Origin of the sequence: Halolamina rubra, assembly GCF_000739555.1 — an archaeon.
GTDB classification, from domain to species: Archaea; Halobacteriota; Halobacteria; order Halobacteriales; family Haloferacaceae; genus Halolamina; species Halolamina rubra.
The window spans coordinates 1-53,382 of sequence record NZ_BBJN01000024.1 but is presented as its reverse complement, the minus strand read 5'-3'; the positions used below and the strand labels follow the sequence as shown (position 1 = coordinate 53,382).

48 protein-coding genes and 3 pseudogenes are annotated in these 53,382 nt (G+C 63.9%); 29 read left to right on the top strand and 22 right to left on the bottom strand.

Annotated features, from left to right (window positions below; all coding sequences use genetic code 11):
• The 3 genes and pseudogenes from ACP95_RS07225 to ACP95_RS07215 form a co-directional block, all read left to right on the top strand.
• A pseudogene (locus tag ACP95_RS07225) lies at positions 1–387 on the top strand (FAD-dependent oxidoreductase); the annotation flags it as partial.
• A 28-nt stretch (positions 388–415) separates the two neighbouring features.
• Positions 416–1,528: a nucleotidyltransferase domain-containing protein gene (locus ACP95_RS15695; protein WP_154018488.1), complete on the top strand. Its 1,113-nt coding sequence runs from the start codon at positions 416–418 to the stop codon at positions 1,526–1,528.
• An 89-nt stretch (positions 1,529–1,617) separates the two neighbouring features.
• Positions 1,618–2,022, top strand: a complete 405-nt coding sequence (locus ACP95_RS07215; protein WP_049980555.1) for a hypothetical protein — start codon at positions 1,618–1,620, stop codon at positions 2,020–2,022.
• Here the strand turns inward: ACP95_RS07215 and ACP95_RS07210 are convergent.
• From ACP95_RS07210 to ACP95_RS07180, 7 genes and pseudogenes are all read right to left on the bottom strand, one after another.
• Positions 2,010–2,429, bottom strand: coding sequence for a hypothetical protein (locus tag ACP95_RS07210; protein WP_049980554.1), 420 nt, complete (start codon positions 2,427–2,429; stop codon positions 2,010–2,012). The genes ACP95_RS07215 and ACP95_RS07210 overlap by 13 nt on opposite strands.
• Positions 2,430–2,499: 70 nt before the next feature.
• Positions 2,500–2,937 carry a hypothetical protein gene (locus ACP95_RS07205; protein ID WP_154018487.1) on the bottom strand — a complete coding sequence of 146 codons (438 nt, stop codon included), beginning with the start codon at positions 2,935–2,937 and terminating at the stop codon, positions 2,500–2,502.
• Positions 2,934–4,205 carry a hypothetical protein gene (locus tag ACP95_RS07200; protein WP_049980552.1) on the bottom strand — a complete coding sequence of 424 codons (1,272 nt, stop codon included), beginning with the start codon at positions 4,203–4,205 and terminating at the stop codon, positions 2,934–2,936. Before ACP95_RS07200 ends, ACP95_RS07205 begins: the two co-directional genes overlap by 4 nt.
• A 636-nt stretch (positions 4,206–4,841) precedes the next feature.
• Positions 4,842–6,248, bottom strand: a complete 1,407-nt coding sequence (locus ACP95_RS07195) for a PAS domain-containing sensor histidine kinase (RefSeq protein ID WP_049980551.1) — start codon at positions 6,246–6,248, stop codon at positions 4,842–4,844.
• Positions 6,249–6,401: 153 nt separating this feature from the next.
• Entirely contained in the window at positions 6,402–7,883 is a 1,482-nt protein-coding gene (locus ACP95_RS07190; protein ID WP_049980550.1) for a sensor histidine kinase, read from the bottom strand.
• 409 nt (positions 7,884–8,292) lie between these two features.
• Positions 8,293–8,727 carry a PIN domain-containing protein gene (locus ACP95_RS07185; protein ID WP_049980549.1) on the bottom strand — a complete coding sequence of 145 codons (435 nt, stop codon included), beginning with the start codon at positions 8,725–8,727 and terminating at the stop codon, positions 8,293–8,295.
• 66 nt (positions 8,728–8,793) lie between these two features.
• A pseudogene (locus ACP95_RS07180) lies at positions 8,794–9,033 on the bottom strand (AbrB/MazE/SpoVT family DNA-binding domain-containing protein); the annotation flags it as partial.
• A gap of 332 nt (positions 9,034–9,365) precedes the next feature.
• On the opposite strand from ACP95_RS07180, the gene ACP95_RS07175 reads away from it, so the two are divergent.
• Together ACP95_RS07175 and ACP95_RS07170 are read left to right on the top strand one after the other, a co-directional pair.
• Positions 9,366–10,865 carry a glycosyltransferase gene (locus ACP95_RS07175; protein WP_082224612.1) on the top strand — a complete coding sequence of 500 codons (1,500 nt, stop codon included), beginning with the start codon at positions 9,366–9,368 and terminating at the stop codon, positions 10,863–10,865.
• Positions 10,866–11,301: 436 nt separating this feature from the next.
• Positions 11,302–11,667 (top strand): rhodanese-like domain-containing protein, encoded by a 366-nt coding sequence (locus ACP95_RS07170; protein WP_049980547.1) that lies wholly within the window; start codon positions 11,302–11,304, stop codon positions 11,665–11,667.
• A gap of 279 nt (positions 11,668–11,946) precedes the next feature.
• Here ACP95_RS07170 and ACP95_RS07165 read toward each other — a convergent pair whose 3' ends face one another.
• The gene (locus ACP95_RS07165; RefSeq protein WP_049980546.1) at positions 11,947–12,243 is read right to left on the bottom strand and encodes a hypothetical protein; all 297 of its coding nucleotides are present in this window, start codon (positions 12,241–12,243) and stop codon (positions 11,947–11,949) included.
• A 123-nt stretch (positions 12,244–12,366) separates the two neighbouring features.
• On the opposite strand from ACP95_RS07165, the gene ACP95_RS07160 reads away from it, so the two are divergent.
• A complete protein-coding gene (locus ACP95_RS07160) occupies positions 12,367–13,140 on the top strand; it encodes an SDR family oxidoreductase (protein ID WP_049980545.1) in 774 nt (257 codons plus the stop codon).
• Positions 13,141–13,414: 274 nt separating this feature from the next.
• Positions 13,415–13,801, top strand: a complete 387-nt coding sequence (locus tag ACP95_RS07155) for a hypothetical protein (RefSeq protein WP_154018486.1) — start codon at positions 13,415–13,417, stop codon at positions 13,799–13,801.
• A 111-nt stretch (positions 13,802–13,912) separates the two neighbouring features.
• Here the strand turns inward: ACP95_RS07155 and ACP95_RS07150 are convergent, their stop codons facing one another.
• The 3 genes from ACP95_RS07150 to ACP95_RS07140 form a co-directional block, all read right to left on the bottom strand.
• Positions 13,913–14,632 carry a helix-turn-helix domain-containing protein gene (locus tag ACP95_RS07150; RefSeq protein WP_049980543.1) on the bottom strand — a complete coding sequence of 240 codons (720 nt, stop codon included), beginning with the start codon at positions 14,630–14,632 and terminating at the stop codon, positions 13,913–13,915.
• A 157-nt stretch (positions 14,633–14,789) separates the two neighbouring features.
• Positions 14,790–15,146, bottom strand: a complete 357-nt coding sequence (locus ACP95_RS07145; RefSeq protein WP_049980542.1) for an ArsR/SmtB family transcription factor — start codon at positions 15,144–15,146, stop codon at positions 14,790–14,792.
• Positions 15,147–15,479: 333 nt separating this feature from the next.
• Entirely contained in the window at positions 15,480–16,655 is a 1,176-nt protein-coding gene (locus ACP95_RS07140) for an MBL fold metallo-hydrolase (protein ID WP_049980541.1), read from the bottom strand.
• Positions 16,656–16,875: 220 nt separating this feature from the next.
• Between ACP95_RS07140 and ACP95_RS07135 the strand changes: the two genes are divergently transcribed.
• The 7 genes from ACP95_RS07135 (at position 16,876) to cydB (ending at position 23,354) form a co-directional block, all read left to right on the top strand.
• Positions 16,876–17,964, top strand: coding sequence for a rhodanese-like domain-containing protein (locus ACP95_RS07135; protein WP_049980540.1), 1,089 nt, complete (start codon positions 16,876–16,878; stop codon positions 17,962–17,964).
• Positions 17,965–18,080: 116 nt separating this feature from the next.
• The gene (locus ACP95_RS07130) at positions 18,081–19,256 is read left to right on the top strand and encodes an NAD(P)/FAD-dependent oxidoreductase (RefSeq protein WP_154018485.1); all 1,176 of its coding nucleotides are present in this window, start codon (positions 18,081–18,083) and stop codon (positions 19,254–19,256) included.
• A 2-nt stretch (positions 19,257–19,258) separates the two neighbouring features.
• Complete coding sequence (locus ACP95_RS07125; RefSeq protein ID WP_049980539.1) at positions 19,259–20,092, top strand: DUF1641 domain-containing protein; 834 nt, start codon at positions 19,259–19,261, stop codon at positions 20,090–20,092.
• 124 nt (positions 20,093–20,216) lie between these two features.
• Positions 20,217–20,660 carry a redoxin domain-containing protein gene (locus tag ACP95_RS16080; protein WP_202593794.1) on the top strand — a complete coding sequence of 148 codons (444 nt, stop codon included), beginning with the start codon at positions 20,217–20,219 and terminating at the stop codon, positions 20,658–20,660.
• A complete protein-coding gene (locus ACP95_RS16075) occupies positions 20,654–20,905 on the top strand; it encodes a hypothetical protein (RefSeq protein ID WP_202593793.1) in 252 nt (83 codons plus the stop codon). Before ACP95_RS16080 ends, ACP95_RS16075 begins: the two co-directional genes overlap by 7 nt.
• Positions 20,906–20,959: 54 nt before the next feature.
• Positions 20,960–22,357 carry a cytochrome ubiquinol oxidase subunit I gene (locus ACP95_RS07115; RefSeq protein WP_049980538.1) on the top strand — a complete coding sequence of 466 codons (1,398 nt, stop codon included), beginning with the start codon at positions 20,960–20,962 and terminating at the stop codon, positions 22,355–22,357.
• A complete protein-coding gene (gene cydB / locus ACP95_RS07110; RefSeq protein ID WP_049980537.1) occupies positions 22,350–23,354 on the top strand; it encodes a cytochrome d ubiquinol oxidase subunit II in 1,005 nt (334 codons plus the stop codon). Before ACP95_RS07115 ends, cydB begins: the two co-directional genes overlap by 8 nt.
• A gap of 92 nt (positions 23,355–23,446) precedes the next feature.
• Here the strand turns inward: cydB and ACP95_RS07105 are convergent, their stop codons facing one another.
• Both ACP95_RS07105 and ACP95_RS07100 read right to left on the bottom strand, forming a co-directional pair.
• On the bottom strand, positions 23,447–23,647 hold the full coding sequence (locus ACP95_RS07105; protein WP_049980536.1) for a hypothetical protein: 201 nt from the start codon (positions 23,645–23,647) through the stop codon (positions 23,447–23,449).
• The gene (locus ACP95_RS07100) at positions 23,644–23,844 is read right to left on the bottom strand and encodes a hypothetical protein (protein WP_049980535.1); all 201 of its coding nucleotides are present in this window, start codon (positions 23,842–23,844) and stop codon (positions 23,644–23,646) included. Before ACP95_RS07100 ends, ACP95_RS07105 begins: the two co-directional genes overlap by 4 nt.
• A 242-nt stretch (positions 23,845–24,086) precedes the next feature.
• On the opposite strand from ACP95_RS07100, the pseudogene ACP95_RS07095 reads away from it, so the two are divergent.
• From ACP95_RS07095 to mobA, 4 genes and pseudogenes are all read left to right on the top strand, one after another.
• Positions 24,087–25,771: pseudogene (locus ACP95_RS07095) on the top strand (formate--tetrahydrofolate ligase).
• A gap of 245 nt (positions 25,772–26,016) precedes the next feature.
• Positions 26,017–26,751 carry an MBL fold metallo-hydrolase gene (locus tag ACP95_RS07090; RefSeq protein ID WP_049980534.1) on the top strand — a complete coding sequence of 245 codons (735 nt, stop codon included), beginning with the start codon at positions 26,017–26,019 and terminating at the stop codon, positions 26,749–26,751.
• 543 nt (positions 26,752–27,294) lie between these two features.
• Complete coding sequence (locus ACP95_RS07085; RefSeq protein ID WP_237560417.1) at positions 27,295–27,801, top strand: molybdopterin-dependent oxidoreductase; 507 nt, start codon at positions 27,295–27,297, stop codon at positions 27,799–27,801.
• Positions 27,798–28,448 (top strand): molybdenum cofactor guanylyltransferase, encoded by a 651-nt coding sequence (mobA, locus tag ACP95_RS07080; protein ID WP_049980533.1) that lies wholly within the window; start codon positions 27,798–27,800, stop codon positions 28,446–28,448. Before ACP95_RS07085 ends, mobA begins: the two co-directional genes overlap by 4 nt.
• 69 nt (positions 28,449–28,517) lie before the next feature.
• Here mobA and ACP95_RS07075 read toward each other — a convergent pair whose 3' ends face one another.
• Positions 28,518–30,023 (bottom strand): bacterio-opsin activator domain-containing protein, encoded by a 1,506-nt coding sequence (locus tag ACP95_RS07075; RefSeq protein WP_394324970.1) that lies wholly within the window; start codon positions 30,021–30,023, stop codon positions 28,518–28,520.
• Complete coding sequence (locus ACP95_RS16320) at positions 29,945–30,355, bottom strand: hypothetical protein (RefSeq protein WP_237560416.1); 411 nt, start codon at positions 30,353–30,355, stop codon at positions 29,945–29,947. The genes ACP95_RS07075 and ACP95_RS16320 overlap by 79 nt, the downstream gene beginning before the upstream one ends.
• Positions 30,356–30,694: 339 nt before the next feature.
• Here ACP95_RS16320 and ACP95_RS07070 point away from each other — a divergent pair, with 339 nt between their 5' ends.
• The 8 genes from ACP95_RS07070 (at position 30,695) to ACP95_RS07035 (ending at position 42,161) form a co-directional block, all read left to right on the top strand.
• Positions 30,695–31,726, top strand: coding sequence for a 4Fe-4S dicluster domain-containing protein (locus tag ACP95_RS07070; RefSeq protein WP_049980532.1), 1,032 nt, complete (start codon positions 30,695–30,697; stop codon positions 31,724–31,726).
• Positions 31,727–31,730: 4 nt separating this feature from the next.
• Positions 31,731–33,002, top strand: a complete 1,272-nt coding sequence (gene nrfD / locus ACP95_RS07065; protein ID WP_049980531.1) for an NrfD/PsrC family molybdoenzyme membrane anchor subunit — start codon at positions 31,731–31,733, stop codon at positions 33,000–33,002.
• Positions 32,999–36,256: a molybdopterin-dependent oxidoreductase gene (locus tag ACP95_RS07060; RefSeq protein ID WP_049980530.1), complete on the top strand. Its 3,258-nt coding sequence runs from the start codon at positions 32,999–33,001 to the stop codon at positions 36,254–36,256. The genes nrfD and ACP95_RS07060 overlap by 4 nt, the downstream gene beginning before the upstream one ends.
• A gap of 5 nt (positions 36,257–36,261) precedes the next feature.
• Entirely contained in the window at positions 36,262–36,990 is a 729-nt protein-coding gene (locus ACP95_RS07055) for a TorD/DmsD family molecular chaperone (RefSeq protein ID WP_237560415.1), read from the top strand.
• Complete coding sequence (locus ACP95_RS07050) at positions 36,987–38,066, top strand: Mrp/NBP35 family ATP-binding protein (protein WP_049980529.1); 1,080 nt, start codon at positions 36,987–36,989, stop codon at positions 38,064–38,066. The genes ACP95_RS07055 and ACP95_RS07050 overlap by 4 nt, the downstream gene beginning before the upstream one ends.
• Before the next feature lie 468 nt (positions 38,067–38,534).
• Positions 38,535–40,091 (top strand): succinic semialdehyde dehydrogenase, encoded by a 1,557-nt coding sequence (locus tag ACP95_RS07045; protein WP_049980528.1) that lies wholly within the window; start codon positions 38,535–38,537, stop codon positions 40,089–40,091.
• The gene (locus ACP95_RS07040) at positions 40,088–41,164 is read left to right on the top strand and encodes an SDR family oxidoreductase (RefSeq protein WP_082224610.1); all 1,077 of its coding nucleotides are present in this window, start codon (positions 40,088–40,090) and stop codon (positions 41,162–41,164) included. The genes ACP95_RS07045 and ACP95_RS07040 overlap by 4 nt, the downstream gene beginning before the upstream one ends.
• Positions 41,165–41,363: 199 nt before the next feature.
• Complete coding sequence (locus tag ACP95_RS07035; RefSeq protein ID WP_154018484.1) at positions 41,364–42,161, top strand: PHP domain-containing protein; 798 nt, start codon at positions 41,364–41,366, stop codon at positions 42,159–42,161.
• 11 nt (positions 42,162–42,172) lie between these two features.
• Here the strand turns inward: ACP95_RS07035 and ACP95_RS07030 are convergent, their stop codons facing one another.
• The 3 genes from ACP95_RS07030 to ACP95_RS07020 are packed head-to-tail and all read right to left on the bottom strand — an operon-like array spanning position 42,173 to position 44,952.
• Positions 42,173–42,985 (bottom strand): SDR family NAD(P)-dependent oxidoreductase, encoded by an 813-nt coding sequence (locus ACP95_RS07030; protein ID WP_049980526.1) that lies wholly within the window; start codon positions 42,983–42,985, stop codon positions 42,173–42,175.
• 54 nt (positions 42,986–43,039) lie between these two features.
• On the bottom strand, positions 43,040–43,693 hold the full coding sequence (locus ACP95_RS07025; RefSeq protein WP_161782064.1) for an HAD family hydrolase: 654 nt from the start codon (positions 43,691–43,693) through the stop codon (positions 43,040–43,042).
• 26 nt (positions 43,694–43,719) lie between these two features.
• On the bottom strand, positions 43,720–44,952 hold the full coding sequence (locus ACP95_RS07020) for an anhydro-N-acetylmuramic acid kinase (RefSeq protein ID WP_049980524.1): 1,233 nt from the start codon (positions 44,950–44,952) through the stop codon (positions 43,720–43,722).
• On the opposite strand from ACP95_RS07020, the gene nagZ reads away from it, so the two are divergent.
• Positions 44,909–46,594, top strand: coding sequence for a beta-N-acetylhexosaminidase (gene nagZ, locus ACP95_RS07015; protein ID WP_237560414.1), 1,686 nt, complete (start codon positions 44,909–44,911; stop codon positions 46,592–46,594). The two genes, ACP95_RS07020 and nagZ, sit on opposite strands and share 44 nt — an antisense overlap.
• A 2-nt stretch (positions 46,595–46,596) precedes the next feature.
• Here nagZ and ACP95_RS07010 read toward each other — a convergent pair whose 3' ends face one another.
• The gene (locus ACP95_RS07010; RefSeq protein WP_049980522.1) at positions 46,597–47,763 is read right to left on the bottom strand and encodes an exo-beta-N-acetylmuramidase NamZ family protein; all 1,167 of its coding nucleotides are present in this window, start codon (positions 47,761–47,763) and stop codon (positions 46,597–46,599) included.
• Positions 47,764–47,815: 52 nt separating this feature from the next.
• Positions 47,816–48,964: a hypothetical protein gene (locus tag ACP95_RS07005; protein ID WP_049980521.1), complete on the bottom strand. Its 1,149-nt coding sequence runs from the start codon at positions 48,962–48,964 to the stop codon at positions 47,816–47,818.
• Positions 48,965–49,062: 98 nt separating this feature from the next.
• Between ACP95_RS07005 and ACP95_RS07000 the strand changes: the two genes are divergently transcribed.
• A complete protein-coding gene (locus ACP95_RS07000) occupies positions 49,063–50,178 on the top strand; it encodes a mandelate racemase/muconate lactonizing enzyme family protein (RefSeq protein WP_202593792.1) in 1,116 nt (371 codons plus the stop codon).
• Positions 50,179–50,206: 28 nt separating this feature from the next.
• Here the strand turns inward: ACP95_RS07000 and ACP95_RS06995 are convergent, their stop codons facing one another.
• Positions 50,207–51,271, bottom strand: a complete 1,065-nt coding sequence (locus ACP95_RS06995; protein ID WP_161782063.1) for a serine hydrolase domain-containing protein — start codon at positions 51,269–51,271, stop codon at positions 50,207–50,209.
• A gap of 63 nt (positions 51,272–51,334) precedes the next feature.
• Positions 51,335–52,132 (bottom strand): creatininase family protein, encoded by a 798-nt coding sequence (locus tag ACP95_RS06990; protein ID WP_049980519.1) that lies wholly within the window; start codon positions 52,130–52,132, stop codon positions 51,335–51,337.
• Between the two features lie 142 nt (positions 52,133–52,274).
• On the opposite strand from ACP95_RS06990, the gene ACP95_RS06985 reads away from it, so the two are divergent.
• Positions 52,275–53,282 carry a C40 family peptidase gene (locus ACP95_RS06985; protein WP_049980518.1) on the top strand — a complete coding sequence of 336 codons (1,008 nt, stop codon included), beginning with the start codon at positions 52,275–52,277 and terminating at the stop codon, positions 53,280–53,282.
• The last annotated feature ends 100 nt before the right edge of the window (positions 53,283–53,382 follow it).

Here is a 53,382-nt window from a genome sequence, read left to right as displayed (position 1 = left end):
GGGGAGATCGCCGGCACGGCCGCGGTGAAAGCGTTCGACCTCGAAGTCGCACGTACCGGGCTGGTCGACGAGGAGGCGGCCCGCGAAGCCGGCTTCGACCCCGTCTCGGTGACGATCACGGCGCCCTCGCGCGCCCACTACTACCCCGGCGGCTCCGAAATCGAGATCACGATACTGGGCGACCACGAGAGCGGCCGCGTCCTCGGCGCGAGCATGGTCGGTCGCGAGGGTGTCGCCAAGCGTATCGACACCGTCGCCGCGGCGCTGCACACCGGGATGACGGCCCAGCAGCTCTCCTACCTCGATCTGGCGTACGCGCCACCGTTCAGTCCGGTGTGGGACCCGGTGCTCACCGCCGCGAAGGTCCTGGACGGAAAGCTCGCGTAAGCGTCGCGTCCTCAGTTTTCGAACACCGGTGGCTGAAGTCGGCCGTATCGGGACCGTCCTCTGGCGTCTCGACTACGACATCGACGCCAAGCCACCCGCATCGAGCGCCGGTGGAGCATTTTCCGCGAGGAACTGGAGCACCGTCCCACTGGCGACCTGGCTGCAACTCGACGCCGACGCCCGTGCGGCCGAACTCTCGACCTCCGAGCAGATCGCCCTCGTGTTGCACGATCACTGGGACGAGATTCCGTGTACGATCGGCGGCGGGTCGAACTACGCCGGGACACATAACGAGCAGCGCGTCGGCGTCGATACGAAGACGGAAGCCAACGCGAAGCACAACCCCTCGCGGCTCAAGCACCGGAACCCTCGTGAACAGCTATGTCGGCCCCGTGGAACTGGCGTAACGTTTTACCACTGTTGGACACTATTAGTGTCCATGGACACCGAGGGTGAACGTGCTGTAGAGTTGCATATCCCCTATCCGTTCGGGGAGGAGCAGGTGTTCCGGTATGCGGCGATGGAGGATATCCTCGAACTCCTGACCCGGAATCCGTTCCGTGAGTTCACCGTGCGCCAACTTCGGGAGATCACAGACAACGGATCGAAGACGACGACACGGGCAGTCGACCTCCTACAGCAGTTGGAACTCATCAGCGTCGACGAGGGCGGCCGCAGTCGGAGCGTACGGCTACACCGCGACCACGTGACGATCCCGGATGAACCGCTGTTCGCAATCCCGCAGGACGAGTTCCGCGAACCAATCCGAGAGTTCACCAACCGAGCTCGCACAGAAGTCCCGTCGTTTTCGGCACTGGCAGTGTTCGGGAGTGTCGCCCGCGGCGAGGCCGACCGACAGTCCGACATCGATATCTGGATACTGATCGACGACGAGGAGAATCTCTTGGCGGCACGGCGCACGGCGGCCGAGCTCACGGTGGACCTCGGTGAGAAACAGTTCGGCGATACTGGGAGCCGATACGCGTTCGAGGTGTTGGTGGAGTCAGTCACATCAGCACTCGATCACGCGAGGGCTGACGACCGGATCGTCGACGTGCTAGCCGAGGGGATCGTGATCGAGGATTCAGATGCCTTAGAGCAGGTGAAGGACGTCGTTCTGAGCGATGTCGACGCCACGTAGGGATTGACGATGAGTAGTGAAGACCCGTGCAGCGACGAGTTGCGTGGTGTCGTTGAAGCATTCAACCGGCGTGGAACAGTCGAGCTGGGGTGGATGTCGATGGCGAGGCGCTCCTGCAACTGCGGAAGGCGTGTCGTATCTTAGACGGCATTCGGTCGTTGCCGGAGATCGGTCGATACCACACATTAGTGGTCGAAGGATCATTTGCGGCGCTCGAGCGGACGGTGCAGTTCTACGTGGTCGACCGGGGACTGGCAGAGTCGAACGATATGCAATCCCACGAGGATGCCTTCGAGTACGCTGCTCGAGCGGGCGTCTTTTCACAGCCGACGAAAGACGAACCCGTCGAATTGTGGCAGAATCACCGTAATGGGACGTACTATCAACAGGATCGAGCGACCGCTGAACAGGCGGCGGCGATACTGGAGTATGCCGAGTGTATGCACGACCACGTGCCGAGACTCGCCGGACGAGCGCACGACTACATCTGCTGACGGCGGGGGCCAGCTTGATCGACGTTCACAAGCGAGTCACCCTGATCGTCGTGCAGCGACAGTGAAGCACAGTAGAGGGCCAGCTCTCGGCTACCCCGCCGGGACTCACGGTGCGATCGAACTCGAGGCGGATCGACGTCGGAGCGACGAGCGTCGACGACGACTTGGCACCGTCGACGAGGATCGAGTTCCCACTCGTCGACAGCCCCCTCACCCCGGAACTGCCAGCCGAAGTCAGGCAGCGACTCCTTGGAGCCGGTCACCGTGTTGTCGGTGACTGTCTCCCCATCGACATCCTCGTAGCCCATGACGTGGCCGCGAGAGTCGAGCGGATTGAGGCGCGACAGCTGGTTGTTCGCGACGGTTACGTCGGGGTCGGCCCTTACCAACACCCCGAGGTCACCCACTCTCTGCCACCTGGTTATCCCGGATCCCTACAACAAACTACCCCGGCAGGTCATCAACGCTGTAGCCCTGTCACTCCCCTCTGGTCATCAGGAAGAGCCCGGCAAGTACCAGTGGGATGCCGATCACCAGCTCCATAGTAGAAAGGTCGGATGAGAGATCCGAAAGAACGGCGGAAGCGCGATCAACCGCTTGCCCTGCGTCGACACCGAGAATCCGAACCGATCTCTCCCCATCGCCCGTACTTCCCGCCGGTGTCGCCTCGGGCGTCGGCGTCGACTCTAGTTCGATAGTCCGCGTCGAAATCGTATAGCTACCGCTCGGATCCGTCACCAACAGCGAAACCTCGATCACCCTGGCTACAACTGGCGCTTCAAGCATCCCGGTTGTAACGGTCAATTCATCAGCTGAATCCGCCGGTGCAAGCACGGTTCCCCCGTCGGGACCATACGGCTGGAAGCGAACATCAACACGGCCATCGTTGTTCCCGTCGGAAACGACGGACTTCACAGTCGTCCCATCAGCGTCGATCGCCAACGTCGCGGACTCGGTGCCTGCGGGTCTTCAGACGGGATGTCGATGCCGAACTCAAACGTCTCACGCGAGTCGCCACTGGTGTTGGTCGTCCCATTGGCGAATGTTGGGGTCGGGCCGAACGCACTGGCGTTTGGCTGGGGTGGGTTCTGCGATGTCAGCACGTACGGATCGAGCCACGAACCGGTCCCCTCACCCCCGAGGTCGACCACGATTCCGCGAAACTCTGTGTAGTTGAGCGCCCTGTATCCGCCTTCCTCATTCACCCGCCGCATCAGATCGTGAATCGTCGCGTCGCCGTCTGTCGCTGCTCGAAGTTTCGCGTCCAAGGCGAACAGCAACCGACTGCCTTTCTGGTAGTCGGTCTTGGAGTCCCAGGTGCTCGGTTCGGCGAGGACGCTATCGTTGTGATGATCCCCTCGAGGCCATTTGGTCTCTGGGTCAGTTCGCTCGAGCAGTTTTGCGGGCTTAAGCCTGAGCTCGCCGTCGACGACGTAGAAATCCGAGCCGTAGTACGTTGCACTGGCTTCGGTAAACCACCCCATCTTCCGATCATAGTACGCAACTTCATCGAGGTGTGCCTGCTCGTGGATGTAGATCTCGAGGTCAGACCCCGCAAAAACCCGGGCAGTCGTAGAGCCTGCGCCGCCAGCTGCGATTTGGCCCTCCTGGACGAATACGTAGGTATCTCGGTGGGGATCCCCCTGGATAGTTCGCTCGGTTGCAACAAGGGCTGTCACCGCGTCTTCAGGTGACACAGCCATATCGACGCCGTCGGGGACGAATAGCGTAATCTCCTGCCCATAGCTCGTCTCGGTGTAAGTCGTATATGACCCGAGAACCACAGTTCCGGCCACGTACCTGCCCTCTCCCGTCACCTCGACGGTCGTATCCAAGTCGAAGTTGACGGGTTCCTTATAAACCATGTCAACGTGGCCCTCCTCTGGGGGGTCACCCCGTTCGATTTGTCCTCCCACGAATGGGGTCCGAACGCGTCGTAAGCCGGCGTTCGAATCGTTGGGAAGCGTATATTCGAGGGTAAGCGAAGGGCTCGCAGTCTTGCCATCCCACGTCAGCTGTTGGCCCTCGGAGAACCCGGTCGTCGCAGTGATCGAATACCCATCGTCCTGAGAGGTACTGAGAATCTCGAACCGAGTGGTGTCGTTCGGTAGGTCGAACGTATACCTAAACTGGACTTTGTCGGTTCCATCGAGACGTTCGACCTCGAGTGTGGTTGGAACCACTCGGGGATTGGCAGCGGAAGCAGATACCCGTGTAGATCGTTGCTCGATCGAGCCTTCGTTATTAGCACCCAAGCCAGTTGGATCGTTCAAACTCGGCGCATCGCTAGACGTTGAGGTGGTTGCTCCAGCTGTACCAGCAACGACAGGGGGTAGCGTCATCGTCGCGATGAGGAGACAGACTCCGATGATGACGAGAGTGGATCGGTGACGCCGACTCATGGGGATCGGCAGTCAATCGTGGAGTGACCCTTGATCGGAATGTGCTCATCGGTGCTCTCTGAGTCCCAGACCACATGCCAGATGAAGGTGCGCGATTCACCGGAGGTACGATATGACTCGTGGCTGAAGATATCTGTAAGCATCAGAATGAGGAGAATCGAAGTTCGATGTTGTCGGTCAAGTTAAACCACCGTTGGGAACGGCTCTGAGGCACTCGATCATAAATTGTTGGGTCTATATCATACCAAAGCTGTGTTGGCAAGTTATCGGTCTCCCTACCCACTCAGATCGGGAAGGATTATGACGCAATCCTCCATCGAAGGAGGGGTTCTCTACCGTTACGTCGGAGAGCAAACGGTCGATTTACTATAGGCATCAATCGCTCCCAGATCTAGAACAAGATTAGGCCCGCCGACACTACCGATCCTCCCAGTCGTCGACCGCCGTGGGGAGTTCGATGACGATCTCGTTCCCGTTCGTACTCCCTTCTCGTATGGTGAAGGTCCCACGTGAGTACGTAACGGCGAGGTTCGCCGCCCACAGCCCGAGTCCCGACGGATGCGACGTCGAATCGAGGCTTGCAGGGTCCTCGATAAACGCGTATTCGGCCTGGGCAATTGGTGGCCCGCTATCGCGCAGGATCACCTCGATCGGTGCCGAGTCCGCCTCGACGACCACGTGGACTTCGGGGGTCGCTGAATTGTTGTGCTTGACTGCGTTCCAGACGAGTTCGCGCAGCGATTGCTCAATGTATGACGAGGCGAACACCGGTGCAGTATCGGGACTGGTCAGCCGAAACTCAGCCTGGGGGTAGTCGTCTCGGAACTCCCCCAAGAGGTCACGTAGAACAGCGACGATGTCGATTTGCTCTCTGCCGCTCTCGACGAGTACCTGCGAGACGATTTCCTGGTGCCGGTCGAACAAGGACAACAGCTTCTCTGCAGATCTGTGGATTGCCGAGAGGTGTTGTGACTCGGTTTCATCGTCTTCGGTGGCCAGCAAATCGGCATTGCCACGGATTACGTTCAACTGATTTCGAAGGTGGTGTTGGAGAAGGTGATCGACGGCCTTGAGGTGTTGTTCTCGTGACCGCTGTTGAGTGATATCCCGCCCAATTCCAACGACCCCGACGACCGATTCGCCCATCGTCAGGCGCTTTTTGCGGAACTCGTAGGGGATGTGCTCCCCCGACTTCGTTTCGACGACAGCCTCGAGCGTGTCGTTCCCGTTAACGAACGCCCGTGAAATCGAGTCAGAGACATTGCTCGCGTCACTCTCGACAAAGAAATCCTCGACATTCTTTGTCAGAACCTCTTCCTCGGAGAACCCAGTGACATCCAGTAACGCGTTGTTCCACCGCTCGAGATGCCCACCGGAATCGATCACGTAAAACACGTCATCGATCGTGTCGAGCGCTTTTTCGACAAACTCTCGCTCCTCTCGGAGTTCGTTCTCGACTCGATCGAGACGCGTGACATCGATAACGACAGCCTGGCCGATGTCTTCGCCCTTGTACTTCCCCGGCGCCGTTGCAACTCTGATCGTTCGTTCTTCTCCCGAATCAGTACAGAGTTGCATTCGGGTTGGGCCGGTGGATTCTTTCTCGGTTACCACTTCCGCCAGTTCAGATTCCGCGGTAAATCGATCCTCTGGCTGAATGAACTCGAAGATAGAGCGGCCGATCAAGTCCTCACGGGAGTCGAGACAGAGGAGGTCCAGCACGGCATCGTTCCCCCAGACGATCTCGCCCGACGCGTCGAAGAGATTGATGGGAGCGGGCGACGTTTGAATCAACTCTTGATACCGTCGCTCGCTCTCATCCATGAGTTAAACGAGTATTGTCACGGGTTGCATATATACGGTTACCCTATAGTTTTGGTCTACTGTGGGGCCGTTGATTAGACACAAACCACGGTGAAACAGGCGGTATGTGGGGTTGCAGTACTTAGCGAAAGTGGCGAATGTTCCTTCCTCTCGTCAATTCACGGCCTCGACGTTGGTAAACTCGAACCGTGCCCCACCTCCATCGGCGTCCACGACTCGAACGTCCCACTCGTGTGCGTCGGAAATTTCGGCGACGATATTCAGCCCGAACCCGGTTCCGACCTCGGTTGTCGAGTACCCAGGTTCAAACACGTCTTCACGCTCAGTCTCGGGGATTCCCGGCCCATCGTCGGCGACGTAGAACCCGTCTTCCAGATCGCCGATCGTCACGGTGACACTGCTCTCACTGTGTTCGACGGCGTTTCGCATCAAGTTCTCCAACAACTGCTTCAACCGATTTGGGTCGGCCCGAACCGTTCGGTCGATTTCCACGACGAGCTCGCCATCCTCTGTGTCGACGTTCTTCCAACAGCCTCTCGCGATCCGTGCGAGGTCAACAGACTCGAGCGTATCGATCGATTTTCCTTCACGAGCTAACGTCAACATATCTTCGACCAACGACAGACTTCGGTCGACCGCCCTGCCAGCCGCCGCCAGGTGTTCACTATCTGTCTCTTCTCGGGCGAGTTCAATTCGCCCCTGGGCTACGTTCAGCGGGTTCCGAAGGTCGTGTGAGGCGACTTCGGCGAACTTCTCCAGCTGTTCAGTTTGTCGTTCCAGCTGTGTTTCCCGTGACAGCCGCTCGATCGCGTTTTCAGTGTGGGTGATCAACAGCTCAGCTAACTGTCGATCTGACTCGTCGAACGCACCGGTGACTCCGGAAACGGCCTGAAAGTTCCCGTAGTCCCCGATCGGGACACTAAGCAGGGATCCGTACGGCCCTTGGGGCTTGGCATCGGGATGACCTTCGAGATCGTTTATTACGAACGTCTGCCCCGTTCGGTAGGTCTTCCCGCCGATCCCCTCGTCGACAGGCATCTCGATAACCCCTTCAGGTGTGATCCCGGACGAGGTTGCGACTGGGTGGAGTACCCTGTCGTCCTCGATACTGATGATGCTCAAGTCGAATTCGAGGATCTCCTCGCTCGCTTTGATCGTCCGTCGATACACTTCATCGACCGAGTCGACCGTCGTGAGTTCGTCCACAAATTCGTGGAGAGCAGTGAGTTGGTGCTCGTACGCTTTCCGGCTGGAGATGTCCCTGCCGATTCCGGCAATACCGATCACTCTCCCGTTCTCGTCAGTTATTCGGGCGCCGGTGAACTCGTATGGGATCCGTTCCCCATCAGCAGTGAGTAGGTCCGACTCGACGACTTCCTTACCGGTCCGCATCGCCTCATCCATCGCTTTGCGAGCGCGATCGTCGTCGGGCAGAAAATCGACAGCATTCATCCCGTCGAGATCGTCCGCGGAATACCCCGTGACCTCGAGTAATCGGTCGTTCCAGTGGCGGAGTTCACCGTCCGGTCCGAGAACGTAGAAGACGTCGTCCAGCACATCGAGGGCGTCCTCGAGGAACGCCTGTTCCTCGTATAGCGCTCGAGTTCCCTCGGTAGGGTTGTCAGCATCTGTCACACGTATCCACTATATATCACTTATTCTATGGATATTTAATATCGTCGGTGAAAACGTCAGGCCTCGATGGCCTCCGTCGCATCGTCACATGGAACTCGTGGAGGCCACCGTCAAAAGAACACGATAGTAGATCGGCTGTACTTTCTGGCGCGACTCACCACACCGAGCGCGTTCTCTCTACCCGATTCGGAGTGGCCGGTAACTGCCACAGCGGAACAGCTGTGGCCTCTCAGAATACCTACAGTCAGAGCCACCGTAGACACCACCGTTTCCGCTGTTCGGGCGGCTGTAGGTGTGTCAAGTGTAAACGGTTACTCGCATCCGTCCGCATCAGTACGCTTCCTCGTACCAAGATTCGTGCCCCTCCGGCTTCTAATCCTTCTCGGCGGGTCAAGCTCTGTTGAGAACCTCACTCCGGTTCGTACGGGTCCGTCGCCGTATCGAGCCGATATACGTCCTCGATCGCGTCGAAGTCGTCGTCAAACGCGTACAGATACCCTAGGCCCTCCCGCTGCATGTAGGCGACGAGACAGGCGTCGACAAAGGAGAGCGACGGATGCTGCCTGAACAGCGCCTTTCCGGTGACCATCGCATCCGACCGGAGGGAGTCGATGTGGAACCGAGCATTCTCCTCGATCCTGTCGAGGAGATCGACGGCTGCATCGTGACCTGCATGCGTCGTCAGCCCGTTCAGCGTCTCCGCAAGCACGTAATCCAACACGACGGCCTCCGGAAGCGACCCGTCGTCGACGCCCCGCAGAATCGGCATCGCGTCCGAGTGAGCGCTATCACGCTGATACGCCGCTGCGAACAGCACACTCGTGTCGAGAAGCGCTCGGGGCATCTACTCGGCGTCGACGTCACCAGAACGCTCCGCGTTCTGGTTGGCAGACGAGAGCCGTCGGCTCTCGTCGACGCCCCAGTCGTCGTGATCCGTCGTTACGTCGGTCTCTTCGTCTCCACCATAGCCGTCGAACTCCGCGAACGTCCCAGTCTCCTGTTGGACGACCTCGACCCGGACTGTCCCGTTCTCCAGGTGCCACCGTAAGTGATCGCCGTCGTCGATATCGAGTTCGCGCCGTATCTGCGCCGGGATGTTCGCCTGATTGCCCGATACCTTGCTTTCGGCGTCGATACGCTTACTGCTCATACCCGAACCTGGGGCTCCCGCCTCAAAAGTCTAGTGTGCCAGCACACTATCCAAAAGAGATCTCCTCCCCCATCGATGGGCGCACCGCCAACGGTCAACTTACCCTGAAATCTGGAACGGTGGCGCTGAATGGCGGTGGACGTTCTGTTTAAATCACATTAGCCATTTACGACTATGGTAAATTAGCCGGTAAGTGAAATTACTTCCACACTATACTATTGTGTGTTTTCTCCGAATATGTGAGATCCGATATGTTAAACTCCCATAATGTTAAGTAAGCGGTTGATATTAGCATAGATTGTCATATCACCTCAGTCACGGAATGCAAACTGATGCAGGACTTTGATACTACACTGACGCTCAGAGAACTGCTGCTCACAGTCGCAATACTTTCTGGGACTGTTTTTGCACTAGTGTATCTCCTGCCGATGATTATCGTAATGCTTGGGATAGCCATTGTATCCCTCGCTACTGGGATCTACACTTTCGCGTTTCTAATAACGAGATATCGTGAATACATTCCGGCGTGGCTGCAGCGTACCCCCATCTGGTTGATGCTACTCGTTCCAATTGGAGTCGCACTGCTCATTATTCAACACTACAATATCGTCTTCACACTCGCCAACGCTATCATTTTCGGGTCTCTCATGCTCCTAATTTGTGTCTACTGGATGGTGATCCCCACGGCACTATTTCAGGACCTCAAACGAAGAAGTGAGGATGTCACGGTTAGCGAATGGCCATCGGTCACCGTTTTGATCCCGGCGTATAACGAGGCCGGCTACATTGGCCCCTGTATCGATTCGGTACTCGCTTCTGATTATCCCGATGGGAAACTACAGGTTGTCGCCATTGATGATGGGAGTTCTGATGACACATTTATTGAAGCCATGGAACGCGCCGGCGAACAGGTGACCGTTCTGCAAAAATCGAACGGTGGAAAGCATTCTGCCTTGAACTACGGGTTGCGCCATACCGATAGTGCCCTTGTTATGGGAATCGATGGGGACTCGTTAGTTGCACCGAACGCAGTCAAAAAACTAATCGAAACGTACGAATCCAGACCAGACGCCTGTGCAGTTGCTGGCAACATCAGGGTTCAAAATAGGGAACACGTCGTCACGCGGATTCAAGCGTTGGAGTACATCGTGTCGATCAATATGTTTCGTCGAGCATTGGACAATGTCGGGCTCGTGAAGGTGGTGCCTGGCTGCCTCGGGTTGTTTGAGCGGCCGATGATCGAAAAAATGGGCGGGTTTTCCGGAGACACGGTGACCGAGGACTTCGATATGACGATGGAACTGCTCAAAAGCGGTCGCGGAGTCCACTACAGTAGCGAGGCCGTCTCATATACTGAAGCACCATCCACGTGGCGTGATTTATACAACCAACGGCTCCGGTGGTTCCGTGGGACCATTCAGACGCTCTCTAAACATCGAGAGATCTTCTTAGATACCCGATATGATCTGCTACATCGGATCCTCGTTCCGTACCTCCTCATCTCGGCGGTGGGTGTTCCAGTGCTCAGCCTCGCCGTCCTAAGCAGTATCATTTGGGCGGCACTCTTTGGGTCTATAATCACACTCCTAGGTGTGTTCGTACTGTTCACGCTCTTAGAAATGCTGTTTGCGATGCTTGCAGTGATTCTGGAGGCCGACGCGACTCGGGAGGACTTCTTCCTGTTGAGGTACGCCCCGCTCACGGTCCTCGGATACAAACAATTCAACGACGCGGTTATGCTGAAAAGTGTCGCCGATGTGTTCTTGAACTCAGACTTTAGCTGGACTCACGTTCGTCGCGCCCGTCATGAAAATGAGGATCGTGCCGACTGATCAGATAATTAATACGCTTGTCATATAGATTTGGCTCTGTTCGGCCCCTTATCGACCAGACCCTCGTCAGGATGGAGTCTCCGATTTGTGGCGTTCCCCTCTTGGCAGTTGTTCAGTGATCTATTCAGGCGGGAATAACCGAATCCACACGGTGAATCCGCCTGAAACCGTCACCCTGTCCTCTGCTAACTCGCTGTGGTCGTGGCGGCCCGGTGGTCCGGTGAATGGAGACAGCCCCAAGCGAGGCTTCGCCGTCGACTGGGGCGCACGTCAGTAACGCCCTCCTCGGCCTCCTTCGGCAGGCAGACCAACGGGACGTTGTCGAGTGCCAGACCGATAGCCACGCCGGTGAGTCAAGGAACCGACACTCCGCTCAGTCGGGACTTAATCCAGCAGTGTCGGCACGCTTTACCGACGCCATCCACAAGCCGAAGTGATGAGCAAAATCCGTCCGGACGACCTGGACACCCGGCCCGAGGGCGAGCAGCCATTCGTCCTCGATATTCGCCCCCGCGAAGAGTACCGGGCCCAGCACATCGACGGAAGTCACAACCTTCCGGTGTACGACGACCTGCGCTCCGGCGACGAGGACGCGCTCCGACAGCGTCTCGACGAGGTGCCAGGCGATCGGGAGATCGTGACCGTCTGCAAGATGGGCGTCGTCGCGAAACGGGCGACCAGCGTTCTCGTCGACGAGGGGTACGAGGCGACCACCCTCGCCGGTGGCATGAGCGGCTGGCGGGGCTACCAGCGTGGGACGCTGGGGTACAAGGTTCGATCGCTGCTCTGGCGACTGTTTTGAACCGCCTCCGCGGGTTCACCCGCTAGGACTCTCACTCGTGCAGGAATCGGCGTCTCGCAGTTCGTCCAGTCCCGTGCCGCGAACGTGGCGTCGACGACGGTCGCTATCGAGGGGCTCGGTCCCCTGCCCGTCGAGACACGCATCTCCAACCGGAAACGAGTGCGGCAAGTGAGCCCCGAAATCGACGGGGTGGGTCCGATCGACGACGTGACGAGCAGTGTATCGGGATACGGGGTGATTGTCGCCCAAAGAACGTCTGCTACAGCTCGAGGACGGCGGTTACTCACCGCGGAGCCGGTCCGCGACCCGTGCAGCGGCTGCGACGTGTTCGTTTGCCGTTGAGTCGCCGGTGTCATCGACTTCGTCGAGGAGCGCTGCGATCTGGGTAGCACGCTTGCGAACGAGCTCCGGATCGTTCGGAGCCTCGAGGAGGTCAGCTGCGACCGCTTCAGCTTCACCGATCCAACGATTCGCGGCACGTTCGATGGGCAACTCCGCCGTCGCCGCCAAGTGGTCGTGTAATTCTTCGACAGCGGCTCGTCGTTCGTCGTCGTCTTCGATCGGCGAAGCTCCCATCACCGGCAGTAGGACGCCGCCGCACAAAAATTGGCGCGTACGGTACTGTTGCACGCGATACACTGGCTGGCAGATATGTAGGTGAAATATACTTATTCGTTCGATCGACGTAGGTTGGGTGTGATGTCAACATTACTCGAAGATGACGTGGCAGTTGTCACCGGTGGTTCCAGCGGGAACGGACGCGCGATCGCTCGGCGGTTCGCCGCCGAGGGCGCCGACGTCGTTGTCGCGGACATTCAGGAGTCTCCTCGCGAGGGGGGAGACCCGACGCACGAACTGATCGAGGCCGAAACGGAGGCGAGGGCAACGTTCGTCGAGTGTGACGTCACGAACGTCGACGACATCGAGGCGGCAGTCGAGGCCGCCGAGGAGTTCGGCGGCGTCTCCGTGATGGTGAACAACGCGGGGATCTTCCACGGCGAGGAGTTCCTGGAAGTCGACGAAGACGCGTTCGATCGGATGATGGACATCAACGTCAAAGGTGTCTACTTCGGCGCGCAAGCGGCGGCACGGCGGATGGTCGAAGCCGGTGGCGGGCGGATCATCAACCTCTCGTCGGTCGCGGGTCTCGAGGGCTCGGGCGAGTTCGTCACGTACTGTGGGACGAAAGGTGCCGTGCGACTACTCACGTACGCGATGGCGGGGAAACTGGGGCCCTATGGCGTTCGGGTGAACGCGATCCACCCGGGGCTGATCGAGACGGCGATGACGACCGACGATTACCCGATTATGGGGACGGACGCCGAGGAGGAGTTCCTCCAGGCGATCCCGTCGCGGCGGGCGGGCCAGCCTGAAGACGTCGCGGATGCGGCGGTGTATCTCGCGAGCGATCTCTCGGACTACGTGAACGGTGAATCACTCGTCGTGGACGGCGGGATGACGAACACACAGTAGCGACCCGCCGTCACAACGGGGGCTGACCGCCGGAATCTCTCTGCTGGCCGTCATCGGGTACTGTCGGGCGCTTCGACGTCGGCGCCGTCGACGGTCAACTCCTCGTGAACCCGTTCGGGGGGACGAAGCTGCCGAGGTGTCGGCGATCGAACCGCCGGATAGCTCGGTAACGGCTGCCCATTCTCGACGACCGGCCGAGTCGGCTGGGTTCCCGAACCGCGCTGCCGGACTGGTTGGAAACTATTTTCACCCACACACTGTCTTTATCAATCCGATGCCACACGGAACACCGGGGTTGACGCCGCGCCAGCGACTCGTCGCAAGGGGGTGGCACTATCTCGTGTACAGCGTCCTGTTCCTGGTGCTGTACGGCGGGATCCGACTCGTGACCGGGGGGTTCCCGGAGTGGTTGCTATTCGCCGTGCTGGTAGGCTCCGTCCTCAAGGACCTGTACGACGAACTCCGGCTCCAGCGGGGCGGCCAGCCGCTCGGCTACGCCGGTATCGAACACTCGCCGTCCAACGCGGTCCTCATCGTGTTCCTCCTGTCGGGGTTCGTCGACCCGGCCGGCAGCGTACTGGGGGTTCCCGCTCGCGACGTGGCACTGGTGATCGCCGTCGGCGACCTGCTGTTCGACCTCTCCCAGGACATGCGGGCCTGACTCCCCCCGACGAGCAGCCGGGCGGAGTGACGTTCTCGTCGCCCTCGATGGGGTACCGACGCGACGGCGTTCGACGTTTACGTCCCGAGGGGCGTCGATGCACGCCTCAGGTCAGCCGTCGCGGTCGACGAAGGACTTCGCGAGTTCGGCAGTCGCACGGCGAAGTCGGTACGAGACCGTCGAGCGTGGGAGATCGAGCTCGGTCGCGAGCTCGTCGAGCGTCACTTCGCGCGGGGTCTCGAAGTAGCCGCGGTTCACTGCGGCAGTGAGAACCTCCTGCTGTTCCGGACGGATCTCGTTCCGGTGGAGGAGCCGGCTATCCCACTGATCAACTTCCCGCAAGTGGTTGAACGAGAACGTCGCACAGTCCGCGAGCTGGCCGCCGACCGCATCGTACAGGAGACCGACGTTCTCGTCGTCCTGAACGAGGACGTCCCACGTCACACTCCGCCCGCTCTGGGTCTGCCTGAACAGCGCACCCGACGAGAAGAACGTCGCCGCGATGAGCGGAACGGCGTCGCAGCGTGTCACGCCGGCGAGGTGGGTGAACGTCATTCGCTGCTGTCGTTTCTCTCCCAACAGGCTCGTCTCCCAGTCCCCGTCGCAACGCCGATCCGTGATCCAGTACCGCCGGATCGAGTCGTCGAGCAGCCGATCGTCGACGGCGGCCAGTTCCTGCGGGTCTCCAGTCAGTAGCTCCAGCGCCCACATCTCGGATGGGTCGAAACACGCGTAGAGCGTTTCTGCCCGAAGCGATCCGTGTTCGATGAACAGATCCGAGTACTCGCGGCAGCCGGGCTCGAACGTGAGCGTGAAACTGAACTCGTACATGTCGTCAGCGACGGGGCGATGTCGGCGTCGGGTCGATAGCCCGACCGCAGTCGACTGACCGTACGCTTTCGGCCGCTATCACGGTTCCGACCCCGGCACTCCCTGCGGTCGAGCGGGCTCGTCGTTCGGCCGTATTCACTTCTCGGGCGTACTCCGGTCAGTCATCCGTCGCTATCAGCCCACCGTCGCGCTCGTTCGACGGCCGGTCGACGGTAACCGAAAACCCGCCGTCCTCGATCGAGATACCCACGTGCTCGAAGTCCCGTTCGTAGACGTTACACCGTCCGTACCCCGGCTTGAGGATATTCCGCTCGCGAACCAGTCCTGCCCGCTTGAGCACGTCGAGCTTCCGATACACCGTCGAGCTCGGGATGTCGCAGTCCTCGGCGACGTCGGCGGCCGTCCGCGGCTTCGTGAGCGTAGCCAGGATCCGCCGGTTGGTTTCGTCGCTCAACGCGTCCAGGAGCTGATCGGTGGGATCCGTTTCGTCAGGTTCCCCGTCCCCGCTACTCATGATCCAACGAGTTCGTGCAGGCGAACGACCGCACTCCTGTAGGTTCTCCCGTACCGTCCAGTGTACCCCCGTCCCGATTCAAAAGCCGTCTCACTACACGTAGTAGTACCTCGGGAAACTAATCGAACGGGTTGTCGTAGGACAACTTCTCGATACTGTACGACTGGAGCCATCATCTGGGGGTCTCCGAGTGGATTACGTGGGGTTCGACTCGTCCTGTTCTCCGCGCGTATCGTGGTCGCTGCACACGTCGAACTGATACTGCACCGAACTCGAAAACGGGCCGGCGAGTTCGAGTGCTCCCGGCAGCCCACCGCTATCGGGGTCCGGAGGTTAGTCGTCGGCGACGGCGCTCTCCTCGGTGGCCGCACAGCGGTTCGGGCCGAGTTCGAGCTCGGTCTCCTCGTCGGCGTCTTCGGGTTCGTACTCGCCGGCGTTGGTCGCGATCACTCGCTCGTAGTTCGGCGGCTTCGACGGCAGGTTCTCGAACATGTGGTCGACGAACTCGTCCTCGGGGAGGCGGAGGATCTCGTTGTTCTCCCAGATGTAGCCGACCGTGGAGAACATCGGCTGCCCCGGCGTCACGTCGACGTACTCGCCGTCGTCGGTGACCGAGAAGTGTCCGGGCAGGATCTTCACGTCGTTGGGCTCGGTCATGATCGTCCGGTGGAGCGTCTCGTACTGGATACGGGCGCCGTCGCGGGCGTCGGCGTCGGCGAACTGCAGCTCGGTACGACCGATGGACTCGACGAACAGGGTGTCGCCCGTCAGCAGCGCTTCGTCGTCGACCAAGTAGGAGGTCATCCCGGTCGTGTGGCCGGGCGTGTGGACCGCCTTGATCTCCACGTCGCCGAGTTCGACGGCGTCGTTCGGCTCGATCGGGTCGAACTCGAACTCGGGGTCCCGCGTCTCGGCGGGTGCCCCGAGGTGGTAGGGCACGCCGAGCCGGTCGGCCAGCCGCCGGCCGCCCGAGATGTGGTCGGCGTGGATGTGCGTGTCGAGGATGCGGGTGATCTCCAGGCCACGCTCTGCGGCGGCGTCGAGGAACGCGTCGGTCGCCCGGGTCACGTCGACGAGGGCGGCTTCGCCGGCCCGCTTCGAGCCGACGAGGTAGCCGAGACAGCCCTTCGACCGCCGCTGGAGCTGGACGACGACGAGGTCGTCGTTCTCGGTGGCGATCGGGACCTCGTCGTACACCATGCTCCAGGCCTCCATGCCGCCCTCGACGGATTTGGCCTCAGAAACGTACCCCTCGTCCTCGAGGAACTGGGCGAACTTGCCCGCGGAGTTCCCCGTCGCACAGATCGTCACGACGGTGTCGTCGTCGCCGATCACGTCGGGGTCGAGGTCGCCGACGAGCTCGTCGTCGTCGCCGGAGTACTCCACGTTTCGCGCCTCCGCGATGTGCCAGTCCTCGAAGCTGTCGGGCGATCGCGTGTCGAAGAGGACGAACTCCTCGTCCGCGTCGATCATGTCGCGCAATCGTTCTGCCGTGATTGTCTCGACCATCGTCGTTGTATTGCACGATACGTGCACGTATAACCGTTCAACCGATGAAAATAATGTACCGCAAGCGCGGTAGGTCGCGTTCCAAATCGAAAATATATCCGCTACTTCGGGACGGCCCGACGCCAGACGTGGTGGTTATTCGAGTGTTTCTACGCACGCGAGAGGGGTCGTCTGGCTAACACCGTGTTTATTACCGTCGCCACGTAATATTGGTCGACAAATGCAATTCTCCGATGCCGAGGACGCGCTCGAGGATCTCCCCCCGAGCGCCAAGTTCATCTTCAAGGAGCTGACTCGAGAGGGGCCGATGACGCTGAAGGGGATCACCGAAACGACGCTGCTGGGGTCGAGGACCGCCCGGTACGGGCTCGAGAAACTGCAGGAGGCAGAACTCGTCGAGAGCTCGCCCGCCATCCACGACGGCCGACAGACCTGTTACAGTATCCGGGCGCGGTCGATGGGGGACGACCGGACCGGATACCCCGAACGGCTACTCGTGAGTCCGGAGGCCGCCAGGGATCGGCTCTCGGAGTTCGAGACGGACGACCCCGAGTTCCGGCTCGTCGAAGTGTCGTCGACGTACGACGAGGGCCACGTTCCGGGGGCGGTGGAACTCGACCCGGAGCGGGACTTCAGCGCCGGCGGCGGTCGAACGGTTCCGAGCGCTGAACGCCTCGCCTCGATCCTCGGCGAGCGGGGGATCACGGCCGACAGCACGGTCGTACTCTACAGCGACGGCGTCAACGCGTTCGCCGCGTTCGTCTACTGGGTGCTGAAACACTACCGGCACCGGGACGTCCGCCTCTTGGATGGTGGCAAGCGGTACTGGACGGCGAACGACTACCGGACGACCAAGCGGGAGCCGGAGGTCACCCCCGTCGAGTACGACGTGCAGCCGCGGAACGACGGGATCCGGGCGTACCGTGACGACGTACAGGACGCCCTCTCGACGGACGTCACGCTCGTCGACGTCCGGTCGCCCGAGGAGTACCGCGGGGAGACCAGCGTCCCCGCGCGGGCGTCCGGCCACATCCCGCGGACGGTCAACGTCGAGTGGACGAGCGTCGTCCAGGAGAGCGGTCGGTTCGAGCACCGGGAGGCGCTCGAACAGCCGTTCGTCGACGCCGGCGTCGACGAGGAGGACGAGATCATCCTCTACTGTAACGTCGGCGAGCGGTCCGGGCTCGTCTGGTTCGCGCTCTCGGAGCTGCTCGGCTACCCGCACGTCCGGAACTACGACGGCTCCTGGACCGAGTGGGGGAACCTGGTCGACGCCCCGGTCGAGACGCCCGAGCAGGACCGGGACTGAGCCCGGTCGTCGAGTCCGGGAAATTTTTGTGGCTACCTCTCTGTTTGACCGTCAGATCACGCGATATTGACTTTTCCGAAGGAGACAGAGGTTCCTACGCCGTATCTCGATTCGGTATGGACCACATAGTGGTGCTCGGTGCGGGAGTCGGGGGCGCGATGAGTGCGAACATGCTCGATCGCCGCCTCGACGACGACACGCGGATCACCGTCGTCGACAAGAGCGCAGAACACGCCTACCAGCCGTCGTACTACCTGTTGCCGTTCGGGTACATGGAACCGGAAGACCAGTTCCGCGACGTCCGGGAGATCATGCGCCCCGGTGTCGAGTTCGTCGAGGACGAGGTAACCGGCGTCGACCCCGACGCGAAGACGGTCGACCTCTCGGCGGAGAGCCTCTCCTACGACTACCTGATCGCCGGCCTGGGCAATCGACTCGGCGGCGAGTCGACGCCGGGAATGATGGAGGGGTGGGAGGAGACCGATTCGGTGTTCCCGTTCTACTACTTCGAGGCGGCGATGGACATGCGGGAGGGGCTGGCGGAGTTCGACGGCGGCACGTTCGTCGTCACCGTCCCGGACACGCCGTTCAAGTGCGGGGGGGCGCCGCTGAAGATGACGATGCTCGCCGAGGACTACTTCCGGCGGCAGGGGATCCGCGACGACGTCGACGTCGTGATGACCAAGCCCGGCGACGCCGTCTTCGGCGTCTCCCCGTACCGCGAGAAGCTCGAGGAGATCTGGGCGGAGCGGGACATCGAGTTCCGGGGCAACTTCACGGTCGACGAGATCGACTACGAGGCCCAGGAGATCCACTCCGAGGAGGGTGAGACCCAGGAGTACGACTTCTACGCGCCCGTCCCGCCCCAGTTCGGCCAGCCCGCGCTGACCGAGAACTCGCCACTGACCGAGGGCGACGACGAACACGGCGGCGAGTACGTCACCGTCGACGAGAACACGATGCAGCACACCGAGTACCCGGACGTCTTCGGGATCGGTGACGCCGGCGACACGCCGAACGCGAAGACCGCGGCCGCGGCGCGGAAGCAGGCCCACGTCGTCGTCGACAACCTCGTCGCCCACATGAACGACGGGCGGATGACCGCCGAGTACCACGGCTACGCCGCCTGCCCCCTCCTGACGAAGAAGGGGAAGGCGATGATCGCCGAGTTCGACTACGAGGACAGCATCTCGGCGCCCGTCGAGAGCCGGGCGAACTGGATCCTCGACATCAACGTCCTGCCGAGCGTCTACTGGAACGCGTGGCTCCGCGGCTACGACCCCCTTCCCTGATCATGGCCAGCGACGAACACACAGCAGACACGACGATGTCGCTCGAGGACGACGCCGAGCTCGCTCGCGTCGTCGAGCAGAACGACGCCGAACTGGCCGAGCTGCTCCGGCTCCTGCTGACGGCCGAGGATCTCGCGGGCGACCTCACCCCCGAACTCCGGGAGGCCGTCCACGAGAGCCGGGAGCCCCTCGGTGAGCTCCGGCTGGCGTTCGAGCGCGAGGAGACGCTGACGCTCCTCACGAAAGTCGGCAACGAGGCCGACACGCTCGTCGAGCTCCTCGACGTCCTCGCGGTGTCGAAGGACCTCACGGACGACCTCGTGCCCGAACTGCTCGTCGCCGTCCGGGAGAACCGGGAGACGATCGAGCGGCTCCGCGGCTCGCTCGAGGACGAGCAGACGCTGATCCTGCTCGAACGACTCGGCGACAACGCCGAGACGCTGACGGAGCTGCTCGACCTCCTCGACGCGACGCACGATCTGGCGACCGAGCTCACGCCGGAGCTCCAGGAGGTCGCTCAGGACAATCGCGACCTGATCCGCGAGTTCCGGATGGCCGTCGCGGGCTTCAGCGACGTGCACGGCGAGCAGGACGTCGACATGTACCAGCTCGGCCGGAACGCGGGCAACATGGTTACCACCATGGAGACGCTCGGCGATCCGGTGGTCACCGACGCCGTCGACGCCACCGTCGAGGGGTTCACGCAGGAGGACCCGAAGCCGGTCGGCTTCTTCGGGCTCGTCGGCGCACTGTTCGACGCCGACGTCCGGCGCGCGCTCGGTCGACTGGTCGCAGCCCTGCGGGCGCTCGGGCAGGCCGATCTTGGTGAGGACTGAGCGCGCCCGTCCTCGTCCGCTGTTGGGGAAAAGATCCCCGAACCATGGAGAATTCTTTGGCGAACCCGAAAATATAGTTCGTATATTCCTCCTTTAACGCCTGTGTCCCCCATGTCGAGTTGCAATGAGCGAGCCTCGAGAGAGCGCAGACGGCGGCGTCACGGCACCGGGCATCGGCGACGAGTTCCCCGAACTCAGTTTGGAGACGAGTCAGGGTGAGCTGTCGCTCCCCGGCGACTACGAGGGGTCGTGGCTCGTGCTGTTCAGCCACCCCGGGGACTTCACGCCGGTGTGTACCTCCGAGTTCGTCGCCTTCGAACAGCGCCGCGAGGAGTTCGAGGAGCTGAACGCCGAACTGCTCGGCCTCTCCGTCGACCGCGTCCACTCCCACATCAAGTGGACCGAGTGGATCGGCGAGAACCTCGGCGTCGACATCGAGTTCCCGATCATCGCCGACGATCAGGGGACCGTCGCCGAAACGCTCGGGATGATCCACCCGGGTGCGGGCACCGCGACCGTCCGGAGCGTGTTCTCGTCGACCCGTCGGGCACCGTCAGGCTCGTGCTGACGTACCCGATGGAGATCGGCCGGAACATCGACGAGATCCTCCGGTCGCTGCGCGCGCTGCAGCGGAGTGACGAGGAGGACGGCGTCGCGGTCCCCGCCGACTGGCCCGAGAACGAGGTGTTCGGCGACCGCGTCCTCCTCTCGCCGCCCGGCACCGTCGACGAAGCCGAGTCACGGACGGCCGAGGCCGAGGCGGCGGGGGAGATGGAAGCGTACGACTGGTGGTTCGTGACGCGGTCCGAATAGCGCGCCACTCGGGGGACCGCCCGGCCGACCACCCGCGGAACTTACTCACAACACATGATCGACCCAGTCATCGCCAGCAGACTCCAGTTCGCGGTGACGACGATCGTCCACATCATCTTTCCAGTGATGAGCATGGGGCTCGCGCCCTTCCTGATCTACTTCACCTGGAAAGAGATTCGGACGGAGGAACAGGTGTACCGACAGCTGCGCGAGTTCTGGACGAAGCTGTTCGCCGTCAGCTTCGTCGTCGGAACCGTGACGGGGATCGTCCTCGAGTTCGAGTTCGGGACGAACTTCGCGGCGTTCTCCACTGCGGCCGGCGAGCTGTTCGGGGGCCCACTCGCGGTCGAAGGGATGATGGCGTTCATGCTGGAGGCGACGTTCCTCGGCATCTTCGTCTTCGGCCGCGAGCGCGTGACCGACCGGCTGTACATGCTCTCGAGCGTGCTCGTCGGCCTCGGGACGTGGCTGTCGGCGCTCTGGATCCTGATCGCCAACTCCTGGATGCAGACGCCGCGGGGGTTCGAGACGGTGATGGAGAGCGGCCAGCCGGTCGTCATGCTCGTCGACCCGATCGCGGCCTACGCGAACCCGCGGTTCCCGTGGATGTACGTCCACATGCAGAACGCGGCGGTGCTCTCGGTCGCGCTGTTCATGGCCGGCGTCGCCGCTTACTTCGTCTGGATGAACCGCGACACGGAGTTCTGGCGCAAGACGATGAAGATCGCCCTCGCCGTGTTGCTGATCTCTGCCCCGTTCCAGGCGATCCACGGCGACGCGTACGGCCGGCACGTCGCCGACACCCAGCCACAGAAGTTCGCGGCCATGGAGGCACAGTACGACACCGAGTCCTCGGTCGGACTGAAGCTACTGGCGTTCCCCACCAGTTTCTCGGACATCACCGACCCGCGTGCGGAGAACCTCTACGTTGTCGAACTCCCGTTCGTCGCGTCGATCCTGGCCAGCGGGGGTGATCCGGGCGCCTCCATCACCGGCTTGAACGACATCTCGACCGAGAACCCGCCGGTCGCCATCGTCTTCTGGGCGTTCCGTGCGATGGTCGGCCTCGGGATGTGGTTCATCCTGCTGGCGTTCTGGGGCGGCGTCCGGTGGTACCAGGGCCGGCTGTTCGACGACGACCTGCTCGCGAAGGCGCTGGTCGCCTCGTCGCTGCTCGGCATCTTCACCGTCGAACTGGGGTGGATCGTCACCGAGGTCGGTCGCCAGCCGTGGGTGATCCAGGGGGTGATGAAGACCAGCGCCGGCGTCTCCCCCGGGCTCACCGGCGCCGAGGCGCTCACCACGCTCGTCGGCTTCGTCGGGGTGTACTCCGCGCTGCTGGTGCTCTACAGCTACGTCGTGACGCGTCTGATCCGCGAGGAAGCACCCACCCGTCCCGCGACGCCGACGGACGACGACACCAGGGGGGTGACGGTTCCGAACGATGATTGAGCCCCTGCCGCTGTCGACGCTCGCCGAGGGGCCGCTGTTCGGCCTCCCGCTGACACAGCTCTGGTTCGGACTGCTGTTCGTCGTGTTGGGGACGTTCCTGTTCCTCGACGGGTTCGACTTCGGGGTCGGCGCGCTGTTCGCCACGCGCGACGACGACCACGAACGCGAGCAGCTACTGTCGGCGATCGGCCCGTTCTGGGACGGTAACGAGGTGTGGCTCGTCGTGTTCGGCGGGCTCCTCTTCGCGGTGTTCCCGGTCGTGTACGCCAACCTGTTCAGCCGGCACTACCTGCTGATGTTCGCGATCCTCGGGTCGCTCATCCTGCGCGGGCTGGCGCCGGAGATGTACGAACAGCGCCACGACCGGCGGTGGCAGCGGAACTGGGGCCGGGCGTTCGTCGCGGGCAGCCTCGCCGCCCCCTTTACCCTCGGCGTGTTTGTGGGCAACTGGCTGTTCGGGGTGCAGGGCGTCGCCTCCGCAGCGAGCCTGACGATCGGGCTGGCCGTCGTCGCCCTCACCGTCGTCGACGGCGCCGCGTTCCTCGGGCTGAAAACCCGCGGGAACCTCCGGGCGGAGACGCGCCTGCTCGGCCACCTGGCCCAGGCCGCCTACCTCGTCCTCGCGGTCGTCGGCCTCCTGCTCGGGCGTTCGGTGCCCCACGTCGACGTGACCGCGCCGACGACGCTCGCGCTGCTCGGCCTGACGGTCGTGCTCGCTGCCGTCTACGTCGGCGCCAGCCGCCGGGGGCGACACTACGTCGCGTTCGCCGCCGTCGCCGGGCAGGTGTACGGGCTCGTGGCGCTGGTGGCGACGCTGCTCTACCCGTCTATCGACCCCGCGGCGGGGCTCACCGCCGAGGCCGCGATCGTGTCGACGCTCCCGCTCAACCTGACCAGCATCGGGACGGCGCTGCTGCTCCCGCTGGTCGCGGTGTACTTCGTGGTTCTCTACTCGGCGTTCGACGGCCCGGTCGACGAGCCCGACGCCTACAGCTGAGGCCGCGCTCACGGGCTTTTCTCACGCTAGATCGGAACCCACAGCCGCGACCCGGAGACCGAACGATCGGCGTATCGCCGAGGCTCGCCCGGTCAGGGTCGGTGCCACTTGCGGTAGAACCCGCCCGCGAACAGCGACAGCAGCGCGCCGATCGTGACGTTTCTCGCGAGGTCGCCGACACTCCCGGTCAGCGAGAACTGCAGCAGGCCGACGCCGACGAGGAACGCGATCACGACGGCCGCGAGGACGAGCATCCACGTCGCCGCGTCGGGTGACGCCACGTCCGCCGTCACGGCGGCGTCGCGTTCGGCGAGAGGTCGATCCCCGCCAGGAGGAGCCCAGCCACGACGAGCAGGGTCAGCCCGAGCGCCGTCACGACGTCACCCAGACTGAACACCCAGATCGCGGCGAGAGTGCTCACGATGGCCGTGATCGCCCCAGTAACGAGCAGGGGGCTACCGGACGGATCGAGGTCGACGGTGGGAACCATACAGTCAGCAGTAGGCGCCGAACGAGCATATACTCGCAGTTCACCGAAATCGTCTCCGTCATCCACTCGGAACACCGAGATAGCGGAAAATCTGTGGGCGGAAGTCGCCAGTTCGGCCCGGCTCGGTCGGACGGTCGAACGGACTCGCGTCGCACCCGCCGTCGACGGCGACCGCGCGGGATCGCCACGCCCCGGGAATTGGCTTACCCTTTTAGCACTGCTCGCCGTCAACTATCGACCATATGGACTCTGACCAGGACGCGATCCCCGCGGACATCGACATCGCCCGGAACGCCGACCGACGGTCGATCGAGTCGGTCGGGTCGGACCTCGGGCTCGACGCCGCCGATCTCGAACGCCGCGGCAACGAGGTCGCGAAACTGACGTGGGACGCCATCCACGGCGCGATGGACGAGCCGGCCGACGGCAACCTCGTGCTCGTGACGGCGATGACGCCGACGCGGCGCGGCGCGGGGAAGACCGTCACCACGGTCGGCCTCGGCCAGGCGTTCAACCAGCTCGGCGAGACGAGCGTCGTCGCCGTCCGCGAGCCCTCTCTCGGCCCCGTCTTCGGGATCAAGGGCGGCGCCGCCGGCGGCGGCTACAGTCAGGTGCTCCCGATGGAGGAGATCAACCTCCACTTCACGGGCGACATCCACGCCGTCACCTCGGCGCACAACCTGATCTCGGCGATGGTCGACGCCCACCGCCACCACGGCAACGAGCTCGGCATCGACCCAGACCGCGTCGTCTGGCCGCGGGTGCTGGACATGAACGACCGCGCGCTCCGGGAGACCGTCGCCGGGCTCGGCGGCACCGCGAGCGGGCCGCCCCGGGAGGACGGGTTCTCGATCACCGCCGCCTCCGAGTTGATGGCGGTGCTCTGTCTCGCGACCGACGTGAGCGACCTCCGGGAGCGCGTGAGCCGGATCATCGTCGCCTACGACACCGAGGGCGACCCCGTCACCGTCGCCGACCTCGACGTGGCCGGCTCGGTCGCGGCGCTGTTGAAAGACGCCCTGCGGCCGAACCTCGTCCAGACGATCGAGGGGACGCCCGCGTTCGTCCACGGCGGTCCGTTCGCCAACATCGCCACGGGGACGAACTCCATCCTCGCGGACAAGATCGGACTCGGGCTCGGCGACTACGTCGTCACCGAGGCGGGGTTCGGCGCCGACCTCGGCGCCGAGAAGTTCGTCGACGTCGTCTCCCGGGAGGGCGTCGAACCCGACGCGACCGTCGTCGTCGCCACCGTCGACGCGCTGCAGAAACACGGCGGGATCGAGCAGGACGAGTCCGACCCGATGGCCGCGCTCCGTGACGGGTTCGCGAACCTCGATCACCACGTCTCGGTGCTCCGGTCGATGGGGCTGCCGGTCGTCGTCGCGATCAACCGTTTCCCCGACGACACCGACGCCGAGATTCAGGCGGTTCTGGACCACTGTGCCGAGGAGCAGATCCCTGCGGCCGTCTCGACGCTACACGCCGACGGCGGCGAGGGCGGGACCGACGTGGCCCGGCTGGTGACCGAGGCGGTCGAGTCGGGCGGCAGCGACCTCCAGCGCGTGTACGACCTCGACGCGTCGCTCCCGGAGAAGATCCGGGCGGTCGCGACGCAGGTGTACGGCGCCGACGACGTGGAGTTCACGTCGGCGCCCGCGACGACATCGAGCGCATCGAGGCCCAGGGGCTCGACGACATGCCGGTCTGCATCTCCAAGACGCCCAGTTCGCTGTCGGACGATCCCGGGAAGATCGGCGTCCCGGAGGACTGGACGCTCACGGTGACGGAGCTCTCGCCTTCCGCCGGCGCCGGCTTCGTGGTCGTGCTCACGGGCGACGTGCTGACCATGCCGGGGCTCCCGTCGGACCCGGCCGCGGCCCACATCGACGTCGACGAGGACGGGTCGATTACCGGGCTGTTCTAGGGGCCGAACAACCCTTTCCGCGAGAGTTCAGGAAGGCGCTGTGGAAATCCTCGTGGGCGAACTAGTTCCAGCGCAGATTGGGAGGTGCAGTATGCCTCTCTCAAGTGACGAGCTTCTCGGCTGGGTGTGCCACGCTCGCAGCCCACCGTACCGCCTGGTTCTCCACAGATCGGGTTTGACCAATCCAACTTCACCAGCGCCGTTGAAGTAAATCACACCGGGATGGGTCCCTTAGCTGTTCTCGTATGTCGACCCCGACCAGCGCCAGCGTACAGTTGATTCGCCACGCGACGCTCCTCCTGGACGTTGGTGACACGACGTTCCTCGTCGATCCGATGTTCGCGGAACCGGGTGACAATCCACCCATTCCGAACACGCCGAACGATCGGCGCAACCCACTCGTGCCGATGCCCGATGTCGAGTTGTCCTTCGACGCCGTCGTCGTCACGCACCGCCACGTCGATCACTTCGACGAGGCAGCCAAAGCTGCGCTCGACGCCGACGTGCCGCTGTTCTGCCAGACCGAAGAGGCCGAGGCGTTCGTCGAGGAGGGCTTTACGGACGTGCGCGGGGTCGACGACGAGGCCTCGTTCGAAGGGGTCACAATTCACCGGACCCCCGGTCGCCACGGCCACGACGAGTTAGCCGAGGAGATGGGGCCGGTCTCCGGGTTCGTGTTCGAGGCCGACGAGACGGTGTACGTCGCGGGTGATACGATCTGGTACGACCCGGTTGCCGAGACACTGGATCGGTTCGAACCGGATATGGTTGTCCTCAATGGTGGGGAAGCACGCTTCGAGCAGGGTGCGCCCATCACGATGGGTATCGACGATATCTCGGCGGTCCGTGACGCGACCGATGCCACGGTCGTCGTCGTCCACATGGACGCCATCAACCACTGCTTGCTTTCTCGTGACGACCTACGGGCAGCGATCGCGGACGTACACGTCCCCGACGACGGAGCACAGGTCAGCCTCTAGGGGAGGGAGTTTCCACCTGTGACTCCCGGCAGTAGCCTCGGCGGCCAGCTACACGGTGCCCCGCCAATCGGCGCCGACCCCAGTCAGGCGACGCAGATCGAGACGAGAACGACTGCGTTCATCGTCGCCATCTGCACGGCGATGAACGGATGACGTAGCTGTTCGAACGAACGGGGGCCATCAGAGATTGAACTACCACTTCGCTTTCAACTGCGACTACTCTCGCTCGCGACGTGATCGGCGTCCAGCCGTCAGTTCGAGACGGGTGATTCCAGGATTCCAAACAGTATTGGTGCCCGCACTACATCCCGAACGGCTCGTCGTATCTACCCCCAACAGTATTGGACGCACGCTCAACAACGGGGATCCCGTATCCCGACGTGTATGTCGACAATCGCCGCAGGCGTGAACGGAGGTGCTTAGCCGTGCGTAGTACCGACGAGTGGCTTCCGGCACCCCTCGACGTGGGGGCGAACGAGGACGCACAACGGGTCTCGAACACCGGATTATCCGGCGACCGTGCGGCGACTGCGGCCGTGCGAGGTGACGCCTGATGGATGGCGCCGTCGTAGACGGTGCGGCCCGAACGAGCTCGCGGACGCGCCGACGAGCGTTGTCGTCGGCAACGACGGTGAGCAGCGTGCGATCGACGCCGCCACCTTCGCCGACGAATCGACCGTCACCCGGGAGTACACGATCCGCTGTGCGACCGGGCAGCGGACGACCGCCACCTGGACCGGCGTGCCGGTGACCGAGCTGCTGGATCTCGTCGACGCCTCGGCGGAGACGACGCACTTCCGGATCGAGAGCGACGACGGCTACGCGATCTGTGTCCCGGTCGCCGACGCGCTCGACGGGGTCGTCGCGTTCGAACGCGACGGCGAACAGCTCCGGCAGACGCGACCGTACGCGCTGCGGTTCCTCGCAGGCGATATCGACGGCGAGCGACTGGTGAAGGGGATCCACCGGATCGACCTGCTCAGCCTCCCGGCCGACGCTGATCCGGACCGGTACGAGACAGTGACCCTCGACAACCCCGAGTACGAATGAGCGACGAGCAGCACCGGGACGACCGTCGGTCCGTGTCGGTCACGCCCATCGTGCTCGCCGGCGGCGGGAGTGAGCGCTTCGGGCCCGAGCCGAAGTCGCTGGCGACGGTCCAGGATCAGCCGATGATCGCTCGCATCGTCGACACGGTGCGGGCCGCGACCGGTCGGACGCCGGTCGTCGCCGTCGGCGATCCGGAGAAGCAGTCCGTCGTCGACCCGGCGCTCTCGCCGCCAGTTCGCTACCGGTACGACGTCGAGTGGGGACGCGGCCCGCTCGCGGGGATCGCGGGGGCGATCAGTGCGGTCGAGTCGGACGCCGTGTTCGTCTGCGGATGCGATATGCCACAGCTCGATCCCACTGCGGTCGAGTGGCTCGTCGACGAGTACGCACGTCGACCCGCCGACGCGATCATCCCGGCGGACGACGCCGGTCACCACCCCTTGCACGCGGTGTACGACACCCGGGCGCTGCAACGGTACTGTTCGCAGCAACCGTCGGACCTCCGCCTGCAGCGACTCGTATCCGAACTCGACGCGACGGTCGTTCAGGATCAGGACGCCCCCGACCGCGTTCCGCTGACCCGTTCGGTCTCGAACACGAACACGCGGGCCGAACTGTGTGCCGCGCGAACGCGGATCGGCGACTGAGAGCGTTTCTCACTGGGCAGTGAAACCTCGTACCGGCGAGTGTGACTCAGCGGGGCGTCGGTCACCCCACTACGTGGCTACTGTGCCGTCGAACAGTGCCTCGAAGAGCTTCCGCTCCGCCGCCCGAAGGTGCTGGGTAAACGTCGTCTGTGAGATATCCATCATCGACGCCACTTCCTCCCCGCTGTGCTCTCGGGGCCAATCGAAGAACCCGGCGAAATGAGCGGTCCGCGCTGCCTCTCGTTGTCGCTCCGTCAACGCAGCTGTGAGCTGTTTTCGGAAGGCGGCTTCAGTCTGCACCTCCCGCTCGTGCTCTCGCTGTGCGATCAGCGTCAACCCATCGTAGGTCGTCCGAAGCGCGTTGACGACGCTTCGAATATCGTTCGAACTGGCCACCTGTGCGACCAGATTCCCGGTGGTTCCAGTGATCGAGAACGACTCGATGCTCACCCCGTACTGAGCCAACGTCGTGACGATCGACGGTTGCTCGACCGAAAGCCGGTAAAGCGCCGTGTCCTCGTACGTGTGAACGTGCTCGACGGTACCGATTGCCTCGGAACCGGCCGCGTACTCGGTGACGGCATCCGGCTCGGCCTCGGTCACGGTAACGTACTGGACTGGGTTCTCGTCGCCGTCGTCGACGACGTCCTCTACGGTGACCGTACAATCGAGCTGTGCCGCCATCGTTGCGAGCGGCTCGTCGACGTCCGTCAACCGGAACTCCAGTTCGGTTACGCTGTCGGAGATGAGTGTCTGCTTGCTCTCGACGGCGCTGATTGCGTCGGCGATCGTTTGCCCGAGTTCGACGAACACGTCCCGTTCGATCAGGTCGAACGCGTGTGGGTCGCTGGTGACGACGCCGAGGACGCCGTACTCCGCCTCGTGGTAGGTGAGCGGCACGACGACGCACCGTCTGTTGTCGACTGTCTCCAACTCGTCGCCCTCCACGTCGGTGAACACCGGGTTCTGGTCCTCCAGCGCTTGCTCGACGGGTGTCGGATCCGCCTTACACATCGCTTCGACGTGGTTCTCGACCGATCCGATATCGCTGCCGGCCCAGGAGTTCGGGCTAACTGTGCCGTCGACGAGCCCTTGGCTACCGATCCATGCCACGTCGAAGAGGTCCGACGAAGCGAACTGCTCACAGACGGCGGCCTCGATCTCGCCCCGTGTCGAGGCGGCGACGAGTTCGCGGTTGATATCGCGAAGCACTTGGTTGGTGTTGTTCAGTACCGTCAAGCGCTTGTTCTGGTCCTCGATACGCATTTCGTGCTCCTTTCGTTCGGTGATATCGCGCTCGATCGCGACGAAGCGATTCACCTCCCCGTCCTCGGTGATCGGCGCGATCGTCGCGTCTATCCAGAGTAGTTCTCCCGATTTTCGGCGGTTCGTCAGCTCACCCTCCCAGACTGATCCTGACGTGATCTGTCCCCAGAGCTCCGCGTAGAAATCGTCGCCGTGTTTCCCGGACTGCCAGAGCCGCGGGTTCTCTCCGATCACTTCGTCCCGCTCGTATCCAGTGACCGATTCGACGGCCGGGTTTGCGTACTCGATAGTGCCGTCGGAGTCGGTGATGAATATGGCGTGGCCGGCGTGTTCGATCGCCTTCCGAAAGCCTGAAGACGCTCGTTTACCGTCCGAAGTCTCGTCTTGAGCTCGTCCTCCTCGGTCACGTACTCCGAGAGATAGTACACGGTCAGCAAGGCGAGCGCGCTCACAACGAGGCCGGGAAGCTCCTCGATCCCGGTGGTCGCGGTCTGTACGGTGAGTACCTGACGAAGGGTCATAAAGGAGAAAAGCAGCGTCAGAAAGCCGAACCGGCGGTCACGGGTCCGGGCGAGTAGTAGAACCGAGTACCCGACGCCGAGCAGCCGCAGAACGATCGAGAGCGCGATGATCCAGTTCATGCCGCTCGCGTCCGACAGTTGGGAGGCCTTCGGAGGAATAGCGTTCGTCCACTTCGACTCGACCAAAGCATAGTCGGAGGTAACTCGGCTCGTCGAATAATCCCTGTGGTCGGTGCCCGGCTTGAGACGCGCCCCGATTTCCCCCCAACCGACCCCGACCCAAACAGTATTGGTACCCGGAACATGGGGTCTTTCTCCGGTTTCGGGCCGGTTCAGAGTATATTGGTATCACCCTCTCCACGGGGGAAGCCGTACGAATACGTGTATGAACCTCAGGACTAACCGGCTGACGCGGGAGCAACTGGTCGTCGAGGCGCCGACCGGTGAGGGGTGGTCGCGATGAGCGCCACGGACGACGACACGCTCCCCGGTATCCCGAACGTCGGGAAGGCCGACCTCGACGCGATGGTGGAGAACGAGCGGCCCGATCCGCGAGAGGAGCTCGCGGACGTCGAGGCTGACACCGACCTCGGCATCGCGATGGCCGAGGACGCACAGCGCGTCGCCCGCGGTGAAATCACCGGCGACGAGTACTGGGAGAAGTACGATGAAGCCGCCGCAGAGGAGTTCGGCGAGGCGTATCTCGAGACACCGAACCCGGCGGTCGACGCCGGCGACCAGACTGTCTCGACGGACACGGCCGAGTCGTTGAGTTGTAGCGTTGGGTCGATGGATGCGGTTGCGACTGAGTCGGCGCAGGTCGACGGCGAAGAGGCCGACGGTGGGATCGGCGCGGGCGACGAGAAGTGGGGGATGGTGATCGACCTCCAGAAATGCGTCGGCTGTGACTCGTGTACGGTCGCGTGTAAGTCCGAGAACCGGACGCCGCCCGGCGTGTCGTACAACGTCGTGATGGAGGAGGAACACGGCGAGTTCCCGAACGTCACGCGGACGAACGTGCCTCGCCCGTGTATGCAGTGCGACAACCCGCCGTGTGTGCAGGTGTGTCCGGTCTCGGCGACGTACAAGATGGACGACGGCGTGGTCAACATCGACTACGACCGCTGTATCGGCTGCCGGTACTGCAACATCGCCTGCCCGTACGGGGCGCGGTACTTCGACTTCGGCGAGAACTACGACGACGAGGTCGACGAGGCCGGCGAACTGACCAGCCCCGAGTACGGCGTCGACCGCGGGCCGCGCGAGGAGGGGAAATCGCCGATCGGGAACATCCGCAAGTGCAGCTTCTGCACCCACCGGTTAGAGCGCGGCGAAGAGCCCGCCTGCGTCGAGACGTGCGTCGGCGACGCCCGGAACATGGGCGACCTCGAGAACCCCGACAGCGACGTCGCACAGATGGCCGACTCGTCACGCGCGTTCCAACTGAAAGAGGACGAGGGGACCGACCCCAACGTCTACTACCTCAAATAGACCGATGTCGACACAGAGTTCACGCTTCGAGTTCGATCCCGGGTTCGAAGACGACCGGCTCCGCGTCGCCTGGTACGCGGTCGTCGGTGTACTCGTCACGGTGGGCGCGTACGCGACGTACTTCCGGCTCACGGAGGGGATGGCGAGCACGAACCTCACGAGCATCGTCCCCTGGGGCGCGTGGGTCGCCTTCTACATCTACTTCGTCGGCCTCTCCGCCGGCGCGTTCCTCGTGAGTACGATGGCCAACGTCTTCGAGGTCGAGGGGATGCACCGGATCGACCGCGACGCGCTGTTCGCGGCCATCATCAGCATGGCGGTGGCGCTGCTGTTCGTCTGGATCGACCTCGGACGGATGGACCGGATGTACTTCCCGTTCATCTGGCGCCAGCTGACCTCCGCGCTCTCGTGGGAGGTCCACGCGTACGTGGCCTACATCGGGATCCTGGTCACGGAGCTGTACTTCTCGATGCGGATCGATCTCGCACGGGTCGCCGAACGCACCTCGGGGCTCAAAGAACGGTTCTACGCGGCGCTCGCGCTCGGTCGGCTGGAGACGAGCGAGGAGTCTCAGTCGTTCGACCAGCGCTGGCTCAAGCGGGCCGGCATCGTCGGGATCCCGCTCGCGATCTTCATGGTCCACGGCGGCACTGGCGTGCTGTTCGCCGTCTCGAAGGCCCGCCCCTACTGGAACAGCGGCCTCTTCCCGGTGATATTCGTCATCTCGGCGCTGCTCAGCGGGACCGCGCTCGTGATGATGATCTACGTGCTTCGGACCCGGCTGTTCGACGGGGAGTCGGTCGATCCGGACCTGCTCGACCGGCTTGCACAGCTGGTGATCGGCTTCATCGTCGTCGACGCCGCCCTGACCGCCATCGAGACGTTCATCGCGATCGCCAGCGTCCACCCCCACGAGATCGAGACCTGGCAGGTCATCATGTACGGCCCGATGTCGTGGTCGTTCTGGTGGTTCATGATCGGGTTCAGCTGGGTGTTCCCGATGGTCCTGCTGAGCAAGCGATCCTGGCGCCGCACGCCGTCGGTGATGGTGCTGGCGGGACTGAGCGTCGTCGTCGGGATCGTCGCGGTCCGGTTCAACATCGTCGTCCCGGCGCAGGTCATGCCGGTGATGGAGGGGCTCCCTCACGGTATGTACTTCCCGACGCTGGTCGAGTGGGGGACGAGCGTCGGCATGATCGGCGTCGGCCTGCTGTTGTACACGATCGGTGCGGAGACGCTGCCGTTGACGCCGCTTACTGGAGGTGAACACGAATGAGTACTGACGATTCAGGCGATGACGGCGCGAGCGTCTCGCGTCGTGACTTCGTCAAGGCGGCCGGGAGTATCGGCGTCATCGCGGCGGCGAGCAACGCCGCGGTCGACGTGGACATGGACGACCTCTGGACGGACGAGAAGCAGCACTACGTCGGGGACGACTACGGCGAGTACGGTGCGAGCGACGTGATCCACACCACCTGCGGACAGTGTAACACGTTCTGTCCGATCAAGGTGCGGCTCGCGGACGGGAGCGGCACCGGCGAGTACAGCTCGCTCGTCCGCAAGCTCGCCGGGAACCCGTACTCGTTCCTCAACACGCAGCCGTTCTCACAGGTGCCATACGACAGCGATCCGGCGGACGTGGCGATGGGCGACGTCGAGGGGAGCGGCGACGTCGACACCGATCGCTGGTCGCTATCGGGCGGCCGGATCTGCCTGAAAGGGCAGGCGGGGATCCAGACGGCCTTCGACAGCTACCGCGTCCGGCAACCGATGAAGCGCGTCGGTCCGCGCGGCTCGGGGGAGTGGAAAACCGTCTCCTGGGACCAGGCCATCCGGGAGATCGTCGAAGGCGACGACGAACTCGGCCACCCCGGACTGGAAGACATCTGGGGATACGCGCCACAGGAGGCCGTGATGAGCGACTGGGAGGCCGTCCAGAACGGCGAGCTGTCCAAGTCGGCGTTCGACGAGAAGTACGGCGACGACCTCATCGACACCGACCACCCCGATCTGGGGCCGAAGTCCAACCAGATCGTCGACGTCGGCGGGTTCCGCCGGAACTTCATCCGGAACCGGCTCTGGCACCAGGGGCTGGGATCGATAAACAGCGTCCACCACGCCGGGACCTGCGGCGTCTCGAGCGTGATGGGCAACGTGCGCTCCCACGCCGCCCAGAAGAAGCGGCAGTACCCCGACATCGAGAACTGCGAGTACCTCATCGTCTGGGGGACCAACCCGATGGTCGCCAACAAGGGGCCGACGTGGCTCGCCCCGAAGCTGACCAACGCCATCGAGGACGGGATGCGGATGGACGTCGTCGATCCGCGCCTGTCGAAGACCGCCGAGAAGGCCGACACGTGGGTCCCCGTCGAACCCGGCGCGGACGGCGCGCTCGCGCTCGGGATGGCGCGGTGGATCGTCGAGAACGACCGCCACGACCTGACGTACCTCCAGAACCCCTCACAGTCGGCCGCGAGCGACGACGACGAACCAACCTGGAGCGACGCGTCACACCTCGTCCTCGTCGACGAGGAGGCGGGGCCGAAGGCGCGAGCCAGCGATCTCGGACTCGTTCCGGCGGACGCCGACACCGCGGACGACTTCGTCGCCGTCGACGCGGCGACGGGCGAGCCCCGGCCGGCGAGCGAGGTCGAGACGGCCGTTCTCGACGTCGACCTCACCGTCGACGGCACGGCGGTGCGAAGCGTCTGGAGCCAGTACCGCGAGCGCGTCTTCGAACACACGATCGAGGAGTACGCGGAGATGGCCGGCGTGTCGGCCGAGAAGATCGGCGAGATCGCCGACGAGTTCACCAGCCACGGTAAGCGGGCGGCGATCATGGCCTACCGCGGCCCGGCGAAGCACACGAACGGCTTCTACAACACGCGGGCGATCGCCACCCTCCAGCACCTCATCGGCAACTACGACTGGAAGGGTGGCCAGATCACCCCCTACGCGGGCTACGACACCATGTCCGGCCGGTACGAACTCGGCTCGGTCCCCGACGGACACTCGCCGTGGGGGATCCCCCTGCTTCGGGGCGGCGTCAACTACGAGGACACCTCGCTGTTCGACCGCGACGACGGCTACCCGGCGAAGCGGCCGTGGTTCCCGGTCGCGCCGCCGCAGGCGACTCAAGAACTGTACGGCAGCGCCGCCGACGAGTACCCGTACGGCGTCGAGGCGCTGTTCATCCGGCCGTACTCGAACAACCACGTGATGGCGATCGCCGGCGGCGACGAGATCCCGGCGATACTCGAGGACACCGACACCATCCCGCTGATCGTCGCCTCGGACACGGTGATCGGCGAGACCAGCCAGTACGCCGACTACATCCTCCCCGAGCCGACCTACCTCGAACGGTGGGAGAACTTCGGGACGTACCCGAACAAGCGGCTGGCCGACGAGAAGATCAGCCAGCCGGCGGTGTCGGTCGTCCCGAACGCGCGGCCGTTCGAGGACGTGCTCATCGAGCTGTGGTCGGAGCTCGATCTCCCCGGTGTCGGCGAGGACGCCATCCCCGACGCGGACGGCGACCGCTGGCCCCTCGAACAGGCAGAGGACTTCTACCTGAAGCTCGCGGCCAACATCGCGTACAGTCGCGATCCCGTCGCGGACGCGAGCGAGGACGAACTGCGGGTGTTCCGCGAGAGCCACGAGAACGGCCTGGGCGAGCAGTTCGACCTCGACCGCTGGAAGGCGGCGGTCACCGACGAGGAGTGGGCAAAGGTCGTCACCGTGTTGAACCGCGGTGGCCGCTTCGAGGAGCCGACCGCGGGCTACGACGAAGCGTTCGCCGAGCACGGCCACGGGTACGACTACGCCGAGCGGACGGACGACTCGAACGCCTACGACGGCGAGCACATGCGCTACAAGCTCGAGTCCCGCGTCGACTTCTACAGCGAGGTCGTTCCGAAGGGGAAACACTCCTTCACCGGTGAGCGGTTCGACCCGCTCCCGCGGGTCGACGACGTGGAGCACTACGACGGAACCGTCCAGGCCGCGGTGAGCGGCGACGACGACCGGGAGCGCCCGCTCCGGCTGATCAACTGGAAACCGCGAACCCAGGGGATGCACCGCACACAGAACAGCCCGTGGCTCCGCGAGACCCGTCCGGAGAACCCCGTGTGGATCAACCCGCAGGACGCCGCAGAGCGCGGCATCGAGAACGGCGACGAGATCGCCCTCGATGCGGGCCGCACCACCGTCGACGCGGTCGCGATGGTCACGAGCGGGATCCGCCCCGGCGTCGTCGGCGCGATGTGGGGCTGGGGTCGGACGGGCGACGGCGCGACTGCCGAGACGATCGACGGCGAAACGCGGCCGGCAGTCGAGGCCGACGGGCACAGCGACTACCAGTTCGACGAGCCGATGACCGAGGAGGCCGGGTACGCGAAGGGTCGCGACGCCGGCTTCGCGATCAACCACGTCCAGCCGCTAGACGAGGAGCTCGGGGACACCGGGCTCTCGGATCTGGTCGGCGGGAGTAACGCACAGTACGACGCGTTCGTCGACGTGGAGCGGCGGTGATCCCCATGGCCGAACACACACCACCCGACGACGATGCGGCGATGGCGAGGGCCCGTGCTCGCCTGTACGGGCTGTTGGCCGCCACCTTCGACGGCGAAACGGAGACGGTCGCCGCCGCGCTCGATCGAGGGGCGTTCGCGGCCGTCGCCGAGGTGTTCCCGATCGACATCGAGACGGCGGATCTCCGCGGCGGCGACTACGACGCCGACGCGCTGGCGATCGGCTACGACAACCTGTTCGTCGTTCCGGGGAGCCACTACGTCCCGCCGTTCGCCTCGGCTCACGCGACCGATCCGAGCGAGGCGTTCGAGTCAGACTCGCGGTATCACACCGCGGGAGAGGCCGGCGAGTTCCTCGGCGACCCGGCGGCCGACATGGCGCAGTTGTACGCCGCCGCCGAGTTCACGCCCGAGCGCGGCGACGACATCCCCGACCACGTCGCCGCATGCTTCGAGTTCATGCGCGCGCTCTGCGACCGGGAGGCGGCGTTGCTCGAAGCTAACGGCGCCGAAGCGGACCTCGATGCGGTCCGCGAGCTTCAGGCCCAGGCGCTCTCCCAGCTAGGGTGGATCGACCGGTTCGAAGCGGCCGTCGCCAGCAACGACACGGTCGAAGGCGTCTTCGCCGCGATCGCTCGGCTCGCGCGGACGTTCGCCGCGTGGGACGCACGAGAAGTCGTACAGACCGATCTGCAGCCGTCAGAAACCACAGCCGCAGAACTATCCGACCGATGACAACCACAGAATTCACAGCCGCCGACCTCCGTGATCGCCTCCGCGCCGTCGACGACCCGGCGCTCGATACAGATATCGTCACTGCCGGGCTCGTCGACGAGATATCCGTCGACGACGGAACCGCCCAAATCGAGCTCGCACTCGGCGCGCCCCACGCACCGGACGAGGCCGCCATCGCGGAGCGCGTCCGTACGGTCGCCGACGACGCGGGGGTCGACGTCGAGCTCTCGGCGAACGTGCCGCTGTTCGACACCGCCGAGTCGTCGGTGCTGCCCGGCGTGAAGAACGTGATCGCCGTCGCCTCCGGAAAGGGCGGCGTCGGGAAGAGCACCGTCGCCGTCAACCTCGCGGCCGGCCTCGCCGATCGCGGGGCGAACGTCGGGCTGTTCGACGCCGACGTGTACGGGCCGAACGTCCCGCAGATGCTCGGCGCCGACGCCGATCCCGACGTGCGGACCGTCGACGGCGAAGAGCGGATCGAACCGCCGACGGCCCACGGGCTCAAGCTGATGAGCGTCGGGCTGATGATCGAGGAGGACGACCCGGTCGTCTGGCGCGGTCCGGTCGCACAGGACACGCTCACCGACCTGTTCGGCGACGTTTCGTGGGGGAATCTCGACTACCTCGTCGTGGATCTCCCACCCGGGACTGGGGACGTTCAGCTGACCGTGCTACAGCACTTACCCGTCACGGGGACCGTCGTCGTCACGACACCGCAGTCCGTCGCCGTCGGCGATACCCGGCGAGGGATCGAGATGTTCGGCGAGTACCGGACCAACGTGTTGGGTGTCGTCGAAAACATGAGCGGCTTCGTCTGCCCGACTTGCGGGGACGCTCACGAGATCTTCGGCGAAGACGGTGGTCGGTCGCTGGCCGACGAAGTCGACGTCCCGTACCTCGGATCGCTCCCGCTTGATCCGGCGGTTCGTGTGGGCGCCGACGACGGCGAACCGGTCGTCCGTCAGGACGACGCGAAGACTGCGGAAGCATTCCACGACCTCGCGGCGAGGGTTGCGAACAAAGTTGGCGTGCTGCGACGCCACCACCGCCAGACTGCTACCGTCGGTGGTAACTAAAAATCAGGTCGATTCGGGCCGTTCTGACGGCTCTATGAACCCCTTTCTCGGGGCTCACTGTGGGTGTTCCAGTAGACGCGCCGACTGCGACAGTCGTCCCGTAGCACCCCTAAACAGCGAGAATCGCTTCGGAGACGCATGCGACCGGAACCCCCGGCAAACAGTGGACCGACAACGTGTGTACGAAAACGATCGGGGACAGTGTAATCGTACTCCTCAAGAGCGTGAACGGTTCGTCGCTCCCGTGCCACTCGTCGACGAGATCGTCCTCTTCGCGAGCGTCCCAACATTCCGGATACGATGCTGGACGACGAGTTTGAAGGTGTCCCCCTGGAGCAACGCGTCGCGACGGGTTTACCGATCATCTCCAGATCTCCCACCGGCAGCGGAGTTCACCGCAGCAGATGCGGAGGCCGATCGGTGAACCGCGCCACCGCCGTTTATGCACCGTCTCCGTGTAGGGCCTCTATGCACACCAGCCGGGTCGGGGAGGACCGACTCGAATCGCTCCGTGAAGCCCTCGTCGTGACCGGTGAACGGGAGCGGCTGGACGTGATCGCGCCGTTTCGCGGCGCCCCGTTCACGTCGATACCCGCAGGGACGGCGGCGGACGTCGAGGCCGCCGTCGAGCGGGCCGGGGCGGCACAAGCGTCGTGGGGAAGCCGACCGGTGACCGAGCGGGCGGCCGTTCTGGAGCGATACGCCGACCGGATGCTCGATGCACAGGACGAGCTACTCGATGTCGCGCAGTTGGAGACGGGGAAGACCCGTCGGGACGCCTTCGAGGAAGTACTCGACGTCGTCCAGACGGCCACCCACTACGCCGATGCCGGCCCGGAACTGCTCGAGAGCGAGCGTCGCAGTGGGGCCATTCCGGGGCTGACGAAAACCACGGTACACCGTCGGCCGAGGGGAGTCGCCGGCTTCATCGCGCCGTGGAACTACCCGGTCACGCTGTCGGTTTCCGACGCACTGCCGGCGCTGCTCGCGGGCAACGCCGTGGTGCTGAAACCCGCCGAGGAGACCACCCACACGGCGCTCCTGGCTCGCCAGTTGCTCGTCGACGCCGGCCTCCCGCCGGCGCTGTTTCAGGTCGTGTCCGGGACCGGTGAACGGGTGGGGGCCGAGCTCGTCGACCGCGTCGACTACGTCTGTTTCACCGGCTCGACCGCGGCGGGGCGGCGTGTCGCCGAACGCGCGGGCCGGGCGCTCATCGACTGCTCGCTCGAACTCGGGGGGAAGAACCCGCTGCTGGTCCTCGACGACGCCGACCCGGAGAAGGCAGCTCGTGGGGCGATCCGTGCCTGCTTCCCGAACGCGGGCCAACTCTGTATCAGCGCCGAGCGACTCTACATCCACGAGTCGGTGTACGACGAGTTCCGCGACGCCTTCGTGGCCGAGACGCGGGCCCTCGACCTCGGAACCGGGTTCGCGTACGGGCCGGATGTGGGGTCGCTGCAGTCCGCTGCACAACTGGAGAAGACCGAACGCCACGTGGCCGACGCCGTCGAGAAGGGTGCCGACGTGCTCGTCGGGGGGCGGCCCCGCCCGGACGTGGGGCCGTACTTCTACGAACCGACGGTGCTCGAAAACGTCACGCCCGAGATGACTCTCTTCGACGAGGAGACGTTCGGGCCAGTGGTGAGCCTCTACCCGGTGGCCAGCGTCGACGACGCCGTCGAGCGGGCGAACGACTCTCGATACGGGCTGAACGCCTCCGTCTGGACGGACGATCGCGACCGCGGTGAGCGCGTCGCCGAACGCATCGACTGCGGCACGGTGAACGTCAACGAGGCCTACGCGGCTGCGTGGGCGTCGATGGATGCGCCGATGGGCGGGATGGGTGACTCAGGAATCGGTCGGCGACACGGCGAGGAGGGCCTGTTGAAGTACACGGAGGCCCAGACGGTGGCGGTTCAACGGGGGCTCCAGATCGGGCCGGGACCCCTCCCGGACAGGGTCTGGGCACGGGTGATGACCCAGTTCTCAAAGCTTCTCAAGCGGCTTCCGGGGTGGCTGCGGTGACCGCCGCCGAGGTGTTCCTGACGGGGTTCCCCGGCTTCCTCGGAGCGTCCCTGCTCGAGCGACTCGTGACGCGAACGGAGACAGTTCACTGTCTCGTCCAGCCGAAGTACCGGGCGGCCGCCGAGGCCCGTGCGGCCGAGCTCGTCGGCGACGACTGGCGTGAGGACGTCCGTCTCTACGACGGTGACATCACCGAGCAGGGGCTCGGGCTCGCCGCCGCCGACAAACGCGGACTTCACGCCGCCGTCGGGGAGGTGTTCCACCTCGCTGCGGTGTACGACCTGGGCGTGAGTCGCGCGGTCGGCGAGGCGGTCAACGTCGACGGGACCCGGCACGTCCTCGAGTTCGCCGCCGCGTGTGACGTCGAGGGGTTCCAGTACGTGAGCACCTGCTACGTGAGCGGCCGCTACGACGGCGTGTTCACCGAGTCCGACCTCGACGTGGGCCAATCGTTCAACAACCAGTACGAGGCGACGAAGTACGAAGCCGAGCGCCTGGTACAGGCGCGAATGGACGAGGGGTTCCCGGCGACCGTGTACCGGCCCGCCATCGTCGTCGGGCACAGCGAAACCGGGGAGACCGAGAAGTACGACGGGCCGTACTACGTGTTACGCTGGCTGCAGCGCTGTCCGGGCGTCGCCCCGCTCCCGTGGTTCCCGGGCGCCGGCGCGACGGAGTTGAACGTCGTCCCGTGGGACTTCGTCGTCGATGCGATCGACTACCTGAGCCAGCACGGCGAGCCCGGAGCAGTGTACCAACTCTGTGACCCCAACCCGCCGACGATTCCCGAGCTCACGCGGCTGTTCGCCGACGCCACGAACACGCGGGTGTTCCCCGTCCCGGCCACCCCGGGCGTCGGGAAGCGCCTGCTCGGGACGCGGGCGGGCCGCTCAGTGACGGGGATCCCACCGGAGACCCTCGACTACTTCACACTCCCGACGCGGTACGTCAACCCGGCGACTCGCCGCGCACTCGCGGGGAGCGGCATCCAGTGTCCGCCGTTCGCCTCGTACGTCGACGAGCTCGTCGAGTACGCGCGAACGCACGACGCGCGGTCCGACGCGATGATGTGACGAGTGTGGTCGGTGGCTCGCTGGCCGTGACTGGCGGGGAGAACCCGACCCAGACCCCACTACCCCCCCTCCAGTCCGTGCTCGCAAGCTGCGTGCGCAGCACGTGCGTTCTCATCTATCCAGTACAACCCTGAGCATTGTCTGCAGCACCATACGCCATGGCGAAACTCTTTGAGAACTGGCGCGCTTATTGCACCGAGTGACAAACAAAGGGACTGGGTTGGGGGTGTCGTTCGACTATCACGCCCACTCGACGTACTCCGACGGCGGCGACATCACCGCCATGGCCAGGCAGGCGGCCGACGCCGGCTTGGACGGAATCGGCTTCGCAGACCACTGTAACGTTACAGACCCTGAGCTCAGTTCTCACGAGGTCTACTCGCTCCACGAGACGTACGAGGCCCGCCGGGAAGAGATTCGAGCGGCCGGCGAATGCGTCGATATCCGGTTGTTCGATGCAGTAGAACTGGACTTCGACCCCGAGGCGATCGGTCGTCTTGAGCGGTTCCTAGAGGATGCCGGCTTCGACTTCGCGCTCGGGAGCGTCCACCACGTCGAGGGACGGAACGTCATGCATCCACCGTCGACCGGCCAGCTATCGGACGCCGAGCGAACGCAGCTGGTCGACGCGTACTTCGAGGTGGTCGTTACGCTCATCGAGTCGGAACTCTTCGAAGTCGTCTCCCATCTCGACGTGCCCACACGGAACCCCTACCTTCGCGGCCTTCCCGAGCGAGAGCAGTACGAGCGCGTCGCCAGTGCACTCAGTCGAAGCCGAACTGTACCCGAGATCAACCTCGGCCGAGTACTCACACCGGACGCTGCGTTACACCCCGACCCGGCGTTTCTCGATGTGTTCGACGAAGCCGGAACCACGTTCGTCGTCGGCACTGATGCCCACAGCCCAGGACAGGTGACTGCACGGCTCGACGCTGCAGCTGGCGTTCTCGAGGACCTGCCGGTTGATATCGTCGACGGGCCGGCACCATTCCTGTAATTGTAGTCGGCTCACAGCCTGTCGATGTCGTACATCGATAGTTCCAGTGACTGGTCCGGCCCCGCCGAGAGCCCGCCGTCGACAACCAGTTCGGTCCCAGTCACGAAACTCGACCGTGCTGACCCGAGAAAGAGCGCCGCCTCTGCGACATCCTCCGGGCAGCCGAACCGTCCGAGAGGGTACTGATCGAGCCACTCCTCACGGACGTCACCATGGCCTGCCTCCGTGAGTTTCGGACTGGACGCCTCCGTGATAATCGTGCCGGGACAGAGCACGTTCGACCGGACACCGTGGCGTCCGTATTGGGTCGCCACGACGCGAGAGAGCCCGACGATCCCGTTCTTCGCTGCGGAGTAGGCGGCCAGCCCGATACCGTGGAGGGCATTGATCGAGGAGACGTGCACCAGCCGGCCACCGTCACCGGTCGCCATACGCGAGACTGCGGCCCGCGAACAGCGGTACGTTCCCGTGAGGTTGAGATCGAGAATTCGCTCCCACTCCTCTCCTGAAACGTCCGTGAGGTTGCCGTCACCGGGCGCGCCGCCGGCGTTGTTGACGAGCACGTCCGGCCCCCCGAACCGTTCGTTGACCGCCTCGAACAGTGACTCGACCGCGCTTTGGTCGGTGATATCCACCGGAACAAATGCGGCGTTGCCTCCATCGTCCTCGATTTCCGCAACCGTCTCGCGGCCACCCTCCGCGTCCACGTCTGCAACCACGACCGTCGCTCCATCCGCGGCGAACCGCTCCGCGATTGCCTGCCCGATTCCTCGTGCCGCGCCTGTGACGACTGCCGTGTCGCCTGCGAGCGACCGTCCGGTCATGGGGTACTCTCCGGAGACGGGCGGGGGTGAAAAACCTGCGGGGGTGAACCGGGGTCAGTCCATCACGTCGGCGATCGCGTCCCGGACGTGTCGGAGGTCACGTTCGTTATGGACCTCGTCGACAAGTTCGTACCCGCTGTCCGGGAACCGGGGATCGGGATCGAACAGTATCGCGTAGCCGGCCACCTCAAACGCCTCGACATCCGTGTGTGCATCGCCGACGTATACGGTCTCTGCGGTCGAGACTCCCATGTCTGCACAGACTCTTTCGAGCAGGTCGCCCTTGTCGTCCGGCCCGACGTTGGCCTCGACACCGACCAGTCGGTTGTCATCGAAGCGGAGATCGTTGCTCACCAGTAACTCGGGGCCGTACGGCTGAATCGGTGTCAGCAGATCGGTAACCCCACTGCTGATGATGCTGAACGGCATGTCGCTCTCGACTACCCACTCGAGCAAGGCATCGGCACCGGCCGTCAGTTTCAGGGCGTCCGCGGCGCGTTCGATATCGGCTTCGGTAACGCCGCGGTCGCGCCAGTCCGCGACGTTTCCACGACACCACGCCTCGAAGGACAGGTCGCCGTTGCGGTAGGCCGCCGTCCGCTCGTCACCGCTGGCAGTCGTTCCGTAGAGTTCGTGAAGCAGGGTCCACCCGCCACTATGGGCCGCCAGTGTCCCATCGAAGTCGAACGCTACTGCGCGAACGTCCACGCTGACGGGATGGTCGAACGAGCCCATCAGTATTCGGGTTCGGAAAGAACCACGCCCGAGCGTTTGCCGAGGACGACTCGCCGGTCGGCACCGGTTGCACTGGGAACGTTACCGGGGGTCCCGTCAAATCGGAACGCTCCGAGCAACGCCATCAGGGCTGCCTCCTTCGCATCAGCACCGTACCCGTGGTTGTCAACCCGCTCGACAGGACAGGGGAGCTCCGAACGAAGCATCCCCATCAATGTGGGGTTGTTCACTCCGCCACCAGAGACGAGCACCCTGTCGGGCATGCGTCGGGCGAACCGCTCGTACGCGTCGGCTATCGAGCGCGCTGTCAACATAGTCGCGCTCGCGACTACCGAAGCAGGTGAGAGTCCCCGATCACGAGCCGCGGATAGGAACCGCTCCGCATAAGAGGTACCGAACGCTTCTCGTCCCGTTGTTTTGGGCGGCTCCGTCCGGAAGAATTCGTCGTCGAGAAACGCCGTAACGAGCCCTTCGTCGACGGCTCCGGTCGCGGCCATATCGCCGTCCTCGTCGTAGGTCGCTTCGCCGTCGGTAAGCTGTGTCATCACTCCGTCAATGACCATGTTTCCCGGGCCGGTATCGAATGCCCGCACTTCAGACAGCTCCGGATTCGGCGGAAGCAGGGTACAGTTCCCGATCCCGCCGAGGTTCTGTACCGCACGAAACTCCGTATCGTCCGCGAGAAGCGCCACGTCGAAGACAGGCATCAGCGGTGCGCCCTGTCCACCGACGGCGATGTCTGCCGACCGGAAATCCGCGATCACGGGTGTTTCGACCCTTGCGGCGAGTGCGTCGGCATCGCCGATCTGGAGCGTCGATCTGAGCGGCTCGTCACAGCCGGGTACCTGTTCAGGGTCGGGGAGGTGTCGGATCGTCTGCCCATGACTGGCTACTAGGTCGACCTCGGTCATCCTCAGGTCGGCCGCCTTGGCCGCTTTCTGGGCCGCGTCGGCGAACATCGCCGCGAGCGCGGTGTGGAGCCGGCTCGTCTCCTCGACGGTTCCCTCAGCGCAGAGTTCGGCAAGCCGCTCGCGGACCAGCCGCGGGTACGGCACGGTACAGAACCCATCGACAGTGAGTTCGTACGCGGTCGGGGAGAGCTCCTCCCCTTCCTCTCCCGGTCGTTCTCTACTAACCCGACAGCAGGCGGCGTCGACGCCGTCTAGCGACGTTCCGGACATGAGTCCGATGACGCTGGTAGTCGAACCGGGCGTCGTCGAGTGGCTGGACATCGTCCTCCGTGACGGGCGGGTGCGCAAAAGCGTACCGGCGGGGGGAAGAGGTATACCGCTGGCTGCAATCTGCCGCGATATGCCCGCGTGGACCGTCGCCGACCTCTCGCTCCGGCAGAAAGTCGGGCAGCTGTTCGTCGTCGGATTCGACGGCCCCGACGTCACACCGCAGTTGGAGTCGCTACTGACCGACTGGGGCATCGGTGGTGTCCTCTACTTCGCACGGAACCTTTCGACGCCGAGTCAAACGGAAGCGCTCTCCGCGTCGCTCCAGCGGCTGGCTGCAGAAGCGAACCTACCTCCCCTGCTCGTTGCAATCGACCAGGAAGGCGGCCCAGTCACACGGATTCCGTGGGGGGCGAACCCCCCGAGCGCGATGGCGATAGGTGCGACAGGTCGCGAGGCGTTGGCTGCGGAGGCGGGAGCGGCCATCGCCGACGAGCTCCGGGCGCTGGGAATCAACCTGAACTTCGCGCCCGTCCTCGACGTGAACGTGAACCCGGAGAACCCCGTCATCGGGATTCGGTCTTTCGGCGACAACCCCGCACTCGTCGGCCGCTTCGGGTCACAGTTTGCCGAGGGGATTCAGCGTGCAGACGTCCTTACTTGTGTGAAGCATTTCCCCGGTCACGGCGACACCGTCAGCGACTCCCACCACGAACTCCCGGTGTTGCCACACAACCGAGAGCGACTTGACCGGGTCGAACTCGCGCCGTTCCGCCGGGCCGTCGACGCCGGTGTCGACGCCGTGATGACGACTCACGTCTCCTTCCCCGCCGTGACGGGCGTGGCTGACCGGCCTGCGACTATCGCACCGTCAGTCGTCTCGGGGCTGCTGCGTGACGAGCTCGGCTTCGAGGGGCTCGTCGTGACGGATTGTCTGGAGATGGATGCCATCGCATCGGGTATCGGCACGGTCGAGGCCGCCGTGCAGGCGATTGAGGCGGGCTGTGACCTGCTGACTATCTCACACACGCCCGAGCGGCAGGAAGCGGCGATGCGGGCCGTCCTCGATGCAGTTCGGACCGGGCGACTGTCGGAAGCCCGCCTCGACGAGTCGGTCGAGCGGGTTCTGGCGGCCAAGCGGGCGGCTGCTGCGGATGCTGGGGACTCCCCGGGTTGGGAACTTGCTGCCGACCGTGTCGCCGATGTCGCGGCTCGAACCGCGAGCGACTCGGTCACACTCGTCCGCGACCGGGAGGGGACGCTCCCGCTTGATGGGACCGTCACCGTCGTCACGTTCGACGACGCCGACACGTCGGCTGGAGATGGCGATTCAGAGGTTGCGGACCTTGCGGCTGCAGTGGATTCTCCTGACTGCTCAGTGATCCACCGAACGGCCGATGTAACTACTGATGACGCCGGAACCGTCGTCGTCGGGACGACCGATGCTTCCGCGGATGACGAACAAGTTCGGTTCGTTCGCGAGTTAGCAGGCTCGACCGTGCGACTCGTCGTTGTCGCGCTATCGAGTCCCTACGACCTGCGCTTGTTCCCTGAGGTACCGTGTTACCTCACGACTTACGGCGACAGCGATGCGGCCATGGCCGCTCTCGGTCGTGTCCTCCGTGGCGACACATCTCCGAAGGGTGAGTCGCCGGTCTCGATTGGACAGGATAGTCCCGACTCGAACTTCGGATAACGTTAGTAGCGTTCGTACTCCTCCCGGACTGTCTGAAACGCTACCCGGTCAGACTCCCAATCAGCCAGAATCTCGTCGACGACTGCGTTCGGGTCGGCAGTTCCGCGCCTCCGATCGACTGTCCGTCTGAGCGTGTCACTTCCGGCCAGCCGATCGATGACGTACTCATCCCCGTCTTCGACCCACGCCGTCTTTTCGGAGGCAGTGAACGCCGACACCAGTAGCGTCAATCCGACCCGAACCGGATCGATCCTGTTACGGTCACAGATGTGGGCTTGCACGCCTTCGACCGTCTCCTCCTGATGTTTCGAGAACATCGGCTGGAAAGCGGTGGGGCGGAACGCAACCCCATCCAGCCCCGCCCCCTCGAGCTGGGTCGCCCATTCCCCAGCATCGAGCCATGGCGCCCCAACGAGTTCGAACGGTTTCGTTGTTCCTCGGCCTTCCGAGAGGTTCGTTCCTTCGAGGAGACAGGTGCCGGGATAGAGTGTCGCCGTGGTAAGCGTCGGAACGTTCGGCGAGGGAAGCACCCATGGGAGGTCGGTTTCGTCGAACCACTGAGAGCGCTGCCACCCCCGAACCTCGACCACGTCGACAGTCGCCCCAATGTCGAACTCGTCGTTGATATACCTCGCGAGCTCCCCGATCGTCAACCCGTGGGTTATCGGAAGCCGATAGTCGCCGACGAACGAACTGAACACTGGTTCTACGCGGTTCCCTGACACGCCGAGCGGGGCAATCGGGTTCGGGCGGTCCAGCACCACCATCCGCCCATCGGCCGCCGCAACGCCCTCCATCGCGTACGCCAGTGTCGAGATCAGTGTGTAGTAGCGGCTACCAACGTCCTGCAGGTCACAGACGAGTGTGTCGACGCCGTTGAGTAGCGCCGGTGTGAGACGACGCGTCTCCCCGTAGAGACTTTCGACGGGAAGACCGGTCCGACTGTCGACGGAGCTCTTGACAGCGACACCCGCCTGCTCCGTGCCGCGTATCCCGTGTTCAGGACCGTAGAGACGCCGGAGATCGATGTCGTCGTGTGCGTGGAGTCGGTCGACGGTCGGCCTGAGTGCGTGGTCAACGGCCGCGTGGTTCGTGAGGAGCCCGACACGGTCATCGCCGACCACACTCCTCGATCGCGAGAGAAGCCGTTCCACGCCAAGGGAAACCATGCAGTCGCGTGCGTATCGCTCACCGTCAATAAACTTAGCCGCGCAGCAGCTCTCAGTCTGGTTGGATCACCCAGTCGAACTGCTTCTCGCTCAAGAGCGACTCGTTGTACACCCGCAGCTCGCCCTGCAACTCCGATGCGACAGCGTCACGGAGCGCAGTCCACTCCTCGCGGTTCACTACGTATTCCGGTTCTAGGCTGAGTCCGGCGTCGACAGTTACCCCTGTCACCTCGTTGAATTCACTGACACGCTCCCGAGCCACTGTGGGGTCACCAGTGTAACACAACGCCGTGACTCGGTCGAGATATGGCGCGAGACAGTCGAGGTCGACGCCTGCAGGCCAGCCGTCATCTCGGTCCCGGCCGAGGCCGGCAGCAGCGTAGTACCTAAGCGGCACGTCGCCGCTGGCGCGATCGATTCGGCCGATAAGCGACTCGACGACGCGAGCCCGGAACGTGAACAGGTCTTCCAGCACGGGATGGTCCTCGACGACGGCGGACAGCGACGGAACCGTGTCTTCCGGTGTCTCTAGCATCGCCCGACAGTACTCCTGAACTACCGATTGGGCCATGTCGATGTCGAAATCGGCCGCTGCTCGGCAGGCGTCACAGAAACACTGTGAGAAGAGAGCTTGCTCGCGGGTCGAGGCCACCAGTTGGTCCTTCTCGTGGCCGAACTGGTTGCCGTGGCCGTGGAACGCCGATGGGAACCCGATGGCTTCCAACCCGATAGCGTCAACGCCGAGCGCTGCGAGCGCTTCGGCGATAGATGCGAGATACGCCCGCACCTCTGGGTTCGACGGGCAGAGCCCGTGGTCGTGAGGCTGCCCGAACGCGCTCTCGATACGGAACCTCGGATTGCAGGACCCAAGGTGGGTGTTGTGGAGACAGACTAACCATCCAGTCATGGAAAGATCGTCGGCCGCCGGTTCGGCGAGGAGTTCCTCGAGCGGCGATTCGTGGCCGAGGACTGAGTGTACGTGCGGATCGATAGCAGTCCCCTCAGTGTGCTCTCCGGGGTCGAAGAAACACCCACCTGGGAAGCTGTCGAACTGGGGACCGTCAGTAGTGGGAGCCAGGGATCGGATCGAGTGATAGTGACTCGCCACGGAGACTCCATCGAGCCCCCGCATCTGGAGATCGGCCAGCGAGCGGCCCTCTGGTGCGAGGAGGCGCCACGGGTAACTCCAGACGCTCGTCATGCGCTGTCCAAGTGGCCAGGAACCAAAACCTCTCGGCCGAAATCAGCGACCGCTACTGGGAACGGGTTTTATACGGGTGTAGCCACCCCGGAGAGACGATGCAGGTCCGAGATGTCTCCGTTATCCCCGTCACCATCCCGATCCGCTCGCGAGAGGAGCCATACGGCCTCGCGCCGTACGTCAGCAATCACGACGCGATTACCGAACGCGACCGCGTCCTAGTTCGGCTGGAGACGACGAACGGCGAGGTCGGGTGGGGGGAGATGCTTGCCGCTATGGAGTCGCTGGAAGCGACTGTCGCGGTCCTTGAGGAAGTGGTGGTTCCCGAACTCGTCGGCCAGTCGCTAGAGAAGATAATCCCGTTCGTCGAGTCGTTCTACCACCCCTATGTAACGATCGACCCGTTCCTGGGCGCCGTCGAGACGGCGATGTGGGACGCGCTCGGACGCGAACTCAGTGTCTCGGTCTCGACGCTGTTCGGCGGTGCCGACCGGACCGAGGTTCCGGTTGCCTACTGTGTCGGCATCCTCGACGCTGAGGAATCGGCCGAAGAGGCCACCTTCGCCCACGAGGCGGGGTTCACCGCCCTCAAAACGAAGGCCGGCCACGACTGGCGGGAGGACATCGATCGGCTGGTGGCCATGGACGACGCAACCGACGGGCGAATCGACCTCCGGATCGACCCAAATCAGGGCTGGTCGTTCGAGGAGACGGTACGCGTCGGTCGCCGACTGGAGGACGCAGATGTCTCCCTCCAGTATCTCGAACAGCCGGTCCGCGTGGACACGTTCGGCTCGTACGCGAAGCTCCGCGAGCGACTCCGGACCCCCATCGCGGTCAATGAGGACACGTACTTCCGGCACAACCTGACGCATCTGGTCGGGGAAGACGCCATCGACGTTGCGCTGGTGGACCTCGTTCCGGCCGGCGGCATCGCCCGGACGAAAGAACAGGTCGCCGTCGCCCGCGACGCCGGGGTTTCGGTCTCACACCACTGTGGGTTCGACCTCGGCATCAAGACGGCAGCCATGCTACACACGGTGGCGACGACTCCCGGGTTCGACATCGCGCCGGATAGCGTCTACTACGGCTGGGAGTCTGATATCCTCGACCCGGAACTCGAGTTCTCGGAGGGGTCGTTGCGCGTGCCAGACGGCCCAGGGCTGGGTATCAATGTAGACGAAGCGGAGGTCGAACGGTACCGAACTGACTGAGTCGGCTCCATCACTGCTCTTGGCAGGCTCAGTCGAACGCGGTCCCCGGAACCGCCCCGGCCGAACCGTGAGCCAGTTCGCGGACGCGAGGCATTTCGGTCTCCTCCTTCCCGGTGTATACTTCGTTCGTTAGGATCGCACAATACCGATCTCGTTGCAGGTCAAGCCACAGCGAGGTCCCGGTGTAGCCCGTATGCCCCACTGCCTCCCTGCTCCATGTTGGTGCGGGGAGCGAGTGGTCAGCGACGCGCCAGCCCAGCCCGTGCGGGTCAACACCATCGGGCGTCGTGTCCGCTGCCAGCCGGTCGATAGTTGTTGGCGCGAGTAGCCGGTTCGTCCCCTGACGGGCGTCGACCAGCAGCGTCCGGGCGAACCCCGAGATATCGTCGATGGTGGCGAACAACCCCGCGTTGCCGCTCCGTCCCGCCATCACGTTCCCGAGGGGATCGTGCACTTCTCCACGAATCGTCCCCCGTCCGTACTCGTTATCCCGCGTCACCGCGACTGATGCTCCCGAATCGACCGGTGCGCCAAGGCGAGCCGTCTCCATGTCCGCAGGCTCGAAGACGTACTCCGCCGCAAGCTGGGGGAGCGAGGTTCCGGTCGCGCGTTCGGCGGCCGCTGCCAGATGGACGAAGTTGAGACAGCTGTACTCTTGTCTCCTGTCTGGGGCGGCGGCCAGCAGGTCCGCCTCGAAGATGGCGTCTCTCGCTTCCTCCACCCCCGACCACCCGGGCTCGAAGTGGTAGGGCTGCAGCCCCGAAGTGTGCGTGAGGAGCTGTCGCAGCGTGACCTCGCCCCGGTCACCGTCGACGGGTAGATGCCGTGCGATCGAGTCCGTCAGGGCGAGGCGGCCGTCCTCGACGAGGCCAAGAACGATCGTGGTCGTCACGACGGCCTTCGTTACGGAGGCCATATCGAAAACCGTCGCCCCCGTAGCCTGGTGCTCACGCTCCGGGTCAGCCACGCCGAGAACGCACCGGTGTTGCTCCCCGCTCGAACTCCCCACCGCCGCCACCGCACAGGTGAACGTCCCCGCAGCGAGCGCCTCTTCGAGAACCCGGTCAAACGCGTCGAACTCCGCGTCAGTCACACCGCGAAGACGAACACGGGCCGTCTTAGGTGTACCGCCGGGACGAACCGGCAAACAGACGCGTCAGGCCAGGCGAGTGTGCATTGACTCGATGAGTGCGTTGAGTTCCTCACAGACCGCGTCGAACAGCGCTTCACCTTTCGCCGCCGACGCGAGTGCGGGGGAGCCGATAGCGCCCGACTCGGAGTAGGCCTCGAACTCCCGGTAGACTGAGACCGGGCCACCGTCGAACATGTCCTGCAGTCCGTGGTCGTACGGCTCGTCGTGGGGTGTCGCCGGCCGGTCGTCGCCGACGAGATCGGGGTAGCGGTGGAGCATCAACGACGTCTCGAACTCGCCGCCGTGGGACATCCCGCCGGTCTCGCTGTCACGATAATCGTCGACGAACGGCGCGGCTAGGTCGAAGTACGTCAGCCCCAATACCTCGGTCTCGGTCAACGTCTCCCCGACCGAGCTTGTGAGCGAACCGACGGTCGGCTTGTTTCCCCCGTGGCCGTTGAGTATCGCCAGTCCATCGAACCCGTACTGCATCCCTGTTTCACAGATGTCCTCAAGCAATGCAAGGAGCGTTCTGTGTTGGACAGAAAGTGTCCCACCGAGTGACGTGTGGTGCGGTGAATGCCCTGACCAGACTGGCGGTGCCACCATCAACGGAATCTCGTCGGTAACGCGCCGTGCCGTCTCAGACGCGATTGAGCCGACGAGCATCGTGTCGGTTCCGACGGGGAGGTGCCGGCCGTGTTGTTCGACACTCCCAACGGGTACCAAAAGTATCGACCCCGGCCGGGCGGCAGTCGAGTCGATATTTTCGAACGGTTGATGAAACCAGGAGCGCGTGCGGGGTGGTGGCTCTACGTACATTACCGTCGTCAGTTGGTCTACCCCCTATTCAAACTCCTCCTTCGACGGTACTCGATCGCACTAGGCCTCCTTGGGGGACGAATCAAGCGCCTGATCGGGTAGCGACCGAACCATTTTCACGACGGTCCGTTCAGAGTGACACATGACTGCCACACAACGCACGGTTCAGCTGGCCGTCGAGACGTTCCTCGCGCGGGAATGCCCCGATAGACGGACCAAAATGTGTGATATCTCCGTTGAATCTGTTGATGGATCGATTCGCCTCTCCGGAACGGTCTCGACGGAAGAGATCGCGACCAGGCTCTTCGACCACTTACAGGAGTTCCCCGCTGTCAATCAGGAGGCCTCTTCGCTCACCGAACTATCTGAGATTGAGCACAAGGCCACCGTGTCGGCGACTGCAGCATCAGTGCTGAGTGCCCCGGATAATGACGCCGAGCAGGTAACGAAGGTACTCTACGGCGATGAGATCGCAGTTTACGACGGCGTCGACGAGTGGCGACGGGTCAGGGCACCGGACGGGTATCTCGGCTGGGTTGCTTCGACGGCGATCACGCCTGCCGAATCGGGACAGTACGAGGCAGTGTTGCGATCAAACGTCGCCCGTGATGCCGTTAACGATCAGGAGGTCGCACGAGAGCAACTCCCGCCGTTTGTTCCAATTGGCACACACTGTCACGTTCACACCGACCCTGAGGAACCAGGTCGCGTAGAGTTCCGGACTGGTGTCACCGCAACAGTTCCCGCAACCGCCATCTCGCGACCGGACGGGCTGCCGACCGGAGGACAGATCGTCGATATTGCCCGTCAGTTCACGGGCACTCCGTACGAGTGGGGCGGAATGACGACCGAGGGGATCGACTGTTCGGGGCTTGTGTGGGTGAGCTATCGGGTGTTCGGCCTCGACCTCCCGCGAGACGCCGACCAACAACGACTCGTCGGCGAGGCCGTCGCTCGCGATGAACTTCGCCCGGGTGACCTCCTCTTCTTCCCCGGCCACGTCGCGATCAGCCTCGGCGGGTCCCGATACATCCACGCTCACGGGGACAGTGGGGGAGTCGTCGAGAGTAATCTGAACCCCGACGAAGACGGCTATCTCGAGTCGCTCGACGAGGGATTGGAGTGCTGCCGACGACTCATCCCAGCCTGACCGAGGTAAGACGCCATTCGGGAGCGGGAGGTCACCGACGGATGTCGTCGGAGCTAGGGAACTCCGTCTCCAGTGCAGCGACGAGCGTCGAAACAGTATC

Excerpts from the sequence above, each read along its gene's own strand:
- ACP95_RS07195 (WP_049980551.1), bottom strand. The coding sequence starts at position 6,248 with ATGGATGAGAGCGAGCGACGGTATCAAGAGTTGATTCAAACGTCGCCC.
- ACP95_RS07185 (WP_049980549.1), bottom strand. The coding sequence starts at position 8,727 with ATGCCCCGAGCGCTTCTCGACACGAGTGTGCTGTTCGCAGCGGCGTAT.
- ACP95_RS07175 (WP_082224612.1), top strand. The coding sequence starts at position 9,366 with ATGCAGGACTTTGATACTACACTGACGCTCAGAGAACTGCTGCTCACA.
- ACP95_RS07170 (WP_049980547.1), top strand. The coding sequence starts at position 11,302 with ATGAGCAAAATCCGTCCGGACGACCTGGACACCCGGCCCGAGGGCGAG.
- ACP95_RS07165 (WP_049980546.1), bottom strand. The coding sequence starts at position 12,243 with ATGGGAGCTTCGCCGATCGAAGACGACGACGAACGACGAGCCGCTGTC.
- ACP95_RS07160 (WP_049980545.1), top strand. The coding sequence starts at position 12,367 with ATGTCAACATTACTCGAAGATGACGTGGCAGTTGTCACCGGTGGTTCC.
- ACP95_RS07155 (WP_154018486.1), top strand. The coding sequence starts at position 13,415 with ATGCCACACGGAACACCGGGGTTGACGCCGCGCCAGCGACTCGTCGCA.
- ACP95_RS07150 (WP_049980543.1), bottom strand. The coding sequence starts at position 14,632 with ATGTACGAGTTCAGTTTCACGCTCACGTTCGAGCCCGGCTGCCGCGAG.
- ACP95_RS07145 (WP_049980542.1), bottom strand. The coding sequence starts at position 15,146 with ATGAGTAGCGGGGACGGGGAACCTGACGAAACGGATCCCACCGATCAG.
- ACP95_RS07140 (WP_049980541.1), bottom strand. The coding sequence starts at position 16,655 with ATGGTCGAGACAATCACGGCAGAACGATTGCGCGACATGATCGACGCG.
- ACP95_RS07135 (WP_049980540.1), top strand. The coding sequence starts at position 16,876 with ATGCAATTCTCCGATGCCGAGGACGCGCTCGAGGATCTCCCCCCGAGC.
- ACP95_RS07130 (WP_154018485.1), top strand. The coding sequence starts at position 18,081 with ATGGACCACATAGTGGTGCTCGGTGCGGGAGTCGGGGGCGCGATGAGT.
- ACP95_RS07125 (WP_049980539.1), top strand. The coding sequence starts at position 19,259 with ATGGCCAGCGACGAACACACAGCAGACACGACGATGTCGCTCGAGGAC.
- ACP95_RS16080 (WP_202593794.1), top strand. The coding sequence starts at position 20,217 with ATGAGCGAGCCTCGAGAGAGCGCAGACGGCGGCGTCACGGCACCGGGC.
- ACP95_RS07115 (WP_049980538.1), top strand. The coding sequence starts at position 20,960 with ATGATCGACCCAGTCATCGCCAGCAGACTCCAGTTCGCGGTGACGACG.
- cydB (WP_049980537.1), top strand. The coding sequence starts at position 22,350 with ATGATTGAGCCCCTGCCGCTGTCGACGCTCGCCGAGGGGCCGCTGTTC.
- ACP95_RS07100 (WP_049980535.1), bottom strand. The coding sequence starts at position 23,844 with ATGGTTCCCACCGTCGACCTCGATCCGTCCGGTAGCCCCCTGCTCGTT.
- ACP95_RS07090 (WP_049980534.1), top strand. The coding sequence starts at position 26,017 with ATGTCGACCCCGACCAGCGCCAGCGTACAGTTGATTCGCCACGCGACG.
- mobA (WP_049980533.1), top strand. The coding sequence starts at position 27,798 with ATGAGCGACGAGCAGCACCGGGACGACCGTCGGTCCGTGTCGGTCACG.
- ACP95_RS16320 (WP_237560416.1), bottom strand. The coding sequence starts at position 30,355 with ATGAACTGGATCATCGCGCTCTCGATCGTTCTGCGGCTGCTCGGCGTC.
- ACP95_RS07070 (WP_049980532.1), top strand. The coding sequence starts at position 30,695 with ATGAGCGCCACGGACGACGACACGCTCCCCGGTATCCCGAACGTCGGG.
- nrfD (WP_049980531.1), top strand. The coding sequence starts at position 31,731 with ATGTCGACACAGAGTTCACGCTTCGAGTTCGATCCCGGGTTCGAAGAC.
- ACP95_RS07060 (WP_049980530.1), top strand. The coding sequence starts at position 32,999 with ATGAGTACTGACGATTCAGGCGATGACGGCGCGAGCGTCTCGCGTCGT.
- ACP95_RS07055 (WP_237560415.1), top strand. The coding sequence starts at position 36,262 with ATGGCCGAACACACACCACCCGACGACGATGCGGCGATGGCGAGGGCC.
- ACP95_RS07050 (WP_049980529.1), top strand. The coding sequence starts at position 36,987 with ATGACAACCACAGAATTCACAGCCGCCGACCTCCGTGATCGCCTCCGC.
- ACP95_RS07045 (WP_049980528.1), top strand. The coding sequence starts at position 38,535 with ATGCACACCAGCCGGGTCGGGGAGGACCGACTCGAATCGCTCCGTGAA.
- ACP95_RS07030 (WP_049980526.1), bottom strand. The coding sequence starts at position 42,985 with ATGACCGGACGGTCGCTCGCAGGCGACACGGCAGTCGTCACAGGCGCG.
- nagZ (WP_237560414.1), top strand. The coding sequence starts at position 44,909 with ATGACGCTGGTAGTCGAACCGGGCGTCGTCGAGTGGCTGGACATCGTC.
- ACP95_RS07020 (WP_049980524.1), bottom strand. The coding sequence starts at position 44,952 with ATGTCCAGCCACTCGACGACGCCCGGTTCGACTACCAGCGTCATCGGA.
- ACP95_RS07010 (WP_049980522.1), bottom strand. The coding sequence starts at position 47,763 with ATGGTTTCCCTTGGCGTGGAACGGCTTCTCTCGCGATCGAGGAGTGTG.
- ACP95_RS07005 (WP_049980521.1), bottom strand. The coding sequence starts at position 48,964 with ATGACGAGCGTCTGGAGTTACCCGTGGCGCCTCCTCGCACCAGAGGGC.
- ACP95_RS07000 (WP_202593792.1), top strand. The coding sequence starts at position 49,063 with ATGCAGGTCCGAGATGTCTCCGTTATCCCCGTCACCATCCCGATCCGC.
- ACP95_RS06990 (WP_049980519.1), bottom strand. The coding sequence starts at position 52,132 with ATGTACGTAGAGCCACCACCCCGCACGCGCTCCTGGTTTCATCAACCG.
- ACP95_RS06985 (WP_049980518.1), top strand. The coding sequence starts at position 52,275 with ATGACTGCCACACAACGCACGGTTCAGCTGGCCGTCGAGACGTTCCTC.